Annotated in this window: 39 protein-coding genes (1 of these 39 cut by a window edge); 21 read left to right on the top strand and 18 right to left on the bottom strand. The window is 40.3% G+C overall.

Annotation, left to right across the window (positions count from 1 at the left end):
* Nucleotides 1–5,285 (bottom strand): beta strand repeat-containing protein (locus CHB71_RS04025; protein WP_144017321.1); only part of this gene is annotated, 5,285 nt, incomplete at its 3' end.
* A gap of 310 nt (nucleotides 5,286–5,595) precedes the next feature.
* Nucleotides 5,596–6,990 carry a dihydrolipoyl dehydrogenase gene (lpdA, locus tag CHB71_RS04020; protein ID WP_089355583.1) on the bottom strand — a complete coding sequence of 465 codons (1,395 nt, stop codon included), beginning with the start codon at nucleotides 6,988–6,990 and terminating at the stop codon, nucleotides 5,596–5,598.
* Between the two features lie 161 nt (nucleotides 6,991–7,151).
* Between lpdA and fabG the strand changes: the two genes are divergently transcribed.
* The 6 genes from fabG to CHB71_RS03990 all read left to right on the top strand — a co-directional run bounded on the left by fabG (nucleotide 7,152) and on the right by CHB71_RS03990 (nucleotide 15,778).
* A complete protein-coding gene (gene fabG, locus CHB71_RS04015) occupies nucleotides 7,152–7,898 on the top strand; it encodes a 3-oxoacyl-[acyl-carrier-protein] reductase (RefSeq protein ID WP_089355582.1) in 747 nt (248 codons plus the stop codon).
* 144 nt (nucleotides 7,899–8,042) lie between these two features.
* Complete coding sequence (locus CHB71_RS04010) at nucleotides 8,043–9,818, top strand: DUF1800 domain-containing protein (RefSeq protein WP_089355581.1); 1,776 nt, start codon at nucleotides 8,043–8,045, stop codon at nucleotides 9,816–9,818.
* 21 nt (nucleotides 9,819–9,839) lie between these two features.
* Nucleotides 9,840–11,543, top strand: a complete 1,704-nt coding sequence (locus CHB71_RS04005; protein WP_089355580.1) for a DUF1501 domain-containing protein — start codon at nucleotides 9,840–9,842, stop codon at nucleotides 11,541–11,543.
* Nucleotides 11,512–12,375: an outer membrane beta-barrel protein gene (locus CHB71_RS04000; protein ID WP_089355579.1), complete on the top strand. Its 864-nt coding sequence runs from the start codon at nucleotides 11,512–11,514 to the stop codon at nucleotides 12,373–12,375. The genes CHB71_RS04005 and CHB71_RS04000 overlap by 32 nt, the downstream gene beginning before the upstream one ends.
* A 29-nt stretch (nucleotides 12,376–12,404) precedes the next feature.
* Nucleotides 12,405–13,631: a hypothetical protein gene (locus tag CHB71_RS03995; RefSeq protein WP_089355578.1), complete on the top strand. Its 1,227-nt coding sequence runs from the start codon at nucleotides 12,405–12,407 to the stop codon at nucleotides 13,629–13,631.
* A 116-nt stretch (nucleotides 13,632–13,747) separates the two neighbouring features.
* On the top strand, nucleotides 13,748–15,778 hold the full coding sequence (locus CHB71_RS03990) for a hypothetical protein (protein WP_089355577.1): 2,031 nt from the start codon (nucleotides 13,748–13,750) through the stop codon (nucleotides 15,776–15,778).
* Here the strand turns inward: CHB71_RS03990 and CHB71_RS03985 are convergent.
* The 7 genes from CHB71_RS03985 to CHB71_RS03955 form a co-directional block, all read right to left on the bottom strand.
* Nucleotides 15,775–17,865 (bottom strand): carboxypeptidase-like regulatory domain-containing protein, encoded by a 2,091-nt coding sequence (locus CHB71_RS03985; protein ID WP_089355576.1) that lies wholly within the window; start codon nucleotides 17,863–17,865, stop codon nucleotides 15,775–15,777. The two genes, CHB71_RS03990 and CHB71_RS03985, sit on opposite strands and share 4 nt — an antisense overlap.
* Nucleotides 17,862–18,563: a tetratricopeptide repeat protein gene (locus CHB71_RS03980; RefSeq protein WP_089355575.1), complete on the bottom strand. Its 702-nt coding sequence runs from the start codon at nucleotides 18,561–18,563 to the stop codon at nucleotides 17,862–17,864. Before CHB71_RS03980 ends, CHB71_RS03985 begins: the two co-directional genes overlap by 4 nt.
* Before the next feature lie 52 nt (nucleotides 18,564–18,615).
* Nucleotides 18,616–18,900, bottom strand: a complete 285-nt coding sequence (locus CHB71_RS03975; protein WP_089355574.1) for a winged helix-turn-helix domain-containing protein — start codon at nucleotides 18,898–18,900, stop codon at nucleotides 18,616–18,618.
* Nucleotides 18,897–19,466: a hypothetical protein gene (locus CHB71_RS03970; RefSeq protein ID WP_089355573.1), complete on the bottom strand. Its 570-nt coding sequence runs from the start codon at nucleotides 19,464–19,466 to the stop codon at nucleotides 18,897–18,899. Before CHB71_RS03970 ends, CHB71_RS03975 begins: the two co-directional genes overlap by 4 nt.
* 104 nt (nucleotides 19,467–19,570) lie before the next feature.
* The gene (locus tag CHB71_RS03965) at nucleotides 19,571–22,132 is read right to left on the bottom strand and encodes an ATP-dependent Clp protease ATP-binding subunit (RefSeq protein WP_089355572.1); all 2,562 of its coding nucleotides are present in this window, start codon (nucleotides 22,130–22,132) and stop codon (nucleotides 19,571–19,573) included.
* A gap of 143 nt (nucleotides 22,133–22,275) precedes the next feature.
* Nucleotides 22,276–22,893, bottom strand: a complete 618-nt coding sequence (locus CHB71_RS03960) for a WbqC family protein (RefSeq protein WP_089355571.1) — start codon at nucleotides 22,891–22,893, stop codon at nucleotides 22,276–22,278.
* The gene (locus tag CHB71_RS03955; RefSeq protein WP_089355570.1) at nucleotides 22,890–23,516 is read right to left on the bottom strand and encodes an L-threonylcarbamoyladenylate synthase; all 627 of its coding nucleotides are present in this window, start codon (nucleotides 23,514–23,516) and stop codon (nucleotides 22,890–22,892) included. The genes CHB71_RS03960 and CHB71_RS03955 overlap by 4 nt, the downstream gene beginning before the upstream one ends.
* 176 nt (nucleotides 23,517–23,692) lie before the next feature.
* Here CHB71_RS03955 and CHB71_RS03950 point away from each other — a divergent pair, with 176 nt between their 5' ends.
* Nucleotides 23,693–25,006: an inositol-3-phosphate synthase gene (locus CHB71_RS03950; RefSeq protein ID WP_089355569.1), complete on the top strand. Its 1,314-nt coding sequence runs from the start codon at nucleotides 23,693–23,695 to the stop codon at nucleotides 25,004–25,006.
* 107 nt (nucleotides 25,007–25,113) lie between these two features.
* Here the strand turns inward: CHB71_RS03950 and CHB71_RS03945 are convergent, their stop codons facing one another.
* Entirely contained in the window at nucleotides 25,114–25,848 is a 735-nt protein-coding gene (locus CHB71_RS03945; protein ID WP_179213296.1) for a phosphocholine cytidylyltransferase family protein, read from the bottom strand.
* A gap of 94 nt (nucleotides 25,849–25,942) precedes the next feature.
* Between CHB71_RS03945 and CHB71_RS03940 the strand changes: the two genes are divergently transcribed.
* From CHB71_RS03940 to CHB71_RS03910, 7 genes are read left to right on the top strand one after another with little or no spacing between them, the layout of a single operon-like run.
* Nucleotides 25,943–27,148 carry an aminotransferase class I/II-fold pyridoxal phosphate-dependent enzyme gene (locus CHB71_RS03940; RefSeq protein WP_089355567.1) on the top strand — a complete coding sequence of 402 codons (1,206 nt, stop codon included), beginning with the start codon at nucleotides 25,943–25,945 and terminating at the stop codon, nucleotides 27,146–27,148.
* 1 nt (nucleotide 27,149) lies between these two features.
* Nucleotides 27,150–28,103: an NAD-dependent epimerase/dehydratase family protein gene (locus CHB71_RS03935; protein WP_179213295.1), complete on the top strand. Its 954-nt coding sequence runs from the start codon at nucleotides 27,150–27,152 to the stop codon at nucleotides 28,101–28,103.
* On the top strand, nucleotides 28,104–29,222 hold the full coding sequence (locus CHB71_RS03930) for a GNAT family N-acetyltransferase (RefSeq protein WP_089355565.1): 1,119 nt from the start codon (nucleotides 28,104–28,106) through the stop codon (nucleotides 29,220–29,222).
* A 23-nt stretch (nucleotides 29,223–29,245) separates the two neighbouring features.
* Nucleotides 29,246–30,025 carry an SDR family oxidoreductase gene (locus CHB71_RS03925; protein ID WP_089355564.1) on the top strand — a complete coding sequence of 260 codons (780 nt, stop codon included), beginning with the start codon at nucleotides 29,246–29,248 and terminating at the stop codon, nucleotides 30,023–30,025.
* Complete coding sequence (locus CHB71_RS03920; RefSeq protein WP_089355563.1) at nucleotides 30,022–30,465, top strand: 3-hydroxyacyl-ACP dehydratase FabZ family protein; 444 nt, start codon at nucleotides 30,022–30,024, stop codon at nucleotides 30,463–30,465. The genes CHB71_RS03925 and CHB71_RS03920 overlap by 4 nt, the downstream gene beginning before the upstream one ends.
* Nucleotides 30,466–30,468: 3 nt before the next feature.
* The gene (locus CHB71_RS03915) at nucleotides 30,469–31,752 is read left to right on the top strand and encodes a beta-ketoacyl-[acyl-carrier-protein] synthase family protein (protein WP_089355562.1); all 1,284 of its coding nucleotides are present in this window, start codon (nucleotides 30,469–30,471) and stop codon (nucleotides 31,750–31,752) included.
* Entirely contained in the window at nucleotides 31,749–32,003 is a 255-nt protein-coding gene (locus CHB71_RS03910) for an acyl carrier protein (RefSeq protein WP_221406664.1), read from the top strand. Before CHB71_RS03915 ends, CHB71_RS03910 begins: the two co-directional genes overlap by 4 nt.
* On the opposite strand, the gene CHB71_RS03905 is transcribed toward CHB71_RS03910, so the two are convergent.
* From CHB71_RS03905 to CHB71_RS03890, 4 genes are all read right to left on the bottom strand, one after another.
* Nucleotides 32,000–32,917, bottom strand: coding sequence for a CDP-alcohol phosphatidyltransferase family protein (locus CHB71_RS03905; protein WP_089355561.1), 918 nt, complete (start codon nucleotides 32,915–32,917; stop codon nucleotides 32,000–32,002). The two genes, CHB71_RS03910 and CHB71_RS03905, sit on opposite strands and share 4 nt — an antisense overlap.
* A gap of 3 nt (nucleotides 32,918–32,920) precedes the next feature.
* The gene (locus CHB71_RS03900; RefSeq protein ID WP_089355618.1) at nucleotides 32,921–33,853 is read right to left on the bottom strand and encodes a fatty acid desaturase; all 933 of its coding nucleotides are present in this window, start codon (nucleotides 33,851–33,853) and stop codon (nucleotides 32,921–32,923) included.
* A 17-nt stretch (nucleotides 33,854–33,870) separates the two neighbouring features.
* Nucleotides 33,871–34,926, bottom strand: coding sequence for a phospholipase D-like domain-containing protein (locus CHB71_RS03895; protein ID WP_089355560.1), 1,056 nt, complete (start codon nucleotides 34,924–34,926; stop codon nucleotides 33,871–33,873).
* Nucleotides 34,927–35,003: 77 nt separating this feature from the next.
* Nucleotides 35,004–35,789, bottom strand: a complete 786-nt coding sequence (locus CHB71_RS03890) for a DUF3108 domain-containing protein (RefSeq protein WP_179213294.1) — start codon at nucleotides 35,787–35,789, stop codon at nucleotides 35,004–35,006.
* Between CHB71_RS03890 and CHB71_RS03885 the strand changes: the two genes are divergently transcribed.
* Nucleotides 35,789–36,889: a glycosyltransferase family 4 protein gene (locus tag CHB71_RS03885; RefSeq protein WP_089355558.1), complete on the top strand. Its 1,101-nt coding sequence runs from the start codon at nucleotides 35,789–35,791 to the stop codon at nucleotides 36,887–36,889. The two genes, CHB71_RS03890 and CHB71_RS03885, sit on opposite strands and share 1 nt — an antisense overlap.
* Here CHB71_RS03885 and CHB71_RS03880 read toward each other — a convergent pair.
* From CHB71_RS03880 to aepX, 3 genes are read right to left on the bottom strand one after another with little or no spacing between them, the layout of a single operon-like run.
* On the bottom strand, nucleotides 36,877–37,968 hold the full coding sequence (locus tag CHB71_RS03880) for a 2-aminoethylphosphonate aminotransferase (RefSeq protein ID WP_089355557.1): 1,092 nt from the start codon (nucleotides 37,966–37,968) through the stop codon (nucleotides 36,877–36,879). The two genes, CHB71_RS03885 and CHB71_RS03880, sit on opposite strands and share 13 nt — an antisense overlap.
* Nucleotide 37,969: 1 nt before the next feature.
* Nucleotides 37,970–39,088 (bottom strand): phosphonopyruvate decarboxylase, encoded by a 1,119-nt coding sequence (gene aepY / locus CHB71_RS03875; RefSeq protein ID WP_089355556.1) that lies wholly within the window; start codon nucleotides 39,086–39,088, stop codon nucleotides 37,970–37,972.
* Nucleotides 39,089–39,090: 2 nt separating this feature from the next.
* Complete coding sequence (aepX, locus tag CHB71_RS03870; protein WP_089355555.1) at nucleotides 39,091–40,383, bottom strand: phosphoenolpyruvate mutase; 1,293 nt, start codon at nucleotides 40,381–40,383, stop codon at nucleotides 39,091–39,093.
* Between the two features lie 162 nt (nucleotides 40,384–40,545).
* Here aepX and CHB71_RS03865 point away from each other — a divergent pair, with 162 nt between their 5' ends.
* Nucleotides 40,546–41,262, top strand: coding sequence for a phosphocholine cytidylyltransferase family protein (locus tag CHB71_RS03865; protein WP_089355554.1), 717 nt, complete (start codon nucleotides 40,546–40,548; stop codon nucleotides 41,260–41,262).
* On the opposite strand, the gene CHB71_RS03860 is transcribed toward CHB71_RS03865, so the two are convergent.
* Nucleotides 41,259–41,855, bottom strand: a complete 597-nt coding sequence (locus tag CHB71_RS03860; RefSeq protein ID WP_089355553.1) for a LicD family protein — start codon at nucleotides 41,853–41,855, stop codon at nucleotides 41,259–41,261. The two genes, CHB71_RS03865 and CHB71_RS03860, sit on opposite strands and share 4 nt — an antisense overlap.
* A gap of 38 nt (nucleotides 41,856–41,893) precedes the next feature.
* Between CHB71_RS03860 and CHB71_RS03855 the strand changes: the two genes are divergently transcribed.
* The 5 genes from CHB71_RS03855 to CHB71_RS03835 all read left to right on the top strand — a co-directional run.
* The gene (locus tag CHB71_RS03855; protein WP_089355552.1) at nucleotides 41,894–42,808 is read left to right on the top strand and encodes a Stealth CR1 domain-containing protein; all 915 of its coding nucleotides are present in this window, start codon (nucleotides 41,894–41,896) and stop codon (nucleotides 42,806–42,808) included.
* A gap of 66 nt (nucleotides 42,809–42,874) precedes the next feature.
* Nucleotides 42,875–44,080, top strand: a complete 1,206-nt coding sequence (locus CHB71_RS03850) for an aminotransferase class I/II-fold pyridoxal phosphate-dependent enzyme (protein WP_089355551.1) — start codon at nucleotides 42,875–42,877, stop codon at nucleotides 44,078–44,080.
* Nucleotides 44,081–44,255: 175 nt separating this feature from the next.
* The gene (locus CHB71_RS03845) at nucleotides 44,256–45,383 is read left to right on the top strand and encodes a GNAT family N-acetyltransferase (protein ID WP_089355550.1); all 1,128 of its coding nucleotides are present in this window, start codon (nucleotides 44,256–44,258) and stop codon (nucleotides 45,381–45,383) included.
* Between the two features lie 57 nt (nucleotides 45,384–45,440).
* Nucleotides 45,441–46,745 (top strand): beta-ketoacyl-[acyl-carrier-protein] synthase family protein, encoded by a 1,305-nt coding sequence (locus CHB71_RS03840; protein ID WP_089355549.1) that lies wholly within the window; start codon nucleotides 45,441–45,443, stop codon nucleotides 46,743–46,745.
* Nucleotides 46,720–46,774 carry the 5' end (the start) of an acyl carrier protein gene (locus CHB71_RS03835; protein WP_089355548.1) on the top strand. 197 nt of this gene lie beyond the right edge of the window, so the window shows 55 of its 252 coding nt (coding positions 1–55); the start codon lies at nucleotides 46,720–46,722; the stop codon falls past the right edge of the window. The genes CHB71_RS03840 and CHB71_RS03835 overlap by 26 nt, the downstream gene beginning before the upstream one ends.

The following is a 46,774-nucleotide window of genomic DNA, read 5'->3' as shown; positions in this document are numbered from 1 at the left end:
GTATCACCATCTGCGTCACTGTCATTGTCCAGTACACCACTCGCTGCACTTACATTGTTTGTGCTGCCTTCATCAAAGGTGTAAGTATCTGCTACTGCTACCGGTGCATCATTCTGAGGCGTGATGTTTAAGGTTACTGTTACAGTGTTCCCATCTACTGTTCCGTCATTCACCTTGTAAGTGAAGCTATCAACAGTCGTCTCTGAGCCATCATGCTCATAATCGAAGCTACCATCTACATTCAATGTCAATGTACCATTCGATACATCGCTCACTAAGATTGAAGTGAAAGTGTCACCATCTGCGTCACTGTCATTGTCTAGTACACCACTCGCTGCACTTACATTGTTTGTGCTGCCTTCATCAAAGGTGTAAGTATCTGCTACTGCTACCGGTGCATCGTTTTGGGGTGTGATGTTTAGTGTTACGGTTACGGTGTTACCGTCTACTGTTCCATCATTCACCTTGTAAGTGAAGCTATCAACAGTCGTCTCTGAGCCATCATGCTCATAATCGAAGCTACCATCTGCATTCAGTGTCAATGTACCATTCGATACATCGCTCACTAAGATTGCTGTGAAAGTATCACCATCTGCGTCACTGTCATTGTCCAGTACACCACTCGCTGCACTTACATTGTTTGTGCTGCCTTCATCAAAGGTGTAAGTATCTGCTACTGCTACCGGTGCATCGTTTTGGGGTGTGATGTTTAGTGTTACGGTTACGGTGTTACCGTCTACTGTTCCATCATTCACCTTGTAAGTGAAGCTATCAACAGTCGTCTCTGAGCCATCATGCTCATAATCGAAGCTACCATCTGCATTCAGTGTCAATGTACCATTCGATACATCGCTCACTAAGATTGCAGTGAAAGTATCACCATCTGCGTCACTGTCATTGTCTAGTACACCACTCGCTGCACTTACATTGTTTGTGCTGCCTTCATCAAAGGTGTAAGTATCTGCTACTGCTACCGGTGCATCATTCTGAGGCGTGATGTTTAAGGTTACTGTTACGGCATTGCCGTTATCAGTGCCGTTAGTAACTCTATATTCAAAGCTATCAACAGTTGTCTCTGAGCCATCGTGAGTATAAGTAAAGCCACCATCTGCATTCAAGGTCAACGTTCCAAAAGAGACATCTGAAACCAATTCGGCTGTGATACCACTTCCGACATTATCTACATCATTATCCAAAACACCACTTGCGGCATTGACTGAATTGTTTGAACCTTCATCAAATGTATATGAGTCAGCAACGGTCACAAGATTTGGATTTGTTTCCACTATTGTGAGCGTAACAGATACTGTATTTCCATCTGTCGTGCCATCATTTACTTTATATGTGAATGCATCACTTGTGGTAGAAGTGTTGTCGTGCGTGTAATCAAAACTACCATCCGAATTAAGCGCTAATGTTCCGTTGGATACATCGGTAACCAATATGGCACTAAGTGCATCACCGTCTGCATCAGAATCATTAGTCAGAACACCTGAAACAACGTTAACCGAATTAGAAGATCCCTTATCAAAAGTGTAAGAATCAGCAACTGCAACCGGTGCGTCATTGACACCATTTATATTCAAGGTTACTTCAACTGTATTTCCGTCTACTGTTCCGTCATTCACTTTGTATGTGAAGCTATCGCTTGTCGTCTCTGTGCCGTCATGGGTGTAATCAAAGCTGCCGTCCACATTCAAGGTCAGTGTGCCATTCGATACATCTCCTACTAGTATCGCTGTGATTGCATCACCATCAGGATCACTGTCATTATTCAATACACCAATCGCTGCATTCACATTGTTTGTGCTGCCTTCATCAAAGGTGTAAGTATCTGCTACTGCTACCGGTGCATCATTCTGAGGGTTAATAGTAAAAGTGACTGTTGCGTCAGCTGTTTCACCCATTCCATCAGATAAACGATAGGTAAACGAATCAGTGGTAGTCTCTGAACCATCATGCGTGTAAACAAACGTTCCGTCAGAATCTAAAACGAAAGTCCCATTGTGATTAGCAGGGTCTGTCAACTTCGTAACTGTTAATCCTGCGTTTGCGATATCAGAGTCATTTACGATAACCCCATATACTGCTGGATTTCCTCCTGAACCATCTGCATCATTTACACTTAGGGTAGCTCCCTCATCAACTGTGTATGAATCATTTTGAGCATCTGGTGTATCATTTAGAATCACAACCGTTACATCCTGTTGGGTAGTATCGCCTTTTGCGTCTACTGTAAGTATCGAAACGGTTGAAGAACCAACAGTTAAATCTCCTTCTGTTGAAACATATATAACTCCGCTTTCTGCGTTGATAGATGTACCTGTAGGTAAAGTGCCACTCTTAACTTGTGCGCAAACTATTGCCCCGTCAGCATCTGTTGGGTAAGCTAAGCTATCCGTATTATTGAGTTGATCGATGGTTTTATTTAAAATGGTATACACTGCATCCTGAAAGCACTCTAATTCGAGAGGGCCAACTGATACTGACAAGCAGCCACCTGCCTCAACTTTAATGTTTTCATAAATGCCGGCAGATAAATTAGGAATAACCAATTCTCCATCTGCATTAGCTGATAATGCTATAGTTTGATCTGCTCCACCTTCACTGTAGGAAATATTATACGGCGTACTTGGTACTAAGCCGGTAAGCTCAATCGAACCATCCATTGCACTGCAAACAGTCGGAGAAGTTATTGTTCCAAGAGATATTGCGGGCGTTCCCAAGTCAACCAGGCTTACAATATCTTCTAACACATTTGATTCACAACCAGACAATTCGACAGAAAAGTCCTGGTAATCATCAGCCTCAAGACCTGAAATGGTAAGTACTCCTAATGCATCTGTTGATAAAGAAGCTGTTTGTACTCCTGCAGAGTTAGTGTAGTTAACACTGTAAGCTGTACTGGCCACTAAACCCGCTAGTGAAATGGAGCCATCTGCAACACCACATGACGTTGGGTTTACTGTTAAACCAAGGGATACTGATGGAATGCCTATTGGATTTAAATCAATCGCATTCAAAATAGTATTTGAGTCGCAAGAGCCATCATTCACCTTTATCCCACTATATGTACCAGCACCCAAACCTGAGAGAGTGAGTAGTCCACCAACACTATTCAAATTAGTGGTTGTTGCAACCCCATCAACTGAGTATGTTACATCATAGTTTGAAGATCCTGTAAGTCCAGATAGAACAATAGATCCATCAGTTGCTCCACAACTTGTAGGAATGGTTGATGAATTAACAACCAAATCCAACACACTTCCGAGGCTAATGTCAGCCAATGGCTCTGAGGAACATCCTCCGAGCGAAACTGTCATGTTTGAGTAAGTATCAGCAGCAAGCCCAGTGAGTGTGATTGTTCCACCTACAGAACTAGGCACTCCCACAAGCGACTGCTGACCCTCAATATTCACATAGCTTATATCATAGTTTACACCACCGGTTAGACCAAGTAGTGTGACTGTACCATCTTCTGCACCACAGGTAGTTTCCGGAGTAACAACACCGAGTGAGAGAGCAGGAACAACATCAAGGTTTATTGGACAAACAAGTGAATTAGAAGAGCACCCATTTAATGAAACACTAATGTCACTGTATTCATCTGCACTCAAATTAGGGATTGTTAATTCTCCTGTTCCAGCATCTGCCGTTATCGAGACAGTCTGAAGACCTGAAATATTTCTATAAGAAACATCATAAGTAGTTCCTGGAAGAAGACCTAACAAAGTGATTTCTCCATCAGAAGCAGCACATGCGGAAGGCAATTGTGTGGTGCTAAGAGAAATCTCCGGAATGGCAATTTCGTCGAGCGAGATTATATCGTCTAAAATATTTGACTGACAATCACCCTGTTCTACAAGGAAATTGGTGTAAGATCCACTTTCCAAATTTTCAATTTCAAGAATCCCTGAGCTATTCGCAGTAAGTGAAACCAATTGATCAGCTTCATTTACCTGAAAACGTATATCATAAATCTCACCAGAGATTAATCCTTCAATTTCTATGTAGCCATCTGCAGACAAACAGCTTAGCGGACTTAGAATGCTACCTAAAGAGATGGTTGGCAATGAAGACAAACTAACCTCAGCTAAAGGAGTAGAGGAGCATCCGAGGCTTTCAACTCTGAGGTTTCGATAAACACCTTCGCCCAATCCAGGTAAAGCGACTGTTGTTTCACCTGCCCCGGTAGCTATTGTCGTTGTAACTGTAACACCGTCTTTGTTTTCATAAGAAACATCGTATGAAGTGAGCGCCAGTACACCAAGTAGTTGAATCTCACCATCTAAACTTGTACAAGTTGATGGTTGAGTCACAGTACCTAAAGTCACAGTACTTGGAAGAAGTCCATCGAAAATTGTGATACGATCGAGGATCAACCCCGCGTCACAACCATTTCTTGAAACCTGGAAGTTTGAGTACGTTCCTGCTGAAAGTCCTGAAATGGTAATTATTCCAGTAATTCCATCTGAAGTGATAGTTGTGCTGACAGTCGTATTACCATCAAAGTAAGAAACATCATAATCAAGTGCTGCAAGAGGAGCACCCGTTATCAATATTGAACCCGTGCCTCCACACACTACTGGCTGAACGGGAACGCCTAATGTAAAAGACGGTATAGATGGCTCTTCTAATTCTACAGAACAAATGGTGTTAGACACACAGCCATTTAAAACAGCTTGAATTTCTTGTAACTCACCATCTCCAAGACCGGTTATCGTAACAGATCCAAGGGCATCAGAGGTTAGGTTCAATGATTGAAATCCATCTTCATCCGTATACTGAATGGTATACTCTGTAAATGGCAAGAATCCCAGTAACTGAAGCGAACCATCTAATACTCCACATATGGTAGGGTGCGAAAGAACACCTTGAGAAATAACTGGTGGAACAGTAAGTTCTATTTCAGCACTTGGCAAACTTTCAACTTCTCCTGAGGCAGTTGCAGTCGCCGAAAGAAGACCGGATGTCAAATTAAGACCTGCAATTCTCCAAGTACCGTCTGAGTTAACAGTGGTAGAACCCAGCAATACCTTAGTATCAAAAAGGGAAGTTCTCAAATAGAGATTAATGATAGAGCCTTCAGACTCTGTAGATGTTCCTGTTATCTGAGTAAGTAAAGACAATCCACAAACATCCGTAGAGATAATTGGTGTGTCTGACCTTCCAGGTGCACCAAAAAGGAGACTCGTCTGTAAAAGAACGGTAATTATGAAAAACTGCTTAATTAAATTTTTTAAAGAGAAACTTTTCCTTCTCAGCAATTGGTAGTGTATGCCCATTTTTTCTAGCGTTTAATTGTCTCTTGCCAGTAGTATTAATTGTGATGTCAAACAAACTGGAAATCAATTATTTATTAATGCCTCAAAATTGGGGGTGTTAGGCAGGCCAAATTCTCCGAGGGTGGGCTTATTGTTTTTTACGCATTATACTTAAGTATTTATTCTCTACGCAAGTAACGAAATGAGTCTTCAGGAAAATGAGAAATTAGTAAGAAAGTGTCTTCCAATACACTGAGGAAAGATTTTATGAGCATAAAAAAAGCCCTTCATTTATGAAGGGCTCCTTTTCTGATTAGTATTTCTACGTAGATCACAAATGAATTACCTCATCATAAGCAGCAGCGGCCGCTTCCATTACGGCCTCACTCATAGTTGGGTGAGGGTGTACAGTTTTGATAATTTCATGACCTGTTGTTTCGAGCTTTCTGGCGGCTACAGCTTCGGCAATCATTTCAGTCACATTGAATCCGATCATATGCGCTCCCAGCCATTCTCCATATTTTGCATCAAAAATAACCTTCACAAAACCATCTGAAGCACCAGCTGCTTTGGCTTTACCCGAAGCTGAGAATGGGAACTTACCTACTTTAATTTCATAGCCTGCCTCTTTTGCGGCTTTCTCTGTATACCCAACGGAAGCTATTTCAGGTGAACAATAAGTACAGCCCGGGATATTATTATAATCCAACGGCTCCACGTTCATGCCTTTAATCTTTTCTACACAAATGATACCTTCTGCAGATGCTACATGGGCCAGAGCCTGACCTTTTACAATATCTCCGATTGCATAAACACCGTCTACATTGGTTTTGTAGTAATCATCCACCAGGACTTTGCCTTTTTCAGTTTTCACACCTACTGCTTCCAAACCAAGGTTCTCAATATTTGTAGCTACCCCAACAGCTGAAAGTACTACATCACAATCTATCTGCTCTTCTCCTTTTTTCGTTTTAACTGTCACTTTGCAGCCTGAACCTTTTGTATCCACCTTGGTCACTTCAGAGCTGGTCATCACCTTCATTCCTGACTTTTTGAAAGTTCTTTCCAGTTGCTTACTTACCTCCTCATCCTCAACAGGCACAACCCGATCCATAAACTCTACAATTGTCACTTCGGTACCAAGCGTTTTGTAGAAATAGGCAAATTCAACTCCGATTGCACCAGAACCAACCACAACCATTTTCTTAGGCTGTTTATCTAATACCATTGCTTCACGATACCCGATGATTTTCTTACCATCGATAGGAAGATTAGGTAATTCTCGGGAACGACCACCTGTTGCAAGAATGATGTGATTTGCATCATAGGTAGTCACTTTTCCTTTTTCATCCTTTACCTCTACTTTCTTACCCTTCTTGAGCGTGCCATATCCAGCCAGGTGATCGATTTTGTTCTTTTTAAATAAAAACTGAATCCCTTTACTCATTCCACCTGCAACATCCCTACTTCTTTTCACCATCCCGGTAAAATCAGCTTTTGCATCTTTCACATTGATCCCATAATCGGAAGCATGATTGATATAGTCAAAAACCTGTGCACTTTTAAGAAGCGCCTTGGTTGGAATACATCCCCAATTCAAACAAACACCACCAAGCTCCGCTTTTTCTACTACTCCCACTTTCATTCCAAGCTGAGAAGCTCTGATAGCTGCGACGTATCCGCCAGGTCCACTTCCGATTACAATAAGATCATATTTTGATGCCATGCTCTATTAGATTTTAATATTGAGCCGCAAATTTAACCCGAAAAGTTGTGGAATATAAGAGCTAAGCAGTCTTCTCTCTATCATTATCTTTGGCAACAATTTGAATCATCAAGATGAATTGAATAATTCCATCTGATCTTAAAAAAAGAAAAATATAACTGATGAAACTACTAGAAGGAAAAACAGCCCTCATAACAGGAGCATCCAAAGGAATAGGTAAAGGCATTGCAGAAACATTTGCTGAGCAAGGTGCCAACATTGCCTTCACATACCTTTCAAGCGTAGAAAAAGGAGAGGCTCTGGAAAAAGAACTCGAGGCTAAAGGAATCAAAGCTAAAGGATTCAGATCTGATGCATCTGATTACACAGCAGCACAAGAGCTTATAAACAATGTGGTGGAAGAATTTGGTTCGCTGGATATACTTATCAATAATGCGGGAATAACAAAAGACAACCTGCTCATGAGAATGAGCGAAGAAGATTGGGATGCCATTCAAAACATTAACCTTAAGTCTTGCTTCAATACGGTGAAAGCCGCATGCAGAACAATGATGAAACAAAGAAGTGGTTCCATTATCAATATGTCATCCGTTGTTGGGCTAAAAGGAAATGCCGGTCAGGCTAATTATGCAGCATCCAAAGCAGGTATTATTGGATTCACAAAATCTGTAGCATTGGAACTTGGCTCACGAGGCATTCGATGCAATGCAATCGCTCCCGGGTTTATTGAAACGGAGATGACAGATGCGCTGGATGAAAAAACAGTTCAAAGCTGGAGAGATGCAATTCCATTAAAACGAGGCGGATCACCCGAAGATATTGCCAATGCGTGTGTATTCCTGGGGTCTGACATGTCAGGATATATTACAGGACAAACCATCCAGGTTGACGGTGGCATGTTGACATAAGAATTTATTGAAATAATAAGCTGAACCCGCCTAACGGCGGGTTTTTTATTGCATCAACAATTAATTTAACTATTTGGAGATTTTTTATCACTTCTTTTATAATAATTAACTTAATTTTAGTGTTCTATTATCAAACAGCTCCAAATGCCTTTAAATGCACTGACTGGTACGCTAGGGAAAAAGCGAGCTGCTCACCTACTTCGTCGCACTTGCTTTGGTGGTTCAATTACCGAGATTGACACCTTTGCAACCCTCACCCCGGCGCAGGCAGTAGCTCAGCTTTTCAACACAGAATTACCTGATCCGGTACTTCCGATTGATCCATTGACCGGAAGCGAATGGATTACTACTGGTAATTCACAAAGTGAGGGCTTTGAGCTTGAACAATACTTTCTTGCCTGGCATCTCGGGCAAATGCTTGCAAACGGTATCGATGACTCCTTGAAATTACCATACATCTTTAGAGAAAGACTGGTTTTTTTCTTGCATACACATTTCACAACAAAGCGATCGGTTGTGGGAAGTTCAAGGGGTCTCTATTACCAACAAGCCCTATTCCGACTTTTTGCTTTTGATGGAGAGGATATTACAATTCCCGCAGATGATCCAATAGATCCTGACACCATTGTACCACGAAATTTCAAGCAGCTAACAAAAAAAATAAGTGTAGATAATGCCATGCTGGTATTTCTGGATGGCCGATTCAACGTGAAAGGGAGTCCGAACGAAAATTATGCGCGCGAACTTTTAGAGCTTTATTCCATCGGTAGGGGTCTGGAAGGGAACGTACCCGAACCGGAGTTTCAAGGAGATTATTACTATTATACAGAAGAAGATGTTCAGGCGGGTGCACAAGTGTTATCCGGTTTTAATGTAGATCCTACATTCTCAAACATTGACGAAGATACTGGCCTGCCGCGAGGCACAGTGAGAGGTGGCAATATCGCCACAAGCCATGAGGAAGGAGTAAAAAGTTTTAGTTCAAGAATGGGCAATGCATCGGTCACTCCAGATGCTACGCTCGAACTGGCAGGCAATCCCACCGAAGAAAGTGTACTTGACGAGATCAGTCAGTTTGTTGATTTGATTTATGATCAAGAAGAAACAGCCAGAAGCATATGTCGTGAAGTTTATCGGTTCTTTGTTTATCATCAGGTTGATCAATCCCTTCAAGATGACATCATTCAGGAGATGGCAGATATTTTTACTGCTAATGATTACAAACTCCAACCTGTATTAGAGGCGCTGCTTACAAGTCGACATTTTTATGAAGCAGAGGCTGGTAAAGGTGATAACAACTTTGGAAGCATAATCAAATCCCCTTTAGATGTGGTTTTGGGATTCATCCGAAACTTTGATATACAGTTACCTGATTATGAGACAAACCTCACTGAATATTATGATTTCACTATTGGAGTGCTTGGTGAAATACGCCTACAGGGAATGGATTATTATGAGCCATTTGAGGTAGCAGGATACCCTGCCTATCATCAGTTTCCTATTTTCAACAGAAGCTGGATCACAACTAATTATTTGACCAACAGATATAATTTTATTAGAGGATCGATTTCGGAGGGGATGGAAATGGAAATGGGTCAGGTAGACATTTTGCAATTTGTGAGAAATAATTTTCCAGACGCTGTGGCAAGCAATGCACGAGATTTAATAATTGCTGTGGCTGAGTACTTGCTACCAACGGCGGAGAATTTAAGTTTTGACACTCCTGACGTTGGAGAGCTTACAGTTGAAAGACTGAATTACTTTTTAACTGCATTTCTCTATTCACCCCAGCTTGACCCTGATCCTGAGGATATGTGGACTAATAGGTGGCTTAACGGACTTGATGATGAAGTTATAGCCAATCAACTGTCCAATCTTTTTAACGCTATGCTGCAATCACCAGAATACCAACTAATGTGATCGGAAGAAAACGGAGCTAAGATGAAAAGAAGAAATTTTTTAAAAAAGATAGGTTTTGCTGCTGGAGCTCCGATTGCCTTTCAGGGAGTGCCACTGAAGCTCCTTGGCTCTCATCAGGACATACAAAATCTCGCCGCACAAAGTGATAATGATCGGGTACTGATCATCCTTCAACTGCACGGTGGAAATGATGGGCTCAATACCATAATACCAATAGCTAATTACGACGAATATTATAGTAGAAGGGCCAACATTGCCATCCCCCATAAAGTTGGAAATCGAACGCTTATTCCTCTTGACAGTACTGTTGCATCAGAAGAGCAAGTTGGGTTACACCCGGACATGCATGACTTCAAGCGGCTATACGATACTGGAAAGGCAGCTGTATTTCAAGGTGTATCGTACGAAAATAATAATGGCTCCCACTTCAGAGGACGCGATATCTGGTTTATGGGTGGAGATGCGGATGATTATTTCAGCTCGGGATGGGTCGGTAGATATCTTGGCAAAGAATATGAACCTCTCACCTACCCGACCGATTTCCCGACTGAAGAAATGCCTGACCCTCTGGCCCTGGAAATGGGAAACGACGTATCCCTTCTTTTCCATCAGGATGGAAATATCCCAACATCTATCTCTTTGGGAAGCAGCCCCGGCAACCTTGCCAACCTCATTGAACAGCTTGAGGGGTTTGTAGATGAGGGTGTAGATCCCAGAGGAACACCTCCTGCATTCTTAAACAATTCACCCTATGGCAAAGAGATGGACTGGATCTTGGGACTGGAGGATAAATCAGAAACCTATATCAAGCGATTAGCTGAAATCTATGATTCTGCTTCTGAAACATCGGTATCTTATCCGGAAGCCTATCCATTTAATGCTCCGGAAGGATCGAAAAGAAATCCACTCAGCACCCAGCTTCAACTTGTTGCTCGATTGCTTGAAGGAGGCGTTAAAACAAAAGTTTTTTTAGTGAAAATGGGTGGATTTGATACACATGCGTCTCAAGTAGAAGCGTATGATCCAACCATGGGTATTCATTCCGCTTTGCTTTATCATATTTCTTCGGCTATGGCTGCTTTTCAAAAGGATTTGAGATCGAGAGGGCTGGAAGATAGAGTGCTAACGATTTCCATGTCTGAATTTGGTCGACGGATCGGATCAAATGGTAGTTATGGCAGTGATCACGGTACAGGAGGACCTGTTATGATGTTTGGACTTGGGGTGAAGCCCGGAATTTATGGAACAGTGCCAGATGTATCCAGAGGCAATGTAGGTATGCAATTTGATTATCGTCAAATCTACGCCAACATCCTGCATGAATGGATGGGTGTTGAAAAATCAGTCATTTCGAATGATATTTTCTTCAGAGATTTCATTGATGGACCAAATCCTGAAGGTGGTAATTATGAACCCATGGATCTCATAAAAGAAGTGATTCTGGGAGAAAAAGACTATGTGAAAGCGAAGTATAAAATTGAGTCTGTGTATCCTAATCCAGCAAGTTCATATACCCAGGCTAAAATCCTCGTAAATAACTATCAGGATGTAAACGTGCAATTGATTAATGTGCGAGGAAGTATTGTATCTCAAATCAATCGAAGGGTTGCGCCTGGTACTCATACATTCTCTTTTATGCTGAATGGCCTTAGTCCTGGATTTTATTTTATAAAAGCTAAATCTGAAATGCTCGATGATACAAAAAGACTCATGGTTCGTAAGTAAGGCTCTATTTCTCTTGCTTATAACGATGGCCTCTGGTCCGCTCCAGGCTCAAATGAAGCCAGACAAAAACCCTTTGGAATCATTTCTTGATACACAGTTCTGGCTTGGCTTAAGAATGGGCATCAACTACTCTCAGGCTTATCCTGAAACAAGAAATACGGGATTTAGTCCCATTGACTACAATGCAGACAGCCTACGAAAAAGCTATGACGATTTTGCATTACCTGGTGCCCACATGGGGTTGGAAATGAATTTTTACCATAATGGATTCTCAGCCTCCTTTCAGCCTGCATATAAGCGAAGTAAATACAAGTATAGCAGCTTGCTTGAGTGGCGTGGTGAATCTTCAAACAATAGATTTGAAACGCGCTATGATGTAGAGCAAAGCCTGGACCTAATTGAACTTCCGTTAATGATAAAATATGATTTCATTCGATCCGGTAAGATCAGACCCTTCGTGATGGTTGGTGGGTTTTATTCTATTATCGCTTCAGCACAAAAAGAAGTGTCCATTGAGCAGATAGATTATGCAAATGGTAACCCCCTACGCTCTTCAGGCGGATCGACCTCACTTGCAGTAAAAAATGCTTTTCAAAATTTCTCAGGCGTTTCAGGTGGTATTGGAGTTAATCTTGACTATTGGAATATCCGTACAGTTTTTGAAGTTGGGTATCAAAGATCACTGACCTCCGCCACCAGGCCAAATGCTCAACAAAATGAATTGGCTTCCCTGGGTGAAACCAATGATGAAATTTTTCTTAGAGACTTAAGCGTTTCGCTGGGTTTTGTATTTCCGTTCAGATTCATTGATCAACAGTTTAAAGCCTATTGACCTGAGAGGTCAGCCAAATTATTGAAAAAATGTGCGCAAATCATAAATACTACCAAATTGCCCGGCTCAAAAGCCACCTTAAGATTATAATAATCTCAATTCTATTCCCGCTATTTGTTTCATGCACGGACGATGAACCAGCGTTAAGTGATTCCTTCTTTAAAATCTATGATGACTCCAATCTGGATGTGAGTTATAATCCAATTGATGTGGTTGAAACAGTCGATGGATTTATCATCCTAACAGGCACGGAACTGAACAACACTGATTTTATGGGTGTTCAGCTTCTAAAAATTGATGATGAAGGCAACTTTGAATTTGATCTTGTCCTGGATGATTATGTTGTCCCTGTCGGTGAAATGTACCTAAATGAGGCGGACAGCAATAGTTACTTCTTTGCTATGAATCCCACAACCCTGGAGGCTATACTTTTAGGCATAAACCCACAACTTGAAATTGAAGTCGAAGTATCAATAAGTGGAATCAACTACCCACTTTCATCCAATGTCACAAGTGGGGGAAACCTACTTCTTCAAAGCTATGATCCACTTTCGTTAGAAACAGAGATATCAGAAATAGGTCTGGATGGCTCCTTTATTGGTGGTAATAGCTATTCGATCGGTCCAGGTGATGATGTGGAAGAAGATATCATCAATCATTATCTAAATGCCACAGAAAGACCTCTTCCGTTTTTTTGTGGTGAGCTTTCACCCGGAAATTATTTCTTCAATGGGTTTTATAATTATAGTTTCTCTCTTGTGTTTACAGATTTTTCGGATGCTCCCACAGGAGTAGTCCAAGGACAATCCACCAACGCTGGGTTAAGGGCTGTTATGCCCTTAAACGGCAGTGATTTTGCAGTAGCTGGTTATCAATTTGATGCAAATTATCAACTTGCTTCTACTACCCTAACAACAGGCGGAATCTCTTCAAGTGCTGATCTGTATCCAGGAAATATGGCAGAAATTAAACCCTACACACCAACGAAAATCATCAATTATAACTCAGGGTCTGACTACTCTCTTTTTGTCTCTGAAACAAAAGGCAGGCAGATACTTTTAAATTTTTATGCTTCTGATGGCAGTGTTGCAGGAACGCATCGAATTGGATACCTCAACCCTTTTACTTTTTCATCTGTAAAAGAAGGGGCCGACAACTCACTCCTGATTGTAGGTACTACATTTGTTGCGGGGCGTTTTGAGCGGATTTCATTAATAAAAATCGCATCATCCGAAATCAGCAGTTACATCAATTAACCCTTCATCAGAAAAGAGTATCCTTAATATTTCCGGTCCGTATGGTTCTTTTGAATTAGTTTTCATCTTTAGATCAAAAGTGGTGATTTTAGGGTGCATGAATAGACAGGATTTTAATGGATAAAAGTTTTCTGCAAATTGATTATTCCGGATGGTGGATTTTGCTCATCCTTGTCGTAGCAGCTGCACTATCATATTTTCTATATTCCAAAAAAGATGTCCCGTGGAACGCAACCCAAAATTGGGCACTTGCCACAGTTCGGTTTTTAGCTATCACGTCCCTATTACTTCTTTTCCTTACACCATCCTTGCGTCAAATAACCAATTATGTGGACAAGCCAGTGGTAGCCATTGCATTGGACAACTCACAGTCGGTAGTAGCTCGTGGTGCTGGAGCAGCCAACCTTACCCGCTCATTTCAAAATCTGAAAGAAGCTTTACAAAATCAAGGATTGGAACCTTTGATGATCACATTCAATGATTCAGATTCTTTTAATGTTTCAACCTCAAACCTTTCTAATCTGATCAAAAAGGTGGAGGAAGCAACTGAAAACCAGCATTTGGCTGGGATAGTTCTGGCCTCAGACGGTATTTATAACAGAGGCAGTTCTCCGGTATACAAAAATCACATTTCTCCTTTTTTCACAGTTGGTTTAGGTGATAGTATTCCACCTAAAGACATTAGCATTAGCCGAACGCTTTACAATAAAATCACTTACAAAGGCAATGAAACACCCATTCGACTTGAAATCAGTCAGGAAGGGTACGATAACAAGTTGGTAAATGTTGAACTCAGGGAAAAGGGACAGTTAATTGGGGAAAAATCCATTCGCCTTCGAAGCAGTATTCAAGAAGTGGAATTTGTTTTGAAATCAGAAAATGAAGGTCTCAGACATCTTGTGGCAACCATACCTGAAAATCCTGAGGAATCCACAACTGAGAATAACAGGTCAAACATATTTATGGAGGTTATTGATGCGCGTCAGCGCGTGCTGATTGTAGCAAATTCTCCCCATCCTGATATCAAAGCGATTAGAAACACACTTGCTTCCACAGGAAATTATCAAACCGATCTCTATATACCTGAGATACATGATGAAAAACCCAATGAAATCTATGATGTTGTGATTTTTCATGGAGCGTTTACATCAGGAATCAGCTATTCACCCAAAGAAAACCCCGGTAAATGGTACATCCTGAGTAATGAAAGTTCCGTCACCTCATCTAACAAAAGTCTGCCTTATTTGAAGATAGAGCGAAGGGGTTCACAGCCTGACAAAGTTGTAGGTTCATTTAATCAAAATTTTAGCAAGTTTAAAATAGAAGATGTTTCTGCTTTTGAAGAATACCCTCCGATCCAGGTTCCTTTTGGAGAATACACGATTACTGGACCTACAGAAATATTGATGTACCAAAAGCTTGGTAGCGTCACCACCCAAAAGCCTCTAATGGCTATATATGATGATGGTGCTACAAAAAGTGCTGTACTTGTTGGGCAAAATATTTGGCAATGGAAGTTGCAAGAAGCGGCCATCAATGATAATTCGAATCAATTTGATAATCTCATTACCAAAACAGTCCAGTTTCTTTCAGTCAAGAACGATAAAAAACAATTTCGATTCACAATACGGAAGCGAAATCTGACGGATGCAGAACCACCACATTTTGATGTAGAGGTTTACAATGATATCTATGAGCGTATTTATAATAATGAGATAAGTATTTCTATCACTTCCGAAGAAAATGTGTCTGAAAATTTCAATTTTACTGACTCGGAATATAACAGCACATTCAGGGCACCAACCTTCCCATCTGGCATTTATCAGTACACTGCGCAAGTGAAAGTGGGAGATAAAACCCTGACAGATCGTGGAGAATTTTCTGTTCAAAATATCAATCCCGAATTTCTCAACCTGACGGCCGACCATCAACTGCTTAAAAATCTAGCTCAAAAAACCGGTGGCTCTTTTGTCCACCTAAATGAACTGGATCAGCTCCCTAGGATCATTGAGGAAAAAGAATTCAAAGCAAAAATCCGAAGTGAAGAAGAGCTAATTCCACTATACAAAGCCTGGTGGTGGTACCTTATCATTTTCATGCTATTTTCAACCGAATGGTTTTTAAGAAAATACTGGGGTGGATACTAGAAATTAATAACTGCACCTACATACCCAGTCCTCCTGGAATAGAAGTTTGAATCTCTTTCGCTATAGTCAAAGTTGTAGGTGTAGCTTCTAACATTCTTCCGATCGAATATATTGCTCAAGCTCGCAAAAGTGATGATATTCATCTTTTCTGAAAGTGTGAATATTTTGCTTACTGACAATCCAACATTGGAATAATATGGGAGTCTTGGATTTTCAGATCCATATATTGGCTCATATACATCTAAATCACTTTGATAAACACTCGTACTAAGTGCTTGAAAAGTCGTACCCTCTCTCGCCACAATCGTTGATTCAATCGTCCAAAATCGCCCGGGAGAATATGCAACATTGCCCCTGATAAAATATGATAAATCATAAGTGTATGCTTCAGATTCGCTTGTAGCATCTAATAGAGTGATTGATGCTGAAGCATTTAGTTTACCTGAAAAGCGATGACTAGCATACAATTCAGCTCCTCTGGCTTCATATGCACTACTATTTATGAAGCCTGCTTTATCAAATAAACTTAAAGCGATTGCAGTCCCTTTATCTTCACGCTTTATATCAATGGTTTTTTGGCTACTTTCCGCTGAGAAAGGTTCGCCCGTATTTTCAACCAGGCCCCTCTTATGATATTTCCCACCACCTATCGTTATGGTCCACAAGTTATCGGTATAAGCCACATTTGCCTGGCTGCTAATGTATGAGTCACCTTTTTCGGTTGGAATATTTTTTCTAACCCCTGTTCCAAATGCAATCTTATCTGAAAAGAAGTACTTAAAGTATCCATAGCTTTCAAATACCTTAACTTCTGCTTCATCTATGAGTTCAATAGTCGGATGATTAGGGCCAAGTGCATAATAATACTCATGAAAATTTCCATCAACGGCCGACATTCTATAATCATAGCTGAGACCAGTTTTTAGACTGAATAATTTATTTGAAATCAAGTAATTAGCTCCCAAAAACAAATCTTTCTTTTGCACATTAAATGCAACGTTTGAGAATCCATAATCTCCATTGCTGTAGCTAAGACCATTATTGAGGCTAAGAGACCCACCACCTACTGGCTTTTCTATCGAAGAGATTAAGAAACTTCGTACCTTTCTCTGATCAAAAATCCCTTGAAAGCTTGGGTGCTTAAATCTAAACTGATATGCTTCTTTTACGGAATAGCTCAAGACTTTCCAGGCCAACGATTCTCCTGATCCATACCAGTAACCTCCAAAGTCATTCGAAGTAAATGACTTAATATCTCTTAGAGCCTCTTCATTTAACATCTTGATAGGTGCGCTAGGCTGCCAATTAGTAAAAAGTTTGAGGCTTTGCTTTTCATTTAGTTTTTGCTCCCTTGAGATTCCAACATTAGCCAGGCTTAGGATTGCAGAGTTGGCATTACCATCAAGTACACGTTCGTCAGTTTCCATAGCAATAATCCCGGAAGTGGCATTACCAAACTCAAGCGGAGGGTTTCCAGGAAATACAGTAACATTCTGAATGATTGAAGTATTGAAAATACTGAATGTTCCTATTCCATTGAGTTGAGAATAGCGCACGGCATCATAAATGGGCACGTTATTCATAAACACACCTGTCTCAAGCGGACTGCTACCTCGCAAGCTGATATTAGCTGATTCATCAGTGGTTGTGGATGATGGCAAGGAGTTTACAGCTAAAATGGGGTCTGCTTTTGCTGCTGGGTTTGTATAGATATCTATTTTTTTGATTTCCATATACTTAAACTCCTCGGCGATCAATGGCTTTGCTGTTACAACGACTGTTTCACCTTCCATTTCAATGGGCTGCAGCTCGATTATCAAAGCTGATGAAACCGGAACAAGGACTTCTTCAAAACCTATGTAGGAAACAATTAATGAATCAGCTAACTCATTTTCTGTCATTTCAATAGAAAATTTCCCATCAACATCAGTGATTCCTCCTTTACGCCAATTCTTCAAAAGATAAACATGCGCGCCAATTAATCCCTCTCCATTTGAAGCATCTACCACTTTACCCTCAATTATTTGTTGGGAGAAAATGGCAGACGCACCAAATACAAAAAAGAGTATGAAGAAGTATAATTTCATGATTTATCCATTTCAGCTAAAACTGCTTTTGCCCACTGAAATTCAGGCTCCATTGTCACAGCCTTTTTAAGTGTTTCTTTTGCTTCCGCATTTTTACCTAGTTTTCGATAAGCCATCGCCAGTCCCATGAACGTGTCAGTATGCAACCAACTTTCACTTACACCTGAATTTTCAAATAATTCAAGGGAGTTGTTGAAAGCTTCTGCTGCTTTTTCAGCATCTCCGCCAAACATCTCAGGAGTATAAAGTTTAGAGCCTCCATGGAGTTTTTGTACAAGTGGAGATTGTGGACTTTGTCTAACGGCCTCATCCATCAGAGATCCGCTTTTCATGCCGTACAGCATTCCCTTCATTGGACTATACGCCATAATCAAACCATACACAGATGAAAGAACTGCCTTCGGCTCACCGTTATCAGGATCACGCTCAATGATTTCCTTCAGCAGGTCAACCGTTTGACCAACATTCTCATCAAACGTATCCTCGTCTTGTGTCGCCATAGTATTGTTTAGCAGTCCATACATAGCTACTGCCTTTTCAAAACTCTTTTCACCGCTTTCCTTTTCAGCCAATATGATACTTCGTTCCCACATCGTTTTGCTTGCCTTTAAATAGGCTGCATATTGCATTTGACTAGAAGTCTGCGCCAAAGACAGCCCGGCCATCATTAGCATAAATAGTGTTAAAAGATTTTTCATAATTTATAATAGTTAAAGTAGTTTACTTTATAAACCACATGTTTAAAAAAATTTATTCGATGTATTGTTTTAGATTATTCACATAGTCTTCAAAAGCTTTGATTCCTACCTTTGTTATACTACAGGTTGTTAATGGCTTCTTGCCTTTAAAGGACTTGGTTACACTGATATAACCTGCGTTAGATAGTTTATCCAACTGCACACTTAGATTCCCTGCAGTAGCTCCGGTTTTTTCTTTTATAAAGACAAACTCTGCAGAATCAACCCCAATCAACAGTGACATCACTGCAAGTCTAAGTTGGGAATGTAATAAAGGGTCTAATTGTGCGAAACTCATTTTTCTGCCTTTCTCAATAGGTAACCTGGTATTAAATAACCCGCTAGAATACCGACTGCTCCAACCAAATATTGGTCAATTGGGTGTAGGTTGAAAGCTACAATACTTGAAATCCATAATGCTATCCCTCCTGCCACTAATGGTTGAAACCGTAATGCTCGTCCACTAATAAAGGTTCCAATTCCTGCAAAGGTTAGAATAATTGCATTCACGTTGTAGTTTACGTTACCCATAAAAAACAATATAATAATCACTCCGATAAAGACAGCCAGCCAGATTTGACTATAAAGTCTGTCTAGATGGCTTTTCACTTTTTCTTTACTTTTTTTCGCTCCATAAACAATCGAGGCAATTACTGCTGGAATTGTTAGTGTCCAAACAATGTAAGGGTAATCCAACCAATCAAATTTTGCTATCAGGTAGTGTCCCAGGTTGGCAAACATTACTACCCATCCCCAAAGAAGAAAGTAAAAGCTTCCTCCTTTAGCTACATTCCGTTTGGCCTGTGAGATCATATCTGTGATCAGTGCCAAACTCTCATCTTTTGATAATTCTTTGTTACTCATAATTTTATAGGTTTTACTATAAATACGCAACAAATATAAAATGGTTTACATTATAAACCTAATTTTTAAAAAGAAGGGAGCGCAAGGCTCCCTATATGGTTATTCTATTTCTCCTTTTTTCCTTCGGCCTTAGGAGTTTTCTTCTTTTTAATCTTAATGTTCAACTCTTCTTTTTTCCCATCCCAGTCGGCTACCAAGGTATCGCCTTCTTCTATATCGCCTTTCAAAATTTCTTCAGCAACAGGATCTTCCAGATGTTTCTGGATGGCCCTTGCAAGAGGTCGAGCTCCATATTGCGGATCGAACCCTTTATCTGCCAAAAATTCTTTTGCTTTCTTGGTCAATTCAATGGAGTAGCCCAGGTCAGTAATTCTTGCAAATAACTTACCAAGAGTAATATCAATGATCTTGAAGATATCTTCTTTCTCAAGAGAGTTGAAGATGATAACATCATCTAGGCGATTCAAGAACTCAGGACTAAATGTCTTCTTAAGCGCATTTTGGATGGTTGACTTCATGATGTCATCCATGCTGTCTTTTCTGCTTTGCGTAGCAAAACCAATACCTGCACCAAAATCTTTCAGATCACGAACTCCAATATTAGAAGTCATGATAATCAGTGTATTTCTAAAATCAACTTTTCTTCCAAGCCCATCGGTAAGTACCCCATCATCTAATACTTGAAGAAGGATATTGAATACATCTGGATGTGCTTTTTCAATTTCATCAAGCAATACAACGCTGTATGGTTTTCTACGCACTTTCTCCGTCAGCTGTCCTCCTTCTTCATATCCTACATAGCCCGGAGGCGCTCCTACTAATCTGGAAACAGAGAATTTCTCCATATACTCACTCATATCTATTCTGATGAGCGAATCTTCTTTATCAAATAAGAAGGTAGATAGCACCTTTGCCATCTCTGTTTTACCAACACCAGTTGGTCCTAAGAATACAAATGAACCAATCGGCTTTTTCGGATCCTTTAAACCAACCCTTGTTCGCTGTATAGCCTTAGCTAGCTTTTTAATCGCTTCAGCCTGACCAATCACTTTTCCCTCAAGCTCTTTGCCCATCGTGAGAAGCTTCGCACTTTCATTTTCAGCAATTCGCTTGGTCGGAATGCCTGTCATCATCGCAATAACATCGGCTACATTGTCTTCACCAACTTCATATCGCTTAGTTCTGGTCTCTTCCTCCCATCTAGCTTTCTCATCATCCAACTGCGCAATTAATTTCTTCTCCCGATCTCTGAGCTGTGCAGCTTCCTCGTACTTCTGGCTTTTTACAACCTTATTTTTCTCCTTCTTTACGTCCTCAATCTGATCTTCCAGCTCAGTAATAATCTTTGGTACGTTGATATTATTAATGTGGACTCTTGCTCCCGCCTCATCCAAAACATCAATCGCCTTATCCGGCAGGAATCGATCTGAAATGTATCTATCCGAAAGCGTTACACATGCCTTAACGGCTTCTGGAGTATAGTTTACATGGTGATGATTTTCGTACTTATCCTTGATGTTATCTAGAATCTGATGCGTCTCCTCGGGAGTGGTTGCATCTACCATAACCATCTGAAATCGCCGAGCTAAAGCACCATCTTTTTCAATGTATTGTCGATACTCATCTAAAGTGGTTGCTCCGATACATTGTATTTCTCCTCTTGCTAAGGCTGGCTTGAACATATTAGATGCATCCAGTGAGCCAGAAGCTCCACCCGCTCCCACAATTGTATGAAGCTCATCGATGAAAAGGATTACTTCAGGAGATTTTTCAATCTCATTCATTACGGCTTTCATTCGCTCTTCGAACTGTCCCCGGTATTTTGTACCAGCAACTAAAGAAGCCAAATCAAGTGTAACCACACGTTTTCCAAACAGAATTCGGGACACTTTTTTCTGAGAAATTCTAAGTGCAAGGCCTTCAGCAATTGCCGTTTTACCTACACCTGGTTCACCAATAAGAATTGGATTGTTTTTCTTTCTTCTACTTAAAACCTGAGCTACACGCTCGATTTCTTTCTCCCGACCAATAATTGGGTCAAGCTTATCTTCTTCAGCAAGTTTTGTCAGGTCACGACCAAAATTATCGAGCACTGGTGTTCTCGACTTCTCGCTTCCTTTTTCTTTTCCAGAGGCTGATCTACCCGACCCTCTTGGGCTGCTAGAGTACAGTTCATCACCCTCATCGTTTGGATCATCCGTATCAGCAGAAGCCATAGGGTTTTCTGTTTGATATTCCAGCATCTCCTTTACCAGATCATAGTTTACTTCAAACTTCTCAAGTATCTGAGTTGCCAGATTATCTTCATCACGAAGTATAGAAAGCAATAAATGCTCTGTTCCTATTAGTGCACTTTTGAAGATTTTCGCCTCCAGATAAGTGATCTTCAATACTTTTTCAGACTGGCGTGTTAGTGGAATATTTGCCAGGTTTTTGACATTGCTGGTTGCTGTTCCTTTAGTAGCCTGCTCTATCGCCGATCGTAATTCTTTCATGGACAAGCCAAGCTTTTTCATTACGCTTACAGCCACGCCTTCTCCCTCCCTGATCATCCCCAGTAAGAGGTGCTCTGTGCCAATATAGTCGTGCCCTAACCGAAGGGCCTCCTCTCTACTGAGTGAGATAACTTCTTTGACTCTATTTGAAAATTTTGCCTCTTTTGACATGCGTTTTGCCTTTCGCTTTTAAGTAAAAATATAGGATATACGAAAAAATATCCTTTAATGTAGGTGAAAAAACGTGAGCAGTTTCAGATTTGTTCATTATCTCGTCGAAATACTTCCGGTGCTAGGAAACTGGTTCCGTTTGATCAATCCCTGTAGAATGAATTCATCAAAATTTGTGCAGCATTGGGACCTTCACACATAATCAAATCCACAATGCTCAAGTTTGGGACAAAGGTATCACCAAAAAGCTGTGGATATGGATATGGGCTGTAAATTTTTCGATCAGAGAATGGTTTCTTAGGATTGACCACATTTCTAAAATCATTGTGTGGACGAGCTTCGTAACCTGCAGTATAGGTAATCGTTGGCTTCCGCTGCAAAACTTTAAATACCATTTCCATAAATGCAAGATTTAACTCGATCAGAGATGAGATTTTATTGTCCCAGATGTTTTTAAAATCTTCTGAGAAATACTCAAAGAACGGAGCTTTGCCATAAGCCGAATAAAAAGCTCCCCAGTGGTCCTTAAGCCATCGTTGTGAATGGTCTATTTGCACATCCTTTGTGGGGCTCCCATTTTCAAATCGCACCGGAATGACCAGTGTCTGCACTTTATTTGCTGTTAAAAAATGTGCCCGATTGCGATACGTTTGTTTAGGGAAAGAATCATTTATTTCAAGACACACCTCCTCAAACTGCATAAGTAAAGCATAATACTCAAGGCTGCCCAGGTAATGAGGCTCAATTATAATTTTGCTCATGCGATAATATTGACATCTCCAATACCCTCCCGAACGACCACCGGATCAACTCCAGTACAATCAATGACTGTACTTGGGTGCACCTCACCATAGCCTCCATCTATTACAACATCTACCAGGTTTTTAAACTCATCGTAAATCAGTTCAGGATCAGTCGCATGATCGTGGATCTCATCATCATGAATGGAAGTCGTGATGATTGGATTCCCTAGCTCTTTAACTATTTCTCTCGGAATATTATTATCCGGGACCCTTATACCTACGGTTTTCTTCTTTACGTTGAGGATTTTCGGCACTTTGGACGAGGATTCCAGTATAAATGTATAAGGTCCTGGTAGGGATTTTTTCATCAATTTAAAAGTGGGCGTGTCGAGATGTTTGACGTACTCGGAGATGTGACTGAGATCATAGCAGATAAATGAAAGATTGAGGTGTTTCCCTTTAATTCCTTTTATTATTCTTATTCGCTCAATAGCTTTTTGATTAAAAATATCACACCCTAAACCATACACTGTATCTGTTGGGTAAATAATAATCCCTCCATTACGAAGAACAGCAGCTATTTCTTCAATTTTACGTCTTTCCGGGTTCTCATGGTATAGTTTAATAAACTCAGCAGTCATAATTCATCAAGTTACAAAATGGGCCGAATACACTCATTTTAAAATCAAATTACTGAAAGTTAAGATTATCCGCTTCGGATTAATTTATTTTGCGCAAAATTTCTGTGCACTTTTGGGGATAGTCGCCTCTTCTTATGACAGATAGTTTTACACTTCAAGTTTAATACAACAAACACATGTCAGATAAATCAGCAATTAAAAAGCCAAATGGTAAACTAGGAATACTTACACCAGGAATGGGGGCAGTAGCCACTACATTCATGGCTGGAGTACTAAGTATCAGAAAAGGACTTTCCGAACCAATCGGCTCCCTCACACAAATGGGAACTATTCGTTTGGGCAAACGGACTGAGAATAGAAATCCTTTGATTAAGGATTTTGTTCCATTGGCAGCACTCGAAGATGTTGCGCTTGGTGGCTGGGATATATTCGAAGACAATGCCTACGAGGCTGCCATGCATGCCAAGGTGCTGGATAAAGACCTGCTTAATGATCTGAAAGATGAGCTTGAGCAAATCAAGCCAATGAAGGCGGTGTTTGACAAAAACTACGTGAAGCGACTAGAAGGAAGTTATTATAAAAAAGGTGTCAACAAAATGGAGCTGGCTGAAATGTTGATGGAAGACATCAAGAATTTCAAAAAAGAAAATAACTGCGAGCGGGTGGTAATGGTATGGTGTGGATCTACAGAGATCTATATTGAAGAAGGTGAGGTTCATTCAACCATTGAGAAATTTGAAGAAGGGCTGAGAAACAATCACCCGGACATTCCACCAAGTATGATCTACGCATATGCTGCAATCAAGATGGGCGTGCCATACGCAAACGGGGCACCTAACCTTTCCTGCGATGTTGACTGTCTTGTGGAACTTGCGAAGCAAACAGGTACACCAATAGCTGGAAAAGATTTTAAGACTGGTCAAACATTAATGAAGACTATTCTTGCTCCTGGTCTTAAAGCAAGATCGCTTGGTATTGACGGTTGGTTCTCAACCAACATCCTTGGTAACAGAGATGGTGAAGTGCTGGATGATCCTGACAACTTTAAAACCAAAGAAGTATCAAAACTTGGCGTGCTTGAGCAAGTATTGGAACCTGAATTACACCCAAAACTTTACGGAAATCTTTATCACAAGGTAAGAATCAACTACTATCCTCCAAGAGGAGACGATAAAGAAGGATGGGACAACATCGACATCAAAGGCTGGTTGGGCTACAAAATGCAAATCAAGGTTGATTTCCTTTGTAAGGATTCGATTCTTGCTGCACCGTTAGTGCTTGATCTGGCTTTATTCCTTGATTTGGCTCAGCGTGCGGAGATGAAAGGAATCCAGGAGTGGCTGTCATTCTACCTAAAATCGCCTCAGGCATTGAAAGGATTGAAGCCACAGCATGACATCTTCGTTCAGTTGATGAAGCTAAAGAATACGCTTCGTCACCTTGCGGGTGAAGATTTAATCACAAACTTAGGACTGGATTATTACGATTGATAATAAGTTCAAGGTTCGCCTTTCACCCTGAAGAGAAAGGCGAAAATCAAATTTGGCACCCTTTTGGGTTGGGGTATACCAAATTATGATGTAATCAGAAAGCAAGATCAGAGTCGATCCTGATCCATCAACTTAATGGTGCTTTGGAGGTCATCTGGATTGTCAACATCATTCCAGGTGTACCCCTCCACAAGTACAGATTTTGCTTGTCGTCCAGCCATTAATTTCGATACAGACTCAGAGATGGTGTATTCTTTTTGATCAAATGATTTTTGGAAGACATCAAAGACTTCTGATTTTAGTCTAAACAAGCCCGTGTCGTATCGATTGTACTTTTCAATGGTCTTGCCAATTGAGTCAATAAATCCATTTTCATCCACCTGCACTTTGGTCACATCGTCAATATCTATGTGGCTATTTGATTCTCCCGGCATATCTACTGCCAATTGAAGTACATTTTCAAGCGCATCAGATTTCTTTACAAACTCACCTACAAATTCCGGGTCGAAGATGTGATCGCCCATCGTGAGGAAAAAATCTCCCATTTCATTTTCCTCCACCCACTCCTTCGCTCTGAAAACAGAAAATCCATTTTCTAAATCAAACCGATCGTTATGCAAAATGGTTATGTCTGCATCGTGAGTCTTTTTCAGTTTGGGTAAAGCTTCTTGCAGCTTCTCAGACCCATACCCACTAATGATACAAAACTTTTTTACTCCATGTTTCTTAAAGACCCTGATGTGTCTTGACATCAACGTTTCTCCGTTCAAAGTGACCAGACTTTTTGGTATGCCTGTATCCAATCGGGTATTTTTACCAGCAGCAAGTATGACTAGATTCAAAATGAGATGATTTTCGTATTAAAAATGATGAAGCTTTCGATTCAAATCTCAATGTTACGAAAATGTTTCCAAGTGATATAACTATTTTTGCGGAATGGGGAATTTTCTGAGAGAACGATATTCAAGCTTCAAGCTAGCGGAAGACGCCAAAAAGAACGGATACTATGCCTTTTTCCGGACTTTTCAGTCCAAACAAGAGACTGAAGTGAAGGTAAATGGGAAGGATGTTTTAATGTTTGGATCCAATAGCTATTTAGGCCTAACCACCCACCCTAAGGTGATTGAAGCAGCTGAATCTGCTGTCAGAAAATATGGCTCTAGTTGTTCCGGATCACGTTTCCTGAATGGGACTACAGATATGCATGAGCAGCTTGAGCACAACCTGGCGAAATTCCTCAATAAAGAAGAGGCCCTTGTTTTTAGCACCGGTTTTCAGGTAAACCTTGGAGTACTCCCAACCATAGCCAAACAGGGAGATGTGCTTCTCCTGGATCGACTGAATCATGCTTCACTTTATGAAGGAGCCAAATTAAGCGATGCTTCAACTGTTGTTTTTCGTCACAATGACATGCAGGCACTTGAAAAGAAGCTAGCCAACCTGCAAGACGCAAACCACAGAATAATTGCTGTAGATGGGATCTTTAGTATGGAGGGGAACATTGCAAAACTTCCGGAAATAGTGGCTCTTGCAAAAAAATATAACGCCTCTGTAATGAGTGACTGTGCTCATGCTGTAGGGGTTCTAGGAGATCATGGAAGGGGCACACCAGATCATTTTGGAGTGAATGATGACGTGGAGTTGATCGGTGGAACCTTCAGTAAGTCATTAGCCTCGCTTGGAGGTTTCGTGGCAGGTGATAAGGAAACCATCCAATACATCAGGCATGTTGCACGTTCACTGATATTCAGTGCAAGCATGACTCCTTCATCTACAGCCGCGACAATTGCCGCGCTTGAAATTATGAGCACTGATGACTCAAGGAGACTTAAGCTGTGGGAGAACACGAATTACTCACTAAAGCGATTGAAGGAGCTGGGATTTGATACCGGCGATGCAGAAACACCAATCATTCCGATTTATATAAGAGATAATGAGAAGGCTTATAAAATGACCATGCGCCTTTTCGAAGAAGGTGTATTTGTAAATCCGGTAGTAGCACCTGCGGTTGCTCCAACGGACACCTTGATTAGGTTCTCACTGATGGCTACTCATACCATTGAGCAAATTGATATCGCTATTGATAAAATCCTGAAAGTGGCTAACGAGCTCGATGTAAAACGACAAACTGAAGCGGCTTAAGTTGAAAATAGCAATTACTGGAGCCAATGGTTTTTTAGGATCTTATTTAGTGAAAGAGTGCCTTCATCGGCAGATGGAGGTTTATGCTCTAATAAGATCAGGAGCCAATACTTCTCTACTTCCAGATCATGAAAATCTCAACATTGAGACGATCGACTACAGAGGCGATATTGCTACTCAACTTTCAAAGATTAAAGAAAGATCTGGTCATGTAGACTATTTTATTCACAATGCTGGCATGACAGTCAGCCTCAAGGCTGAAGAATACTATTCGGTAAACGTTGGGCTTACAACTGCTATTTGCGATGCATTAAGGCAATCTGAGCTACTAAAGCCAGTCGGCGTTTTCGTTTATACTTCATCGTACGCAGCACATGGCCCGGCCAACACCAAAGCTCCTGTTTCTCATTATGGACACAGTAAATTACAGGCGGAACAGATCATTCAAGAAAGGATGAAGAACTATTTGTTAGTCCGTCCAACAGCTATTTATGGAGCTGGCGATGAGGCCTTCCTACCACTTTTCAAAGGAGCTAAAATGGGAATATATCCTGTCACTGACAATGATCAGCGTATGAGCATGATTCATGGAGCTGATCTGGCTCGAATGACGATTCAGGATATGCAATCAGAAAGGGGACCCTTGCACTACAATGATGGAAACACATATCTCCATCAGGATTTCATTGAAATATTCCAAAAGTTATTCGGCAAGAAGGTTAGAAAAATTCCACTCCCAAAATGGTTGGCTAAACTTTCAATGGGTTCTTCCGATATTTGGCATAAAATAATTAACAAAAGACCCGGAATTACACTTGAGAAATTTGATGAAATCTCGCAACACTGGGATCTTCACACGACCGATTTAAAACATTCTTCTGTAAAACCCGAAATCTCATTGAGCGAAGGATTTGAAAATGCGCTGAGATATTACCAGGAAAATAACCTTATCTAAATGACACTCGAAATAAGGGAAATCAACACTAAGAAGGAACTTAAGGAATTTATCAAATTTCCTTTTGAACTTTATAAAGGAAATCCCTACTACGTCACTCCACTCATTGATTTTGAAATGAGCACGCTCCTACGAGAAAAGAATCCGGCCTTTGATGATGCTGAAGCCAAATACTGGGTTGTAGAAAAAGATGGGAAAATAGTGGGCCGAATTGCCGCTATTATTCTTGAAAAAGAACTTAAAGAAAAAAAATTAGCCCGGTTCGGTTGGATTGACTTCATTGATGATAAAGAGGTTTCACAAACCCTGCTAGAAACAGCTAAGTCCTGGGCTAAATCAAAAGGAGCCAAAGGCATCCATGGCCCAATGGGCTTTACAGACCTTGATTTCGAAGGAGCTTTAATATCAGGGTTTGATCAAATTGCCACACAAGCGACCATTTATAATTACTCCTATTACATTGATCATTTTCGGGCATGGAACATGGAGATTGCCGCCACCTGGGTAGAGCTAAGAGGGAAAGCACCCTCCAAAAACCCAGAAAAAATCAATAGAGCCGTTCGCATCATTCAAGAACGATTCAAGGTAAAAGTGAAGGATTTCAAAAATACCAAAGAGATGGTGAAATATGCTTCTGGCGTTTTTGAGGTTCTCAATCAAGCGTATTCAGGCTTATATGGTTATGTTTCTCTTACACAAAAGCAGATCGATTATTATGTTGATCAATACTTTGGATTCATTCGAAAAGAGTTTGTTTGCATTGTAGTTAATGAGAATGAAGAGGTAGTTGGGTTTGCTCTTACTTTTCCATCTTTATCAAAAGCATTCCAAAAGGCAAAGGGATCTTTATACCCTTTCGGCTTCATTCATGTATTAAAAGCTTTCTTTTCCAATGATACTGCTGATTTATTTCTCATTTGTGTTAAGCCTGAGTATCAAAAATTAGGAATTCACGCGCTCATTTTTGATTACCTTCAAAAGGTTTACAAGAAGAAAGGCATTAAGTATATGGCCTCAGGGCCGATGCTTGAGGACAACAAGAATGTCCTAAACACTTGGAGTCAGTTTGATATTGATATTGGAAAAATAAAGCGGAGCTGCTTTATTAAGCAATTCTAATAGGAGTTTTGTAGTTTCACCGAATGGAAATGAAAGGCAAGTATGCATTGATTATCGGGGGTTCCAGTGGTATTGGCCTTGCCTCCGTAAGGAAGTTAGCAGCTCATGGTTGCAACATTATTATCATTCATAGAGATCGGAAACAAGGTGTAATAGCACTTGAAGAAGTTTGCTCCGAGCTAAGTCAAAAACATGGCGTCAGTATCAACAATTACAATATTGACGCCACCAATCCTGAAAAAATCACTGAATGTATTGAATCCATTAAAGATTCTGGTCCGCAACAAATCAATGTGGTACTACATGCGGTTTCAAGAGGTAATCTAAAGCCATTCATTTCTGACTCAGCTAAACTTACTTCACAAGACCTTGCTCTTACAATCGAAGCAATGGGCACGAACCTACAGGTTTGGATAAATGAACTTCTTGCTGCACAATTAATCACAAAAGGAAGTAAAATATTAACACTCACATCAGAAGGAAATGATAAGTTTTGGGAGGGGTATGGTGCTGTAGCGTTGGCAAAATCCACATTGGAAACACTATCAAAGTACTTGGCAATTGAATTGGCCCCAAAAGGAATTACGGTTAACATTATTCAAGCGGGAGTGACAGATACGCCATCACTTAGATTAATTCCTGGTTCAGAACAACTGATTGAGCAAACTAAAATCCGAAATCCACATGGGAGGCTAACCACTCCGCACGATGTAGCTAACACCGTTTTTCTGCTCTCACAACCAGAAGCTAATTGGATAAACGGATCACTTATTCATGTGGATGGTGGTGAGCATTTAATATGAGCGACTACAAAAACATACTAAGTCTTCTCCCGTACAAACGACCATTTTTATTTGTTGATGAAATTACATCTCTAAGTGAAGAAGGAGCGATTGGAGCCTATACAATCAGGAAAGATGAATTCTTCCTCGAAGGTCATTTTCCGGGCAACCCAGTGGTTCCGGGTGTGATTTTAACAGAGATCATGTGCCAAATTGGTTTGGTAACGCTCGCAATGCACCTCATGAATCTTAATGAAGATTCAAAAGTGTTGCCTGCGTTTACAAGCGCCAATGTGGACTTCCTATCTAAAGTTTTGCCTGAAGACAAACTTATTGTTGAATCAAAAAAAGTCTATTTTCGCTTTGGCAAACTCAAATGCACGGTCACTTGTAAAAAAACCGATGGGACGGTGGTGGCTAAGGGCGAGCTTGCAGGAATGGTTGTAAAATCAGAAGCGTAAATTTTGGAGAAACATAGAGTTGTAATAACCGGACTTGGAGTCGCAGCTGCAAATGCGATTGGCGTTGATAATTATGAAAAAGCCTTAAGAGAGGGGAAGTCTGGAATCAAATATTTGGAAGAGCTGGAAAAAATAAATCTCAAATGTCAAATTGGAGGTGCTCCTGATCTCAATTCTGTGAACCTGGGCGATCATTTGCCTCGAATGCTGGCAGAAAAAATAACTAACAAGGGAATTTTATATGCCCTGCTGTCGGGTGTGGAAGCATGGAAGGATGCAGGTTTAGAACCAAATACGGTTAGAACAGACTTTGATTCCGGTATGATTTTCGGTGCTGGCGACTTGAGTTTTGATAGCTTTATTAACCGTGACTTTCCAGCTTATCCAATTGATAAGGGGGATAGTAGAAAGTTGGGATCCAGAACAATCTCTGAGTGCATGAACAGCGGGGCTGCAGCGTATCTCAACTCCATTCTTGGACTAGGTAATAGAATACAATCCAATTCTTCTGCCTGCATCACAGGTTCAGAAGCTGTTCTAATGGGATATGAATACTTATCGAGTGGCAAAGCTGATCGCATGATATGCGGGAGCACTGAAGGAGATGGGAGATATATCTGGGCCGGTTTTGATGCCATGCGCGTATTATGCTCCAACTCAAACGACAATCCTGAATTCGGATCAAGGCCAATGAGCGACTCTTCATCGGGTTTTGTGCCATCGGGTGGTTCAGGTGCGTTAGTACTAGAGACCCTTGAATGTGCTAAAGCCAGAGGAGCTAAAATATATGGTGAGATTTTGGGAGGACATGTTAATTCCGGAGGTCAGAGAAATGGTGGGACTATGACAGCAGCCAACCCGGATGCTGTGATCGATTGTATTACCAGAGCTATAAAAAATGCAGGTATTTCCCCAGAAGAAATTGATCTCATAAACGGCCATCTTACCTCCACTAAAGGTGATCCGGCAGAAATAAGAAACTGGGTGAAAGCACTTGGCAGATCAGGTGAAGACTTCCCATTGATCAACACACCGAAATCAATGATCGGACATTCCGTGGCTGGAGCCGGATCAGTAGAATTAGTTGCCAGTGTTTTACAATTACATAAAGACTTTGTTCATGCCAATCTAAACGTTGAAAATATTCATCCAGAAATTTTATCAGAAATTTTTGGGGGTTGTATCCCGACGAGTTGCCAAAGCAGGGAAGTAAACACCGTTATTAAGGCAAATTTTGCCTTCGGTGACTTAAATTGCGCGCTCGTTTTAAGGAAATACAAAGAATGATGAATAGAGAAACAGTAAAAACCGACCTAATAAATATTATTAAGCCTTATCTACCTGAAGATATCATGGCTAATGACGTGTCTGAAGACAAGCATTTAATCAATGATTTGATGATCAATTCTGCTCACATTGTTGATATTGTTTTAGATATCGAAGATAAGTTTGATATTATGATCGATGATGATGTGATCGGAGAAATGAACACGGTTCAAGACTCAATCAATGTAGTTCTGCAAAAAACTGCAGCCTAATTACTAGATAGCTTTCTTAGTAATTCCTTATCGTATTTCCTCTGCTTAAGGTTCAGAGGCCAGTAACCTACTGTCCAGATTAAACTTAAAGCTAAAAACAAGTCAAATCGACCCATTAGGACAAATAAAATCGAAGTGTTTCGGTGGGTGTTGCTACCTCCAAGCCAAGCCCACCAAAATAGCATTTTAAAATTCAATTTTCCGTACAGCGGATCGAATTCTTTAGGATTATTCACCGCTAGTTCTCTCATTTTTTTTCGCTCTTCAGGTGTTCTGGTGGTAGAGCTAATCTGCTTACCTGTATAGTCCAAGTTGATGTAGTGCATAACCTTATGATGCCACTTATCTCCTGTTGGCTTGATTTCATCCTTAGTTAAAGGGATATAGCCCGCCTTAGACTTTCCTACCAAATAAATATATTCCGATTTATAAAACTCATAAAGCCCTGCCTTATAGCTATGTGCTACTCCTGAGGCCACCATTAAAATAAGTATCCAATACCCGTATTCAGGTATAAAATACAATGTTCCTCCTATGTAGCACGAAATAAAAACCAGATTATCAATTAATCCATCTATCTGCCGCCCAAGTTCTGATGACTGACCCGTCATCCGTGCGAGCTGCCCATCAGCACTATCCAGTACGCCAGCCCAAATCACCAACAAGCTTCCAATCAAAACCAGATAAAATTGATCCTGGAAATAAAAAAGCACTCCTCCTGCAATACCAATTACGAGGCTTATTAATGAAACGTGAGTGGGCGTAAGCCTAAACCACCTGGCAATTTTCGCAAAATACAAGCCATAGAATCGACTAAAATAGATATCATACCGTTCTTCAACATCTATAAGCTTAATGGTGGAATGTACTTCATCGAGGTGTTGTTTATACCTCCTTCGCAAGTATCCTAGCATGAATTATTTATTCCTTTTGACTCTTGAGAATAAAGAGATTTTGTTGTCGAACAGAAACTGCCAGATCACCTTCGAGTAACTTTTATGGGCATAAAGATTATCATAATGCTTTCCGGCTATTTTTCGAAGTTTTGGCAACTTTGACCCTGGTATAGTTGGAAAATCATGGTGTTCGTTGTGGTAACCCACATTCCAAATAAGCTTATTCCACCAGCCATAATAAGAATATGTCTCCTGACCTTCCTTGTAAATAAAGTGTTCAGCAACGAAATGACCTGAGATTGGATGTAGCCCGGTTGCCAAAACAGTTGACAATGCAAGGTATAAGAGACCAGACCAACCAGCTAAAAAGTAAAAACCAACCATAGCCGAAACTTGAACTATAGCATTAAGAATCTGCCATTTATCCGGCACCATAGGGTGTACAAACAGTGGGCGAACAGCGTAAATTGGAATCTGAATAATCAACCAAATAAATTTACCTATTGGGCCTCTGAAAAACTTTGCCTCCCAACTTACAGCTAAGTCTGTGTCAACACCTTCTTTTCCCTGATGCCAATGATGTTTAGCGTGATAGGCTTTAAATGCCATGGCGAAAGGCACAACCAACGGAAAGTTCACAACAATAGCTAACCAATTGTTGTGTGATTTCTTTTTAAAAGCAAGATCATGTGTGATTTCATGAACTGCCAAAACAATGATATGTGTAAGTGTGGTACCAACCAGCAGAACCAGCAAGCCAAACAGCCATGGATTTTCTGGCAGGAAAAATATCGGAATTGCCAGCTGAAGAAATGAAACCAGAAGTGTTTTAATAGCTAGTGAAGGATCACTCCCAAATAACTTTTTCACCTCAGGGTATTCTTCCATTATCATTTTCCTCCTTTGAAAATGAGGTTCTTTCTCTTCGCTCCAGGTAAAATCTTGTTCCTTCATATCAACTGCAAAATTAACTAATAGGGACGTAAAATAGTTCTGGAGGCTAAACCTCCAATTTTATTCAGCAAGTTCATCACAAAAGCAGCTTTCTTAGTTGCTACGGGTGAAAACGAATCACACCTCTCCTGCTCTTTCACCTCTGCAATCACCTTTGATTTAAATTCATCAATCAGTAACTGATCTTCTGATACAAAAACAACCTCCTGCTCAAAATAATAGCTCACTAAATCATAATTACTACTCCCAAAAATCAGCTTCTCATCATCCATCAAAATGGCTTTCATGTGCGACATGCCGGGATACTCTTTTAAGTCAAAATATCCCTTTTGCTGCTCCGATAAAATGATGTTTTTGAAAATCGACTTATTATTCTCTTGCGGAGAAATGATCGTAATCTTTACTCCCTTGGCAGCACACGATCGCAATACCCCTAATAAGGGCTCAGAAATATAAGGTGAAATAACCTGGATGCTTTTTTGAGCTACTCTGATTTGATTAAAAAAATCTTCGTAGAGCTTTTTGCTTTTTGATCCGTTAAAAAGGAACAATTGTCCTTCATTGGTTTCTATAGATTTTGACTGATTAATCCCCTCCCAGGTTTTATTGAAATCTTCTACTAGTGCTTGTCCCAATCTGGGGTCATTCAACTCTACCATCATGTCATGCCAGGCAAAGTTGTGCTCACTGAAGTTGATCCCGCCAAGAAAGCTGGCCTCTCCATCAACAACCACCATTTTTTTATGATTACGCAAGGGATACTTCTGACCCAGAATACCTACAGGATTGGTAAACTGGACTCTTATTCCGCTTTGTTCAGCATCTGTTATCAGCTTCCTGGTGGCTTTTACCTCATTCCTAAACGAAGCATCGTTTAAGTACTTGAGTGAGAATACAAAGTGATCATTAATCACAACCTTGGAATAACTATCTATAAGCAGGCGCTTATCTTTAGCCGGACTTGATTTCATGACCTCAATTAGCCGACTTCCTGCATCATCCCCTTCAAATGTCATGGCTTGTACAAGTAGTGACTCTTTTGCTTTGTCACCCACAGTCTCTAATCGTTCCATGAACAACTTTGAACCTAATAAAATCGAAGATTTTGCCAAAAGAAGAAGTTTAGAAAGGCAAAGCTAACAGGTTAAGATCAATCAATGTATTCAACCTTATCCAATTCAAAAACGAAAGATCCGACTGTCATGTCGATTTCCATTCGTAAAGGGTATCGATTCCTATCATCACTCAGAATCACAAGCCCTGTCTTGCCCTCATCAAAAAATTCACCTTCAGGAAACACCAATCCAAATTCCAGCGCCCCTACTTTCCGGTCTTCATACCTGTGTGTTGTCTTTTTTCCAGGAAGCATTACAAACTCGTAAAGATCATTTGTGAAAAAAGTACGCATTTCAATTTCGTCACTGAATTGAGATCGATCCCGACTCCTTAGCCACATGTATGTACTTAGCGCATCTCTTATGGGCACATTTCCTTGTGGAAATCTATGGTACCTCCACTCATCAAGATCTTCGATATAAGCTTTTATAGATATGGAATCAGCATAGGTAAAATAGTCATGGCGGATGTCAATCTTATTCCTACCTTCCATGTCCCTGTCAGACCGCAAAGGCTTGAGGTCATTTACTTCAATGAGTGACTCCATGCAGAAACTAAGCTTTGAAAAGACCTTAAACCAGCTAGCCGTGGTGACAGTGAACTGAATCTTATAGTGTGGTTTTTTATTTGGATAGTGGAATTCCGGATCAAGCCACAATACTGCTTCCCCAATATTAAACCACCCAAACTTCATGTTGTAGGTCAGTTTCTCACCAGGTTTGAATGGATATGATTTATTTTGAGCCTGTGATTGTAATCCTGCAAAAAGAAATGCAGTAAACAAAGCTACAATCACCCAACTTCGTAAGATTGAATTCAATGAAAATCGCACTTGTTTGTCCATATGATTTTTCACGCCCCGGAGGTGTTAAGTCTCACATTGTGAGTTTATCAAAACATCTTACAATAATAGGACATCAGGTTAAAATCATTGCACCTAATATCAATGCCAATGCTGTAGAGGAAAAAAATGTTTACTTCTTCGGCAAGAATCGTTCTGTCAACATTGGTGGAACCAAAATAGATGTAAACATCGCTTTAGGCGATGAGAAGAAACAGCTTAAGGCTTTTCTTAACGGTGAAGTTTTTGACATCATCCACTATCATACGATTTGGAATCCGTTACTTCCTTTTCAAGTGCTGAAACACTCTAAGGCTAAACAAATAGCCACCTTTCACGACACTCCTAAAAGCCAATTTGTGGGGGATTGGATTATGCCAACTGTAGCACGTGGGATTTTTACATTCTTAGATCAAATCATTTCTGTTTCTAATAGTCAGTCTGGTTATATCTCTCGATTTTCAAAAAGAAACATACATATCATTCCAAATGGGATCGACCTGGATGAAATCCATCAAATAGCACCTCAAGAAAGTAAAAGAGATGATGATTTCTTCCAGATGTTTTTTATGGGAAGACTGGAGCCACGCAAGGGAGTAATGCATGCACTACGAGCATTTCATCAACTAAAGGAACGATACCCCAAAATGAAACTGATTATCGCTGGCGATGGCGATGGAAGAGCTGAGGTGGAACAATACATTACTGATTATACACTGACTGATGTCGAAATGGTAGGTTTTGTCAGTGAAGCAGAGAAATATCGACTACTAAAAGAATCTGATATTTACCTGGCACCAGCACTATATGGAGAGAGTTTTGGTATCGTGCTTTTGGAATCAATGGCGGTGGGAACTCCAATAGCTGGATATGCAAATTCGGGCTACAAAAACGTAATTACGAATGACATGATGAAAGGCTTTGCTGAACCGGGTGATTTGGATGCCTTTGCTAAATGCATTGAAAACCTAATTCCTTCATCAAAGCGTGAAGAATTATCTAAGCATGGACTTGAAGAAGTAAAAAAATACAACTGGGCTGAGGTGTCTATGGAAGTGAATGAAGTCTATTTAAAATAGGCTTTAACCTTTTCCATCACATAGTCCATGTCCTCTTCATATAGATCACCTATTACAGCTACTCGAAATGTTTTGCTTTCAGGAATAACGCCAGGATATATGGTAATTCCATTCTCATATAGATAATCATGAAAATGATTGAAGTCTAGGCCAGGTTTATCAAGATTTAATGCAAGCAATATCTTAGATTCCTGCTCCAGAGGCAAAAAAGGTGTAAAACCAAGCGCTGTAAATCCATCATAAAGCTTTTGCCAGTTCGCCTGATACCTATTCCATCTATTATCTAACCCTTCCTCCTCATGCTCTTTGATCGCCTCTAAAAATGCATAGCTTGTTTGTACGGGAGGAGTAAATCGCAGCTGATCCTTCTTCTGTAGATTATCCCATTGTTTGTATACATCGAAATAAAAACCGGTTCCATTAGCTTTTAGCTCCTCTGTTCGGTCTTTGTGGAAGATCACGAACGAAAGTCCAGCCATGCCATGAATACACTTGTTTGAGCTTGAAAATAAATAATCAATCTCAAGTGCGGCAAGATCAATCGGATATGCCCCAAACGAGCTCATGGCATCCACAATGTATTTCACACCTGTTTCCTTACATATCTCTGCAACCTCCTCCAATGGATCCATCATACCGGTGGAAGTCTCATGATGCACCATGGCAAGATGTGTGTATCCTCCTGAAGATAGTGCCTCTTTAATTTTAGAAGGATCAGGATAGTCACCAAATTCAAATAAAGATGAATTCTTTAAACCATACCCATCACAAATGGCCTTCATTCGAATACCATAAGCTCCATTAGTGACTATTAGAACATGATCATTTTTTCCTAACGCAGACACCAAACAAGCTTCCATAGCTCCGGTTCCACTTGCTCCAAACAATGAAACTCTATGGGTTTCCAGCCCATTGCCAACTTTTAAAATTCCGTCACAGATGTCGTGCATCACCTGTCCGAATTCATTTTCTCTCGGACAAATGTCAGATACCAGTTGTGCTTCCTTCACTCGCTGAGAGGTAGTAGCCGGGCCTGGATTTAAAAGTATTTTTCGCTCAAGTTCCTTTCTGTGTAGCATTTTAGTTGCTTAGGTTTTTCATGAAAGCCTCTTTATTCTCGACAGGCGTTGTTGTTGGGCGACCCAAATCAGCGCGTGACTCTTCTGTTGTTCGTATCTCGAGCAATACAGGGCCATCAGCATTTTGGAATTGCTCCCAAATACCGGGAAGTTCTGCCATTTCTTTCACCATCCAGGTTTGCTTATATCCGGAAGCTTCTGCTATTTTTTGAAAATCAATAGCAAACCCTACAGTGGCCTGACCACCAACCGATTCATGACATCCATTATTGATCAGGATATGTTTATAGTTGGCAGCAGATTGATTTCCAATGATTGCTCCCGACCCCATATGCATAATTGTTGCGCCATCACCATCAAGGCAGTATACCGGACGATCTTTCTTGCTTAGCGCGATACCAAGTGCAATCTGAGAAGCATGGCCCATTCCTCCAACAGTAAGAAAATCTTTTCCATGTCCCATATTATATTTGGCTCGTATTTCAAATACTTCCCTGGAAGATTTGCCAGTGGTAGAGACAACCACTGCTTCTTCTTCCATTTTTCGGAGCATCCACTCGATCACTTCTTCCCGATTGATGGTATATGGATTTTCAACCTTCGTTTGCAGTTTATATTTTTCGAACGTACCTTTTTTCACCAGCAAAGCAAATGGTGCTTTGGTCACGTTCATCGTGTTGAAAGCAACCTTTAGCTGCTCCTCAGCTCCTTTTTCATCATCAGACAACACTGCATAATCAATACCCATCGTCTGCAATAGTTCCTCTGAGATTCGTCCCTGCTTCACATGCTGAGGTTCGTCTTTCACACCGGGCTCGCCTCTCCACCCAATTAACAGTAGCATCGGAATCGAATATACATCCGGATCGGCTAGTGAGGTCAGTGGGTTAACACAATTTCCAAAGCCAGAATTTTGCATATAAACCAATGGAATTTTGCCTGTGGCCAGATGATGTCCCATGGCGAGTGCAATGGCTCCACCCTCATTTGCTGCAATAATATCCGCTCCCTCATCTGTGATAACGGAGCAAAAATCTTTGAGTAATGAGTCAGGAACTCCGGTAGAAAACTCAACTCCTTGAGCTCTGATTGATTTTAAAAACTTTTCAGGATTTAGCATGCTTAATTAGGAAGTATAGTCAGTATTTCTTTGATTGACATACAGTACTTATCAGCCTCCAATGATCGCTTATTCTCGAGAATGCTTTCCGCCGTTTTTTTCATCGCTGGAAATGCCGCTCGAAGCAGGTGATTAGCATAAATAACAATACTGAATCCTGCTTCTTTCAGTTCATCCTCAGTGAATTGATTGTAAGATGAAGGCACTGATACTACTGGCACCTTGTATTCAAACTCCTGGTAGCGTTTCATGAATTCCATGATTTCACTGCCATCTTTATGACGGCTATGAATCATGATACCGTCAGCTCCGGCCTCAATGTATGCTTTAGCTCTTGTCAGGGCATCTTCCATACCATGCTCAGCAATTAGACTTTCTAGCCTGGCAATAATCATAAACTCCTCAGTGACCTGTGCTTTTTTACCGGTATTGATTTTTTCACAAAACCCTTCAATGGTATCCAGCTCTTGTTTCACCTCCGTACCAAAAAGTGAGTTTCTCTTTAGGCCAACTTTATCTTCAATAATTACTGCTGAAACTCCTAGTCGTTCGAGGTTTTTCACTTGCATTGCAAAGTGCTCTGTGACTCCCCCAGTATCTCCATCAAGTATGATTGGCTTAGTGGTTACATCAAGAATATCTCCGATGGTTTGAAACCTGGAAGTTCGATCTACATATTCAGTATCCGGCTTTCCTTTTGCGGTAGAGTCCGTTAACGAACTCACCCACATTGCGTCAAATTCACGCACTTCATTTTCTGCATTGATTGAAGTTTCCTCCACGATAAGAGCAGAAATTCCATTATGAGCTTCCATTACTCTCACAATGTCTTTTGACTCTAAAAGTCGTCTCAGCATTCTTCTTCTAATGTCCGGTGTGGTTCCTACTTCTTTCAGTGCTTTTCTTAAGCCTGTAGATGAGATGCCGGATGTATACTCTGGTTCCACAAGCTCACCACCCCACTCTTTTAATAACTTTACTACTTTCTCACGGATATGCTTTTGAGGACCTGTTTTCCAGTCAGTTCCATGAACTACATAATCAGGCTTCAGCGCGCTTAGATTCTTTTCATAATCCAAGTCCTCCTGAAGGATCACTTCTTTTACTCCCTTTAAATTCTCGAGTATTTTCTTTCGCTCATCGTAAGACAAAAACGGCGTTCTGCTGTATTTGCTTACTGCTTTATCGGAAAGAAGACCAACGGTTACTTCACCCAATTCACGAGCTACTTCAATAATATTTATATGTCCATGGTGAATGAGGTCTGTGCCCATTCCTACGTATACTTTCTTCATTTATCTATGAGGATTTTGTAATAGGTGTGCATAAATCCATTTACCCCCAAGTAGAGCCGATAATGATTCCGAATTTATGCTCATTTTATTGCGATTTAGAATATTCTATCTTCGCGCAAAAGTAATTGGAAACCGAGGGATTCTCCTCTTTATTTCTAAGAGATGACGCAAACGATTGAAACCGCAGTAATATTAGCCGCCGGAAGAGGCACCAGACTTCAACCATACACCTTTGATATCCCAAAAGGCTTTATGCAGGTTGGCGAGGAAAAGTTGATCGAAAGATCAGTGAGAATTCTTAAGGAAAATGGAATCAAAAATATCATCATCGGCACAGGTCATCTGCATGAGCATTATGAAAAGTTTGCAAAAGAAAATGGACTAACCACTTTTTTAAGTCCTGATTACGCAACAACAGGAAGCTTTCATACTTTGATTTATGGCTCAAGTTTAATCAAAGGAGATTTTCTATTGTTGGAATCTGATCTGCTTTACCATTCTGATGCGATCAAAACTCTGGTGACTTCTAACAAAAAAGATGTGATCCTTTGCAGTGACTTTACACAATCAAATGATGAAGTGTACGTAGAAGTAGTTGATGGTAAATTGAAAAACCTTTCTAAGAAGAAAGAAGAATTAGGATCAATAGATGCTGAGCTTGTTGGGATTTGGAGGATTTCTTTTGAGCTTCTTGACAAATTAAAAGCACACCACAAATCAGCATCAGATGCTACAACCAAAGATTATGAGATAGCAATAGCTCAACTTACCGAAGAAAATAAGGTGTCAGTAGAAAAGTTAGATTTGGCCTGGTGCGAAATTGATAATCAGGAACACTTAGAACGTGCCAAACAAAAGATACTCCCTTTGCTTGATTAAGTGCTCGGAGGATGCCACAGCCCGGTTTTCTGATCTCTCCAGCCACCTGTTCCAAGGTATCCATACATTAGCTCCAGATAAGCAAGCGTATTGGAAGGGACGGTGACCGTCTCTCCCAGAAAAATATCTTCTTTTAAGGGGTACACGAGTTCCTTTGGGATGTGCTGTCGTTCGTTGGGATAATCTGCTTCAACAAATGTACGGATCGTTTCACCTTCATCTTCATAAAAGAAAATATCAAAATCATAACCTTTATAGGAGAAATAGATTTTAGGCCCCTCATGATTTGCTGATGTATCATGAAAGCTGAGACCTTTAGGTAATTTATCTTTCAATGCCTTTACCTTTTCGTAAGAGCTTTCCATCATAGCAATATCTATATCTACATCGTGTGGAATGATAGATCCGGTGCGATGATACCCAAGTAGCGTGCCGAAATCTAGCCAATATGCCTCTCCTGTTTCATTTAAAACTAATAATCCTTTTTGAAACATCTCTTCCAAAATTTGAAGCTTTCGCTTTCGATATTGACCGGGCAAAGCGAATAAAACTACATTTGCAATCCGTTTGATATACTGAGTCAGACGTAACATGTGGCAAAAAAAGGGAAATCAAACCACTATTTAATTCATTGGAGCCAAAAGAGATACATCAATCGATAGATTTAGTTTATACCTGGGTAGATGGAGATGATCCTGATTACCGAAAGCTAGTTAATCAATATTCAGAAAAACCACTTGACCTTAACCCAGAACGTACCCGGGACATCTATCAGTTGATGAAATACAGTCTCCGGTCGGTGGAAAAATTTGCTCCATGGATAAATCACATTTACATACTCACCTGTCGTCCTCAAAAACCAGATTGGCTTGACATCAATCACCCAAAAATTTCCATCATCCATCACGATGAAGTGTTTGATCCTGAAGATGTACCTACCTTCAATTACAATGTGATTGAAAGCTATATTCATAAAATCCCAGAACTCTCTGATGATTTCATTTATCTCAATGACGATTTTCTTTTTGGGAATGACGTATATCCCGAGGACTTTTATACAAAAGATGGGAAAGTACTAATCCATGGCACCTTGTTTGGCGAAAATTTGGGGTGGAGAATTTACAATAAGAAAAATGATATTGTAGGGTTGGGTTTAATTGAGCATTCACCTCTTCTCATACGAAAAGAATGGTGGCAAAGCATGCAAGACGCGAGACCAGAACTTATCGAGGATATCAAGTCTCACAAGTTTCGGGAAGGAACGGATGTAATGACATACAAGCTTTATAGATGGTATGCGCTCAAATATCAATCACAGCATTGCAGCGCAATCAAGCTTCCTGACCTATTAAAAATTCACGCTTTTCATAAAATCACCAATAACTATAAAAAGCAAAAGAGAGCCTTTGATTGGCTGGAAAAGAAACGCCCGAAGTTTTATTGCCTGAACGACGATCAGGGGTCGAATCTAAATCCAGATGTAGTGAAATTGACACAAGAGTTTTTAAGGAAAGGCTATCCGCAAAAGTCTGGCTTTGAGATTTGATTGATCTACAAAGACATGGTAGATCAGAAATGATAGCTATCTTAACAGATTCAAATGTTTTGAAACATGAAAGACCCATTGCGAGATCGGTTCTATGGCTTTGATGAAGCCAAAAAAATCCAGGAAAAAGGATTGTATGCTTTCTTTCGGCCTTTTAATGCCAGACAGGAAACGATTGTTAAAGTCAATGGCAAGAATGTGCTAATGTTCGGATCGAACAGCTACCTTGGTCTGACTACTCATCCTAAAGTGATTGAAGCTTCAGAAAATGCATTAAAAAAATACGGTTCCAGCTGCTCTGGATCTCGATTTCTTAATGGCACCACTGATCTTCATCAACAACTGGAATCTAGATTGGCTACTTTTCTTGGTAAGGAAGATGCATTGGTATTTAGTACCGGGTATCAAGTAAACCTTGGCACAATACCTACTATCACAAGAAAAGAAGACATGATCTTTCTAGATAGACTTAATCACGCTTCTATTTATGAGGGGTCAAAGCTTTCAGAGGCATCTTATGTGCGATTTAAGCATAATGATATGGCATCTCTCGAACAAAAGCTCAGCTCTTGTAAAGCTCCTGGCGTCAAGTTTATTATAGTAGATGGTGTATTTAGTATGGAAGGTGACATTGCTGATTTACCTGGCATTGTACGTCTAGCAAAAAAATATAACGCAGTGGTAATGAGTGATTGTGCACATGCTGTAGGTGTGCTGGGTGAAAATGGTCGTGGGACAGCTAACCATTTCGACTTAACTGATGAAGTAGATCTCATTGGTGGGACTTTCAGTAAATCACTCGCTTCCGTAGGTGGCTTTATTGCCGGCAATAAAGAGACTATTCATTACCTCAAGCACAAATCTCGGGCACTCATCTTTAGCGCAAGTATGACTCCTTCATCCACTGCAGCGGCCTTAGCTTCATTAGATATCATAGAAAAGGATGACTCAATAAGACAAAAACTATGGGAGAACACCAGCTATGCACTGGAACAATTAAAGGAAATTGGCTTTGATACTGGTAATTCAGAAACTCCAATTATTCCGATTTATATTAGAGACGATATTAAGGCTTATGAATTTGTCCATCGACTATTCGATGAAGGACTATTCGTCAACCCAGTTGTATCGCCAGCAGTTTCATCTTCGGATTCACTAATTCGATTTTCTCTAATGGCCACTCACACTTTTGATCAGATTGACAAAGCGATCTCTTTGATGGCTAAAATAGCTAAAGAAATAGGGGTTCCTCTGAGATCAAAAGCTGCATAAAGCTAAATCTTATTTGGCCTCAAAACTCAATTTTGCGTTGTTTTTGATGGACTAAAGCCTGAAAAGTTCCAGGTAAAGCATTATGTCTACCTGTAGGTAAATTGAATTAAAATATATATCAAAACCTCTCAAGTAGAGAAATTCCGAAATACATTTGAGGTCTTAGAAACAACCTATGCCAATACAACTCAAAGAAGTAAAGACAAAAAAGGATCTTAGAAAATTCATCAAATTTCCTTTTAAGCTTTACAAGGGTAATAAATACTACGTGCCTCCAATGATCCAATTTGAGATGAACACCCTTCTCAAGGAGAAAAATCCAGCCTTTGAAATTGCGGATGCTATATATTGGGTAGCTGAAAAAAACGGAGAGATAGTAGGCAGAATTGCTGCAATCGCTCTTGACATGGAACTAAAAGAAAAGAAATTGATTCGATTTGGATGGATTGATTTCATAGATGATTTAGAGGTTTCTAAAGCGTTGATCAATCAGGCAGAAGAATGGGGCAAGCAAAAAGGTGCTGAGGCAATCCACGGTCCGATGGGATTCACCGATCTTGATTATGAAGGAGCTCTGATAAGTGGTTTTGATCAAATAGCAACGCAAGCCGCTATTTACAACTATCCATATTACGCTAAGCATTATGAAAACCTGAACCTCGAAAAGGCTGTTGATTGGATAGAATTTCGAGGGATCCCACCTAAGAAGCTACCAGAAAGATATGAAAGGTTAGCCAGCATTATTTCAAAAAGATTTGGCATCAAGGCCTTACACCTAAAAAAGGCTAAAGATGTAAGAAAATACGCCACTGAAATGTTTAAAGTTTTGAATGATTCATATAGCCAACTTTACGGCTACTATCCACTTACATCAAAACAAATTAATTATTACGTTGAACAGTACCTTGGAATGGTTCGTAAGGAATACATCTGTCTTATTGTGGATCGGGAAGATAAGATAATAGGTATTGGTATTTCGTTCCCTTCACTATCCAAAGCCTTTCAGAAAGCGAAAGGATCACTTTTCCCTTTCGGCTTTATTCATATTCTTAAGGATTTCTGGTTTAACAAGCATTTAGATTTATTACTGATAGGCGTAACACCTGAATATCAAAAAAAAGGAGCTGCATCACTTATGTTTAGTGAGTTTTTTAAGAATTACATTAAAAATGGAGTTGAATATTACTCAACTGGACCGATGCTAGAGGATAATTCTCCTATACAAAACATGTGGAATGAATATGACAAAAATGTCCCAAGTGTAAATATTAGAAGGAGATGTTATAAGAAAAAGATATCCTAGCCAATAGATTTAAAAACTTGAGTTTGATAGAGTAGCGGTCAAAAAATTGAGAACCTTATGAAAAAAAGAGTGGTTGTAACGGGGATGGGGGTCATCTCTCCAAATGCTATTGGAGTAGATCAGTTTAGAAATTCATTGCAAAATGGCATATCCGGTATCAAATACAGCAAAGAATTAGAAAACCTTAATTACTTCTGCAGAGTTGCAGGAATGCCTGCCCTGGAACATTCTTACATTCAAGAAAAGTTACCTAAGTACTATAGTCGTAAAATAGATAGCATGGGAATAATCTATGCCTGCTTGGCGGGACTGGAGGCATGGCAAATGGCTGGTAATAAAACCAATGGTGAAAATCGGTTAAAAGATGTTGGTATCGTATTTGGTTCAGGAAGTTTGGGTCTAGACTCTTCCATTGGTGAGCGGATCAATAAAATTGATGATGGGAAAGGTAATTCTCTTAATAGCACAAGCATTACTCAAGGAATGAATAGTGGTGCGGCTGCTTACCTTAACCAACTAATTGGGGCCGGTTATCAAGTTACCAGCAATTCGTCAGCGTGTATTACAGGAAGTGAAGCTATACTTTTAGGCTATGAAAAAGTTGCCTCAGGAGAAGTCTCAACAATGATATGTGGGAGCACTGAAGGTGAAGGCAGGTATATGTGGGCTGGTTTTGACGCAATGAGGGTACTCTGCGCTGACTCAAATGCTAATCCAACATTTGCTTCAAGACCTATGAGCAACACTAGTTCGGGTTTTGTACCAGGGTCCGGAAGTGGTGCCATTGTAATCGAATCCCTCGATAGTGCCAAAAAAAGAAACGCCAAAATTTTCGCAGAGATAGTGGGTGGCCATCGAAACTGTGGGGGTATGCGAAATGGAGGCAATATGACAGCCCAGAACCCAGAAGCTGCTGCAGAATGCGTTAGTGAAGCAGTTCGCAAATCTGGAGTAAATCCAAGGGAAATTGATTTGCTTTCAGGTCACCTTACCTCCACTATGGCAGACTTCAGCGAAATTGAAAACTGTGTCTCCGGCCTTGGGATTAATGGATCTGATTTCCCCATGATAAATGCCCCAAAGTCCATGATTGGCCATTGCCTGGGAGCGGCAGGCTCTATTGAGTCTGTAGCCGTGATACTTCAAATCTACCATGGATTTGTTCACAAGAACATTAATCTGACTGAGGAAAATGTTCATCCCGGAATCAAGGAATTGATCCCCGCTTCCTGCATCCCCACGGAAACCCAGAACAAAGAAATAAAAACAGCAATAAAAACTAATTTTGGTTTTGGAGACCTAAATTGCAGTCTTATTTTTAGAAAATATTCTCACGATGGACAAAACCAAAATTCAATCTGAATTACTTGATATAATCGACGCTTACTTGC

The organism is Ekhidna lutea (assembly GCF_900188325.1).
Classification (GTDB): domain Bacteria; phylum Bacteroidota; class Bacteroidia; order Cytophagales; family Cyclobacteriaceae; genus Ekhidna; species Ekhidna lutea.
This window is presented reverse-complemented; position numbering and strand designations above follow the sequence as displayed.

What these genes read in the sequence shown, in the direction of transcription:
- aepY (WP_089355556.1), bottom strand. Translation starts at nt 39,088, where the DNA reads ATGCTAAATCCTGAAAAGTTTTTAAAATCAATCAGAGCTCAAGGAGTT.
- CHB71_RS03865 (WP_089355554.1), top strand. Translation starts at nt 40,546, where the DNA reads ATGACGCAAACGATTGAAACCGCAGTAATATTAGCCGCCGGAAGAGGC.
- CHB71_RS03885 (WP_089355558.1), top strand. Translation starts at nt 35,789, where the DNA reads ATGAAAATCGCACTTGTTTGTCCATATGATTTTTCACGCCCCGGAGGT.
- CHB71_RS03900 (WP_089355618.1), bottom strand. Translation starts at nt 33,853, where the DNA reads ATGAAGGAACAAGATTTTACCTGGAGCGAAGAGAAAGAACCTCATTTT.
- CHB71_RS03860 (WP_089355553.1), bottom strand. Translation starts at nt 41,855, where the DNA reads ATGTTACGTCTGACTCAGTATATCAAACGGATTGCAAATGTAGTTTTA.
- CHB71_RS03905 (WP_089355561.1), bottom strand. Translation starts at nt 32,917, where the DNA reads ATGCTAGGATACTTGCGAAGGAGGTATAAACAACACCTCGATGAAGTA.
- CHB71_RS03990 (WP_089355577.1), top strand. Translation starts at nt 13,748, where the DNA reads ATGGATAAAAGTTTTCTGCAAATTGATTATTCCGGATGGTGGATTTTG.
- CHB71_RS04005 (WP_089355580.1), top strand. Translation starts at nt 9,840, where the DNA reads ATGAAAAGAAGAAATTTTTTAAAAAAGATAGGTTTTGCTGCTGGAGCT.
- CHB71_RS03910 (WP_221406664.1), top strand. Translation starts at nt 31,749, where the DNA reads ATGATGAATAGAGAAACAGTAAAAACCGACCTAATAAATATTATTAAG.
- CHB71_RS03895 (WP_089355560.1), bottom strand. Translation starts at nt 34,926, where the DNA reads ATGGAACGATTAGAGACTGTGGGTGACAAAGCAAAAGAGTCACTACTT.
- CHB71_RS03960 (WP_089355571.1), bottom strand. Translation starts at nt 22,893, where the DNA reads ATGAGCAAAATTATAATTGAGCCTCATTACCTGGGCAGCCTTGAGTAT.
- CHB71_RS04010 (WP_089355581.1), top strand. Translation starts at nt 8,043, where the DNA reads ATGCCTTTAAATGCACTGACTGGTACGCTAGGGAAAAAGCGAGCTGCT.
- aepX (WP_089355555.1), bottom strand. Translation starts at nt 40,383, where the DNA reads ATGAAGAAAGTATACGTAGGAATGGGCACAGACCTCATTCACCATGGA.
- CHB71_RS03880 (WP_089355557.1), bottom strand. Translation starts at nt 37,968, where the DNA reads ATGCTACACAGAAAGGAACTTGAGCGAAAAATACTTTTAAATCCAGGC.
- lpdA (WP_089355583.1), bottom strand. Translation starts at nt 6,990, where the DNA reads ATGGCATCAAAATATGATCTTATTGTAATCGGAAGTGGACCTGGCGGA.
- CHB71_RS03975 (WP_089355574.1), bottom strand. Translation starts at nt 18,900, where the DNA reads ATGAGTTTCGCACAATTAGACCCTTTATTACATTCCCAACTTAGACTT.
- CHB71_RS03920 (WP_089355563.1), top strand. Translation starts at nt 30,022, where the DNA reads ATGAGCGACTACAAAAACATACTAAGTCTTCTCCCGTACAAACGACCA.
- CHB71_RS03950 (WP_089355569.1), top strand. Translation starts at nt 23,693, where the DNA reads ATGTCAGATAAATCAGCAATTAAAAAGCCAAATGGTAAACTAGGAATA.
- CHB71_RS03965 (WP_089355572.1), bottom strand. Translation starts at nt 22,132, where the DNA reads ATGTCAAAAGAGGCAAAATTTTCAAATAGAGTCAAAGAAGTTATCTCA.
- fabG (WP_089355582.1), top strand. Translation starts at nt 7,152, where the DNA reads ATGAAACTACTAGAAGGAAAAACAGCCCTCATAACAGGAGCATCCAAA.
- CHB71_RS03930 (WP_089355565.1), top strand. Translation starts at nt 28,104, where the DNA reads ATGACACTCGAAATAAGGGAAATCAACACTAAGAAGGAACTTAAGGAA.
- CHB71_RS03980 (WP_089355575.1), bottom strand. Translation starts at nt 18,563, where the DNA reads ATGAAAAATCTTTTAACACTATTTATGCTAATGATGGCCGGGCTGTCT.
- CHB71_RS03995 (WP_089355578.1), top strand. Translation starts at nt 12,405, where the DNA reads ATGTGCGCAAATCATAAATACTACCAAATTGCCCGGCTCAAAAGCCAC.
- CHB71_RS03940 (WP_089355567.1), top strand. Translation starts at nt 25,943, where the DNA reads ATGGGGAATTTTCTGAGAGAACGATATTCAAGCTTCAAGCTAGCGGAA.
- CHB71_RS03840 (WP_089355549.1), top strand. Translation starts at nt 45,441, where the DNA reads ATGAAAAAAAGAGTGGTTGTAACGGGGATGGGGGTCATCTCTCCAAAT.
- CHB71_RS03925 (WP_089355564.1), top strand. Translation starts at nt 29,246, where the DNA reads ATGGAAATGAAAGGCAAGTATGCATTGATTATCGGGGGTTCCAGTGGT.
- CHB71_RS03955 (WP_089355570.1), bottom strand. Translation starts at nt 23,516, where the DNA reads ATGACTGCTGAGTTTATTAAACTATACCATGAGAACCCGGAAAGACGT.
- CHB71_RS03985 (WP_089355576.1), bottom strand. Translation starts at nt 17,865, where the DNA reads ATGAAATTATACTTCTTCATACTCTTTTTTGTATTTGGTGCGTCTGCC.
- CHB71_RS03845 (WP_089355550.1), top strand. Translation starts at nt 44,256, where the DNA reads ATGCCAATACAACTCAAAGAAGTAAAGACAAAAAAGGATCTTAGAAAA.
- CHB71_RS03850 (WP_089355551.1), top strand. Translation starts at nt 42,875, where the DNA reads ATGAAAGACCCATTGCGAGATCGGTTCTATGGCTTTGATGAAGCCAAA.
- CHB71_RS03970 (WP_089355573.1), bottom strand. Translation starts at nt 19,466, where the DNA reads ATGAGTAACAAAGAATTATCAAAAGATGAGAGTTTGGCACTGATCACA.
- CHB71_RS04000 (WP_089355579.1), top strand. Translation starts at nt 11,512, where the DNA reads ATGATACAAAAAGACTCATGGTTCGTAAGTAAGGCTCTATTTCTCTTG.